General features: G+C 72.1%; 37 protein-coding genes and 4 pseudogenes (2 of these 41 only partly in view). 22 read left to right on the top strand and 19 right to left on the bottom strand.

Features of this window, described 5'->3' with window-relative positions; genetic code table 11:
- The 5 genes and pseudogenes from ACQEWB_RS03805 to ACQEWB_RS03785 form a co-directional block, all read right to left on the bottom strand.
- Positions 1-1163 carry the 5' portion of a serine/threonine-protein kinase gene (locus ACQEWB_RS03805; protein WP_432827004.1) on the bottom strand. 481 nt of this gene lie to the left of the window's left edge, so 1163 of the gene's 1644 nt are visible here — the first part of the coding sequence; the start codon lies at positions 1161-1163; the stop codon falls past the left edge of the window.
- Positions 1164-1254: 91 nt separating this feature from the next.
- Positions 1255-2322 carry a glycerophosphodiester phosphodiesterase family protein gene (locus tag ACQEWB_RS03800; protein WP_432827002.1) on the bottom strand — a complete coding sequence of 356 codons (1068 nt, stop codon included), beginning with the start codon at positions 2320-2322 and terminating at the stop codon, positions 1255-1257.
- 122 nt (positions 2323-2444) lie between these two features.
- Entirely contained in the window at positions 2445-3371 is a 927-nt protein-coding gene (locus ACQEWB_RS03795; protein ID WP_432827000.1) for a hypothetical protein, read from the bottom strand.
- On the bottom strand, positions 3368-4102 hold the full coding sequence (locus ACQEWB_RS03790) for a PEP-utilizing enzyme (RefSeq protein ID WP_432826998.1): 735 nt from the start codon (positions 4100-4102) through the stop codon (positions 3368-3370). The genes ACQEWB_RS03795 and ACQEWB_RS03790 overlap by 4 nt, the downstream gene beginning before the upstream one ends.
- A 647-nt stretch (positions 4103-4749) precedes the next feature.
- A pseudogene (locus tag ACQEWB_RS03785) lies at positions 4750-5283 on the bottom strand (PEP/pyruvate-binding domain-containing protein); the annotation flags it as partial.
- On the opposite strand from ACQEWB_RS03785, the gene ACQEWB_RS03780 reads away from it, so the two are divergent.
- The 4 genes from ACQEWB_RS03780 (at position 5204) to ACQEWB_RS03765 (ending at position 9267) form a co-directional block, all read left to right on the top strand.
- Positions 5204-5461 carry a hypothetical protein gene (locus tag ACQEWB_RS03780; protein ID WP_432826996.1) on the top strand — a complete coding sequence of 86 codons (258 nt, stop codon included), beginning with the start codon at positions 5204-5206 and terminating at the stop codon, positions 5459-5461. The pseudogene ACQEWB_RS03785 and the gene ACQEWB_RS03780 sit on opposite strands and share 80 nt — an antisense overlap.
- A 332-nt stretch (positions 5462-5793) precedes the next feature.
- Positions 5794-6909 (top strand): GNAT family N-acetyltransferase, encoded by a 1116-nt coding sequence (locus tag ACQEWB_RS03775; RefSeq protein WP_432826994.1) that lies wholly within the window; start codon positions 5794-5796, stop codon positions 6907-6909.
- Positions 6910-7081: 172 nt separating this feature from the next.
- On the top strand, positions 7082-8065 hold the full coding sequence (locus ACQEWB_RS03770; protein WP_432826992.1) for a S1C family serine protease: 984 nt from the start codon (positions 7082-7084) through the stop codon (positions 8063-8065).
- Positions 8066-8286: 221 nt separating this feature from the next.
- Positions 8287-9267: an alpha/beta fold hydrolase gene (locus tag ACQEWB_RS03765; protein WP_432826990.1), complete on the top strand. Its 981-nt coding sequence runs from the start codon at positions 8287-8289 to the stop codon at positions 9265-9267.
- On the opposite strand, the gene ACQEWB_RS03760 is transcribed toward ACQEWB_RS03765, so the two are convergent.
- The 4 genes and pseudogenes from ACQEWB_RS03760 to ACQEWB_RS03745 all read right to left on the bottom strand — a co-directional run bounded on the left by ACQEWB_RS03760 (position 9260) and on the right by ACQEWB_RS03745 (position 13646).
- A complete protein-coding gene (locus ACQEWB_RS03760) occupies positions 9260-9844 on the bottom strand; it encodes an AMIN-like domain-containing (lipo)protein (protein ID WP_432826988.1) in 585 nt (194 codons plus the stop codon). The genes ACQEWB_RS03765 and ACQEWB_RS03760 overlap by 8 nt on opposite strands.
- 83 nt (positions 9845-9927) lie before the next feature.
- A pseudogene (locus ACQEWB_RS03755) lies at positions 9928-10982 on the bottom strand (FecCD family ABC transporter permease).
- On the bottom strand, positions 10979-12025 hold the full coding sequence (locus ACQEWB_RS03750) for a FecCD family ABC transporter permease (protein ID WP_432826986.1): 1047 nt from the start codon (positions 12023-12025) through the stop codon (positions 10979-10981). The pseudogene ACQEWB_RS03755 and the gene ACQEWB_RS03750 overlap by 4 nt, the downstream one beginning before the upstream one ends.
- Positions 12015-13646, bottom strand: a complete 1632-nt coding sequence (locus ACQEWB_RS03745) for a (2,3-dihydroxybenzoyl)adenylate synthase (RefSeq protein WP_432826984.1) — start codon at positions 13644-13646, stop codon at positions 12015-12017. The genes ACQEWB_RS03750 and ACQEWB_RS03745 overlap by 11 nt, the downstream gene beginning before the upstream one ends.
- A 191-nt stretch (positions 13647-13837) precedes the next feature.
- Here ACQEWB_RS03745 and ACQEWB_RS03740 point away from each other — a divergent pair, with 191 nt between their 5' ends.
- From ACQEWB_RS03740 to rox, 11 genes and pseudogenes are all read left to right on the top strand, one after another.
- Positions 13838-15181 (top strand): salicylate synthase, encoded by a 1344-nt coding sequence (locus ACQEWB_RS03740; RefSeq protein ID WP_432826982.1) that lies wholly within the window; start codon positions 13838-13840, stop codon positions 15179-15181.
- A gap of 8 nt (positions 15182-15189) precedes the next feature.
- The gene (entS, locus tag ACQEWB_RS03735) at positions 15190-16479 is read left to right on the top strand and encodes an enterobactin transporter EntS (RefSeq protein ID WP_432826980.1); all 1290 of its coding nucleotides are present in this window, start codon (positions 15190-15192) and stop codon (positions 16477-16479) included.
- A 2-nt stretch (positions 16480-16481) separates the two neighbouring features.
- Positions 16482-17321 carry an alpha/beta fold hydrolase gene (locus ACQEWB_RS03730; protein ID WP_432826978.1) on the top strand — a complete coding sequence of 280 codons (840 nt, stop codon included), beginning with the start codon at positions 16482-16484 and terminating at the stop codon, positions 17319-17321.
- A 32-nt stretch (positions 17322-17353) separates the two neighbouring features.
- The gene (panD, locus tag ACQEWB_RS03725; protein ID WP_432826976.1) at positions 17354-17788 is read left to right on the top strand and encodes an aspartate 1-decarboxylase; all 435 of its coding nucleotides are present in this window, start codon (positions 17354-17356) and stop codon (positions 17786-17788) included.
- Between the two features lie 3 nt (positions 17789-17791).
- A complete protein-coding gene (locus tag ACQEWB_RS03720; RefSeq protein WP_432826974.1) occupies positions 17792-18010 on the top strand; it encodes an MbtH family protein in 219 nt (72 codons plus the stop codon).
- Positions 18010-21179: pseudogene (locus tag ACQEWB_RS03715) on the top strand (amino acid adenylation domain-containing protein). The gene ACQEWB_RS03720 and the pseudogene ACQEWB_RS03715 overlap by 1 nt, the downstream one beginning before the upstream one ends.
- Positions 21176-23613, top strand: a pseudogene (locus ACQEWB_RS03710) (non-ribosomal peptide synthetase); the annotation flags it as partial. The pseudogenes ACQEWB_RS03715 and ACQEWB_RS03710, both read left to right, overlap by 4 nt.
- A 126-nt stretch (positions 23614-23739) precedes the next feature.
- Complete coding sequence (locus ACQEWB_RS03705) at positions 23740-25698, top strand: condensation domain-containing protein (RefSeq protein ID WP_432843631.1); 1959 nt, start codon at positions 23740-23742, stop codon at positions 25696-25698.
- On the top strand, positions 25695-33536 hold the full coding sequence (locus tag ACQEWB_RS03700; protein WP_432826973.1) for an amino acid adenylation domain-containing protein: 7842 nt from the start codon (positions 25695-25697) through the stop codon (positions 33534-33536). Before ACQEWB_RS03705 ends, ACQEWB_RS03700 begins: the two co-directional genes overlap by 4 nt.
- A gap of 30 nt (positions 33537-33566) precedes the next feature.
- The gene (locus tag ACQEWB_RS03695) at positions 33567-37028 is read left to right on the top strand and encodes an amino acid adenylation domain-containing protein (protein WP_432826971.1); all 3462 of its coding nucleotides are present in this window, start codon (positions 33567-33569) and stop codon (positions 37026-37028) included.
- 126 nt (positions 37029-37154) lie between these two features.
- Positions 37155-38585: a rifampin monooxygenase gene (gene rox / locus ACQEWB_RS03690; RefSeq protein ID WP_432826969.1), complete on the top strand. Its 1431-nt coding sequence runs from the start codon at positions 37155-37157 to the stop codon at positions 38583-38585.
- A 10-nt stretch (positions 38586-38595) separates the two neighbouring features.
- Here rox and ACQEWB_RS03685 read toward each other — a convergent pair whose 3' ends face one another.
- Together ACQEWB_RS03685 and ACQEWB_RS03680 are read right to left on the bottom strand one after the other, a co-directional pair.
- Entirely contained in the window at positions 38596-39609 is a 1014-nt protein-coding gene (locus ACQEWB_RS03685) for an ABC transporter substrate-binding protein (RefSeq protein WP_432826967.1), read from the bottom strand.
- A gap of 184 nt (positions 39610-39793) precedes the next feature.
- Positions 39794-40747, bottom strand: a complete 954-nt coding sequence (locus tag ACQEWB_RS03680; protein ID WP_432826965.1) for a methionyl-tRNA formyltransferase — start codon at positions 40745-40747, stop codon at positions 39794-39796.
- A 53-nt stretch (positions 40748-40800) separates the two neighbouring features.
- Between ACQEWB_RS03680 and ACQEWB_RS03675 the strand changes: the two genes are divergently transcribed.
- Entirely contained in the window at positions 40801-42156 is a 1356-nt protein-coding gene (locus tag ACQEWB_RS03675; RefSeq protein WP_432826963.1) for a lysine N(6)-hydroxylase/L-ornithine N(5)-oxygenase family protein, read from the top strand.
- A 135-nt stretch (positions 42157-42291) separates the two neighbouring features.
- Here the strand turns inward: ACQEWB_RS03675 and ACQEWB_RS03670 are convergent, their stop codons facing one another.
- From ACQEWB_RS03670 to ACQEWB_RS03650, 5 genes are all read right to left on the bottom strand, one after another.
- A complete protein-coding gene (locus ACQEWB_RS03670; RefSeq protein ID WP_432826961.1) occupies positions 42292-44142 on the bottom strand; it encodes an isochorismatase family protein in 1851 nt (616 codons plus the stop codon).
- A gap of 162 nt (positions 44143-44304) precedes the next feature.
- Positions 44305-45768: an amidohydrolase gene (locus tag ACQEWB_RS03665; protein WP_432826959.1), complete on the bottom strand. Its 1464-nt coding sequence runs from the start codon at positions 45766-45768 to the stop codon at positions 44305-44307.
- 82 nt (positions 45769-45850) lie between these two features.
- Positions 45851-46504 carry a hypothetical protein gene (locus tag ACQEWB_RS03660; RefSeq protein ID WP_432826957.1) on the bottom strand — a complete coding sequence of 218 codons (654 nt, stop codon included), beginning with the start codon at positions 46502-46504 and terminating at the stop codon, positions 45851-45853.
- 129 nt (positions 46505-46633) lie between these two features.
- Positions 46634-48472 (bottom strand): glycoside hydrolase family 15 protein, encoded by a 1839-nt coding sequence (locus ACQEWB_RS03655; RefSeq protein ID WP_432826955.1) that lies wholly within the window; start codon positions 48470-48472, stop codon positions 46634-46636.
- Between the two features lie 137 nt (positions 48473-48609).
- On the bottom strand, positions 48610-49389 hold the full coding sequence (locus ACQEWB_RS03650; protein WP_432826953.1) for a DeoR/GlpR family DNA-binding transcription regulator: 780 nt from the start codon (positions 49387-49389) through the stop codon (positions 48610-48612).
- A gap of 138 nt (positions 49390-49527) precedes the next feature.
- Here ACQEWB_RS03650 and ACQEWB_RS03645 point away from each other — a divergent pair, with 138 nt between their 5' ends.
- Both ACQEWB_RS03645 and ACQEWB_RS03640 read left to right on the top strand, forming a co-directional pair.
- A complete protein-coding gene (locus ACQEWB_RS03645) occupies positions 49528-50406 on the top strand; it encodes an SIS domain-containing protein (protein ID WP_432826951.1) in 879 nt (292 codons plus the stop codon).
- A 43-nt stretch (positions 50407-50449) separates the two neighbouring features.
- Positions 50450-51298 carry a class II fructose-bisphosphate aldolase gene (locus tag ACQEWB_RS03640; RefSeq protein ID WP_432826949.1) on the top strand — a complete coding sequence of 283 codons (849 nt, stop codon included), beginning with the start codon at positions 50450-50452 and terminating at the stop codon, positions 51296-51298.
- On the opposite strand, the gene ACQEWB_RS03635 is transcribed toward ACQEWB_RS03640, so the two are convergent.
- Entirely contained in the window at positions 51299-52432 is a 1134-nt protein-coding gene (locus ACQEWB_RS03635; protein ID WP_432843629.1) for a methyltransferase, read from the bottom strand.
- A gap of 184 nt (positions 52433-52616) precedes the next feature.
- On the opposite strand from ACQEWB_RS03635, the gene ACQEWB_RS03630 reads away from it, so the two are divergent.
- Positions 52617-53855 (top strand): ROK family protein, encoded by a 1239-nt coding sequence (locus tag ACQEWB_RS03630; RefSeq protein ID WP_432826947.1) that lies wholly within the window; start codon positions 52617-52619, stop codon positions 53853-53855.
- Positions 53856-53864: 9 nt separating this feature from the next.
- Here ACQEWB_RS03630 and ACQEWB_RS03625 read toward each other — a convergent pair whose 3' ends face one another.
- Positions 53865-55292, bottom strand: coding sequence for a PLP-dependent aminotransferase family protein (locus ACQEWB_RS03625; protein WP_432826945.1), 1428 nt, complete (start codon positions 55290-55292; stop codon positions 53865-53867).
- A 99-nt stretch (positions 55293-55391) separates the two neighbouring features.
- On the opposite strand from ACQEWB_RS03625, the gene ACQEWB_RS03620 reads away from it, so the two are divergent.
- Entirely contained in the window at positions 55392-55583 is a 192-nt protein-coding gene (locus ACQEWB_RS03620) for a hypothetical protein (protein WP_432826943.1), read from the top strand.
- A gap of 10 nt (positions 55584-55593) precedes the next feature.
- Positions 55594-56049 carry an RpiB/LacA/LacB family sugar-phosphate isomerase gene (locus ACQEWB_RS03615; RefSeq protein ID WP_432826941.1) on the top strand — a complete coding sequence of 152 codons (456 nt, stop codon included), beginning with the start codon at positions 55594-55596 and terminating at the stop codon, positions 56047-56049.
- A gap of 15 nt (positions 56050-56064) precedes the next feature.
- Here the strand turns inward: ACQEWB_RS03615 and ilvY are convergent, their stop codons facing one another.
- Positions 56065-56913 (bottom strand): HTH-type transcriptional activator IlvY, encoded by an 849-nt coding sequence (ilvY, locus tag ACQEWB_RS03610; RefSeq protein WP_432826939.1) that lies wholly within the window; start codon positions 56911-56913, stop codon positions 56065-56067.
- Positions 56914-57001: 88 nt separating this feature from the next.
- Here ilvY and ACQEWB_RS03605 point away from each other — a divergent pair, with 88 nt between their 5' ends.
- On the top strand, positions 57002-57671 hold the 5' portion of the coding sequence (locus ACQEWB_RS03605) for a ketol-acid reductoisomerase (protein WP_432826937.1). Its footprint extends 800 nt past the window's final position; 670 of the gene's 1470 nt are visible here — the first part of the coding sequence; the start codon lies at positions 57002-57004; its stop codon lies off the right edge, out of view.

Below are 57671 nucleotides of genomic sequence, written 5' to 3'. Positions count from 1 at the left end.
ACCTCCAGCTCGGTCCGCGGATCCACCAGCATGGTCCCGCCCTCATGGGTGACCTTGCCGAGGGTCGGGTCCTTGTACTTCCAGTCGCCGGAGTCGGTCAAGTCGTCGGTGTACGTGAGGGGTTGGGAGCCGACGGAGCTCTTGACCCTCCCGGAGGACACGGACGAGGACGTCGTGCCGGAACCCCGGCCCTCCGTGGCCGAGCCCCCCGAGGTGGTGATGAGCACGATGGCGAGCAGCACCGCCACCGCGGCACTGCCGGCCGCGAACCCCCACAGCCGCAGCTGCTTGGCGCTGATGCCGGAGCCGCCGCTCCCGCGCGACGGTGACGGGGGTGGCGTGCGCGATTCCGTGGTCGACTCCGCCCCGGAACCCTCCGCCGCCCCCGCGAGCCGGGTGACCAGCTGGGCGGCGGTGGGGCGCTCCGCGGGATCCTTGCGCAGGCAGTCGGCGATGATCGAACGGACCGGTTCCGGCACCGCCGTGAGATCCGCGTCGCGCTCGCACACCGCGACGAGCACCTCGTAGTCGCTCTCCCCGTCGAAGGGATGCCGTCCCGTGGCCGCGTAGTACAGCGTGCCGCCGAGCGAGAACACGTCGGAGGCGCTGGTGACCCGGGCCGACTTGACCTGTTCGGGCGACATGTACGCGGGTGAGCCGAGCACGCTGCCGGGTGTGGTGAGCGCCGACTCCAGCAGCCGGTCGTCGCGGGCGATGCCGAAGTCGATGATCCGCGGTCCGTCCGGGGAGAGCAGGATGTTGGACGGCTTGACGTCCCGGTGCACGACCCGCACCCGGTGCACCTGCGCCAGAGCGTGCGCGACCGCCAGCGCCACGGACTGGAGCCGTCCGGAGGGCAGTGGGCCGTTGACGGCCACATGCTGGTGGAGCGTGGGACCGGGGACGAACTCGCTGACGATATAAGGGTTCCGCCCGGACAGGTCGGCGTCGAGGACCCGTGCCGTGGCGAGGTCGCCGACCCGGCTCGCCGCGCCGAACTCCCGGCGTACGCGGGCCAGCGCGGTCTCGTCGTACTCCTTGCCCGGCAGCAGGAACTTCACCACGACCTGCCGCCCGGCTCTGTCCCGGGCGAGCCACACCACACCCTGCCCACCCCGGCCCAGCTCGCGCTCGCAGACGTATCCGCCCACCGTCGACTGCATTCGCGGATCCATGCGCCCCCGCCCCCCAGCCCCGCCCCCGGTCCACGGCCGACCTCCAGCGTATCGGCGTCCCCGGGGCGTGACACGGCCGTCAGCGAGGTTCGTACGCCCTGGGCAGTCGCATCCCCCGATCCGCCATGATCTGCCGTACATGGTTGGGGTAGTTGGTGATGATGCCGTCGACGCCCATGTCCATCAGCGCCTCGACGGTGGCCGGGTCGTCGCAGGTCCACGGGACGACCTTGAGGCCCCGGGCGTGTGCTTCTCGGACCATCGTCCGGTCCGCGTAGAAGCGGAAGTCCGGGTCGCCGACCTTGCCGCTCTGCGGGAAGCCGTAGTTGGGGGAGAGGGCCCGGACGCCGGGGACGGTGGCGGCCGCCCTCACGAAGTCGCCGCCGTAGTCGTCGGCGTCGATCCCGCCGAGCCAGGGGGAGGCACCGGGCCGGCCGACCTGCAGGAAGTCGTAGTTGGTGAGGGCGACCAGCGGCCACTTCGGGGCCAGTTCGTGCATCGCCTTGAGCGCGCCCCAGTCGAAGGACTGGATGGTGACCTGGTCCTCGATGCCGGAGCGGTGGATCTCCTCGTACACCCGGCGCACGAACAGCGCGCGCGGCGCGGTCTGTTCGGGCGCGCCCGCCTCCACCTTGGTCTCGATGTTCAGCTTGACCTGTTTGGCGCGGTAGCTCTTGACCAGGTTCAGGACGTCCTTGAGCTCGACCATCCGGAAGCCCTTGACCACCTCCTGCTCGGGGAATCCCGGCAGTTGCTGGTAGCCGCAGTCCATCGTCTTGATCTGAGCCAGCGTCAGATCCTTGATGTACTTGCCGACATACGGGTACATCGGGTCGCCCGGTGTGACCGGCGCGGTGTCACGGCACTTGACGGAGCTGATCTGCCGGTCGTGGTTGACGACGACCTTCTCGTCCTTGGTGATGTGGGTGTCCAGCTCCAGGGTGGACACCCCGAGCCGCATCGCCTTGCCGAATCCCTCCAGGGACTCCTCGGTCGTCATGCCGATGCCGCCGCGGTGGGCCTGGAGATCGAAGCGGGCCTGGTGCGGCGGCGCCCCGGAGCCGTCGTACGTCGTCGCCTGTGCGGTCGTCGGGAGGACGAGCAGCGGAGCCAGCGCCAGGCCGGCGAGGGCATGTCTTGCGGACATCGGAACCTCACTCGTGTCGGGTTCGGGCCACCCAGACGCTAGTTGGGTTCGCCACAGGCTCAACGTCCCGCACATGATGGGCCCGTGAATGTCCGGAAACCCACGCCGGCCCGGCGCCCGGCTCAGTTCCGAGAGGTCGCCTCCCCCTCGCCGATGACGGTCGCGGTGGTGCGGTTGGTGCTCGCGTCCTCGATGCAGCCCCGCAGCCGCATCACGTCGTGCGGGGGCAGTGCCGGCCGGATGACCGCGGTGTAGAGGCCGTCGTCCAGGCGGCCGAGCGTGGCCTTGTCGTTGCGCGCCGCGGTGGAGCGGCGGCACGTCTCCCACAGATCCTGGGCGGCCAGTCCTACGGCCGTGTCGCCGCCGTCGGCCGTGGTCTCGACCCGGAACACCATGGTCGTGTTCTCCGCGTCCGGCGCTTCCTCGGCCCGGGTCTGCGTCGCGTCGGCCAGCGCCGTCCACAGCACCGGCACCAGGACCAGGCCGACGGCCGCCGCGCCCACGCCCGCGAGCGTGCGCCGGCTGCGGGCGGTCGGGACGGCCGGGCGGCTCTCCAGCGCGGTACGGCCGACCCGCGGGCCGAGCGGCGGGGCGGTGAGGGCCGCGAGGCGTCCGGCCAGCCGGCGTTCCACGCCCGGGCGGGCGGTGGCGCCCGCCAGCTTCTGGATGACCATCGCGATGCCGGAGAGCGCCGCGCCGGCCGCCATCAGGACCGGTACGAAGACGAACGTGCGCTGGGTGCCGCTCAGTTCCTGCATGTCCACCGAGTCCATCCAGCGGAAGCGGTTCGGATGCGGACCACGCGTCTGCTCCAGTCGCTGCCGCACCTCCTCGACCCGTGCGTCGGACTGCTCCATCCGCTGCTCGAGCCGGGAGAACCGGGTCAGCAGCACGATCGTGGCCAGGAAGACCTCGACCACCAGCAGCAGCACCCCGGACATCATGGCCCGCTGCCACTCCCAGCGGGTCAGGTACAGGACCATGTAGTAGCCGGCGTAGACGGCGGACAGCCCGCCGAAGGCGTAGCCGACGATTCTCATGCTCTTCATGCCGCGGGCTCCTCGCTGTGCGCGGTCGGTCGGGTGGTCTCGGCGTCGGTGTCCGGTGCGGTCACCGCACCCGTGCCGCCGTCGACGGTGAGGGGCGTGCCGTTCGGGAAGCGGTCCACCGCAGCGGGGACACCGACCGCCGTGGGGACACGGAACTCCCGTGCCAGCACGGCGAGATGGGACAGTGCGCTGCCGGTCTCGGCGACCAGCCCGGCCAGCCCCGGCAGTACCGGGGCCAGCGCCGGATCGAGGGTCCGCACCACCAGGACCGCGTGCTCGGGGCGTTCCGCGCGCCCGTCCCAGGCGGTACCCGCGCCGAAGCCGCCGCCCGCGCCCTGCCCGTCGCCCGAGTTCCGTCCGCCCGGCGGGAGTTCGGCCACCGGCACCCCGTCCGCCAGCCGGAACGCGGCGGGCAGCGGACCGGCGTCGAGAGCGCGCGGCTCCCGCTCGGCCAGGTCGTCCGGCAGACTGCCGTCCTCCGTCGCCCGGACCAGCTCCGCCCAGCGCAGCAGCACCAGCCGGGACAGCCCCGGCGCACACTCGCCGACCCCGAGCCGCCCGGCCAGCTCGCGCACCATCTGCGCCTGCATCTCGTGCACCCAGCGGATGCGCAGCCGCAGCCCTTCCCGCACCGGCAGCGCACCCACCCCGCGCGGCAGTGCCGTCCAGCCGGTGTGCCCCGGCAGCGGGGCGCGGTCACCGAGCGTGGGCGGCAGCAGGGCCGCCAACACCGGGTGGCGGGTGAGCAGTTCGGCGTCCGACAGCCCCGGGAACGCCCCTCGGCCAGGGCGGCCAGCGCCTCACCGGCCGCCGTCGCCCCGGACCCCGCGCCGAGCAGCGCCCCGGCCAGGGACTCCTGGGCGTGCAGCGAGGACAGCACCTCCCGGCCCCAGGAGACGGCGTCCAGCAGCTGACCGCCGAGCAGCTGGCCCGGCTCCGGGATGTCGGCGAGCGCCCGGTCGACGTCGGCCATCAGATCCGCCGCGAGGAGCGGCAGCGCCGACCGCAGCCGCCCGATCCGCCAGGCCGCCCCGGCACGCCGGGCACTCGGCGCCGGATTGACGAAGTCAAGGACCGGATGCGCGGACGGTACGGCGCCCAGCAGCCGCAGGTCGGCAGCGACCCGCCCGTCGACGGTGGTGGCCACGGGCAGCCTGCGCAGCGTGCGGCGAGGGGCGGCGCCGGCGATGTCCAGGGCGAGGGTGAGCCCGTGGGACATCGGCGTCACCCACAGGTCCTCCTCCAGCGGCTGGAGCACCCCGGGCAGCGTCTCGGCGACCGGGCCGGGCCCCAGCAGCCGGGCCCCGCGCGCGGGCCGGGCGGCCATCGCGGTGATCGGCCGCGCCTGGAACAGCCACAGTTTCCCGTCGGCGCCGAAGCCGAACTCGATGTCCTGTGGCCCGCCGAAGACCCGCTCCGTCTTCTTGGCCAGCGCCACCAGCCGGGTGATCCGGCGATGCGTCAGCAGCCGCTGCCCGGCCGGCTCGGCGGGCTCAGTCCGCACCAGCCGCGCGAACCGGGTCAGTTGATAGCGCACCCCTTGCGTACTGCCGTCGACCAGCTGGTCCGGGCCGCCGCTCACGGCGCTGACCAGGAGCCGGTCGGTACGGCCCGCCACCGGATCCGCCGTGAACATGACACCCCCAACTGCCGCACGCAGCATGGGCTGGACGAGCACCGCCATCCCGTCGTCCGGCGGCGCCCCCTCCGGCGGCCGCAGGTGCTGCACGCGTCGCGCGGAGTCCAGGACGGTCTGTACGGCGGAGCCGAAACCGTCCCAGCCGCGCACGTCCAGCACTGAGTCGAAGCGCCCCGCCATGGAGGAGTCCTCGGTGTCCTCGTGCGCCGAGGAGGACCGTACGACCAGCGCCCGTCCACCGCCCTCGGTGATCCGCTCCCAGGCGGCGCGCACGGCCTCTTCGCCGACGGGGGAGCCGGGCGCCCGCTCGGTGGGCACCAGCACGAACCCGGGAAGGGTGGGCAGCCCGGCCACGGCCGAGCGGGCCAGGTTGGCGGCCTTGGCGCCGGTGACGGCGGGGTCCTTCGCGAGTCCGGTGTCCAGTGGTACGACGGCCAGGGTCGCCACCTGAAGTGCCATGGTCGTGTCCTTCTGTGGAGGGGCGGGGTGGGGCCCACGTGGGGGGTTGCTTGAGTTAGGCAATCATATTGGAGTTACTTGAGTCAAGCAACCTTCATCTCTCGGGTTCGCCGGCTCACCGGGTCCGCATGGGGAGACTTCACAGGCTTTCGTTGCCGTAGGCGCTCTTGACAACATGCGTACTGTTTCGCGACGTTTGATCCCTGCCGGACAGTTCGGAACCGGAGGGGTCAATCGCGGAACGAGCGTGTACACGGCGTGGAATCGGCTGATACTCAGAGAAGTGGTGGGACGCGGACAGCGCGTCACGGGGGAGAGTCTGAAGTGGACGTCACGATCCACAGAGCCGACGAACTGAGCGCCGCGCTGTGCGAGGCATGGCACCGGGCGATGGACGAGTCGCCGGAGTACTCCAACCCTTTCCTGGCACCGGAGTTCGCGCTCGGGATCGGCAGGTACCGCGGCGGCGCGCGCATCGCGGTCCTGCGTGAGGGCGGCACACCGGTCGGCTTCTTCCCGTACGAGCGCAACGCCTTCGGCGTGGGCCGGGCCATCGGCCTCGGCCTGTCCGACTGCCAGGCCCTGGTGCACCGGCCCGGTGTCACCTGGGATGCCCAGGACCTGCTCAAGGCCTGCGGGATGTCCATCTTCGAGTTCGACCATCTCGTGGAGGAGCAGAAACCGTTCGGCCGGTTCGTCACGGGGAAGTTCTCCTCCCCGGTCGTCGACCTCAAGCCCGACGACAGCGGATACGCGGCCTGGCTGCGCGGCGCGTACCCGGGCCATGCCAAGACGACTCTCAAGAAGGAACGTCGCCTCGGACGGGACATCGGCGAGGTGCGCTTCGAGTTCGACGAGCGCGATCCCCAGATGCTGGGGCGACTCATGCAGTGGAAGTCCGCCCAGTACCGCAGGACGGGCCGCATGGACCGGTTCGCGCGGCCCTGGATCGTCGACCTGGTGAACCATCTGTTCCAGGTCCGCGAGGAGCACTTCACCGGTGTGCTCTCCGTGCTCTACGCCGGTGACCGGCCGGTGGCCGCGCACTTCGGGCCGAGATCCCGCACCGTGCTCGCGGCCTGGTTCACCGCGTACGACCCCGAACTCCACTACTACTCGCCCGGGTTGATGATGCATCTGCGCACCGCCGAGGCGGCCGCCCGGCACGGGGTGACGCTCATGGACCTCGGGCGCGGCGACAAGGAGTACAAGGACTGGCTCAAGACCCGCGAGCTGCGCGTGGCGGAAGGGTTCGCCAGCCGCCCGCACCCGGTGGCCACGGCACACCGGCTGTGGCGCAGACCGGTGCGGGGCCTGCGGAACACGGTCAACGCCCATCCCGAGCTGCGTGCCCCCGCCGACCGCCTGCTGAAGACGGTCGGCACCCTGCGCACCTCGCGTCGGACCGACTCCGGCACCGCGGGACCCCGCGCACACTGAGCGCCACCCGATCTCCCCGTCACGCGATGTGATCAGTCGTGCCGGCGGGCGTGGCCACCCTTGTCACCGGGCGTCAGCCCGCAGCGAAGTCCTCGCCGCTTCCGAGGACCCGGGTGTAAGCATGTAATCAACGCCTGGGTAAAAGCCTCTGGGCCCGCGGAAAGGTCCACTCGTGGCCGAGACACTTTCCGAGCCCGACCGCTCCAGCGAGGAGCAGGCCGCGCTCGATTCCTACTCCCAAATCGTCACCTCCGTCGCCACCGAGCTCACCCCGAAGGTGGCGGCCCTGAACGTCGCGCACCGCCGCTCGCGAGGGCGTTTCGTACGGGGGACCGGCTCCGCCGTGGTGTTCACCGAGGACGGTTTCCTGCTCACCAACGCCCATGTCGTCGGGCACGCCGACGCCGGCACCGCTTCCTTCGCCGACGGGACGACCACCCCCTTCCACGTCATCGGCGCCGATCCGCTGTCCGACCTCGCCGTGGTCCGCGCCGACGGGCCGACTCCGCCCCCGGCCCGGCTGGGCGAGGCCGACGCGCTGCGGGTCGGCCAGCTGGTCGTGGCGGTCGGCAACCCGCTGGGCCTGGCCGGCAGCGTCACCGCCGGTGTGGTCAGCGCCCTGGGCCGCTCGCTGCCGGCCAGTGCGGGCACGGCGACCCGCGTCATCGACGACGTCGTCCAGACCGACGCCACCCTGCACCCCGGCAGCTCGGGCGGCGCGCTCGCCACCGCCGACGGCCGGGTCGTCGGCATCAACACCGCCATCGCCGACGTCGGCCTGGGCCTCGCCATCCCCGTGAACGGCACCAGCCGGAAGATCATCGCGACCCTGCTCTCCACGGGCCGGGTCCGCCGCGCCTACCTCGGCGTGGCCGGCATCCCAGCGCCGCTGCCGCCACAGGTACGGGCCCACACCGGCCGCCGTATCGGCCTGCGCGTCGTCGAGATCGTGCCCGGGTCGCCCGCCGCCCGGGCCGGCCTGCGCGGCGGCGACCTGCTGCTCACCGCCGACGGCGACCCGATCGGCAGCGCCCAGGCCCTCCAGCGCCTGATGCTTGAGGACGCGATAGGCCGGCCCCTCGCCCTGACCGCCCTGCGCGGTGACGCGCTGGTGGACGTCATCGCGACACCGGTGGAGCTGGTCTCGGACGACTGAGGGGCATCTCCCGGCTTTGCCGAAACGGCAACAGGCGTCGCGTGCGGCGGCAGTTCGGCGACATGATCGGAAGCGGCCGCACCCCGTCCATCGGCCACCGGATCGGAAGCTGCCGCGTCACGTCCATCGGCCACCGGGTCGAAAGCCACCGCTCCACATCCATCGGCTCCCGGATCCGATACGGCCGCTCCGCACACCCGCGCCTGCCCCGGGAGGGACCCATGCCCCAAGCCCGTGCCGTCGAGCCCACCCACCGCCTGGTGCCCACACCGGCCGGCCGCACCCACTTGGTGGAGCAGGGCGAGGGGCCGCTGGTTCTGCTGGTGCACGGCTTCCCGGAGTCCTGGTACTCGTGGCGCCACCAACTGCCCGCCCTGGCCGCCGCCGGCCACCGCGCCGCGGCCGTCGACGTCCGCGGCTACGGCCGCTCCTCGAAGCCGGGGCCGGTCTCCTCGTACCGGATGCTCGACCTGGTCGCGGACAACGTGGCCGTGGTGGAGGCGCTGGGCGAGCGTTCCGCGGTGGTCGTCGGGCACGACTGGGGCGCGACCATCGCCGCCATGTCCGCCCTGCTCAGGCCGGACGTCTTCCGCGCGGTCGGACTGCTGAGCGTGCCCTACACCCCGCCCGGCGGGCCCCGGCCCAGCGAGGTGTTCGCGGGGATGGGTGGGGAGGAGGAGTTCTACGTCTCCTACTTCCAGGAGCCCGGTCGTGCCGAGGCTGAGATCGAGCCCGACGTGCGCGGCTGGCTCGCCGGGTTCTACGCCGCCCTGTCCGCCGACACCATGCCGGCACCCGGCGCGCCCGACCCGCACTTCGTCACCAAGGGCGGCACCCTGTGCGAGCGCTTCCCGGGCGACCGCCTTCCGGCCTGGCTCGGTGCGGGCGAACTCGACTTCTACGCGGGGGAGTTCGAGCGCACCGGCCTGACCGGGGCCCTCAACCGCTACCGGAACATGGACCGCGACTGGGAGGACCTGGCCGCTCACCACGGCGCGCCGATCACACAGCCCTCCCTCTTCGTGGGCGGGGCGCTCGACGCGTCCACCACCTGGCTGGCGGACGCGATCGAGGCCTATCCCGCCACCCTTCCCGGGCTGACCTCCTCGCACGTCCTCGACGGCTGCGGCCACTGGATCCAGCAGGAACGCCCCGAGGAGGTCAACGGGCTGCTGGTCGACTGGCTCGCTTCCCTCAAGTGACCTTCGCGCCGCTCCAGTTGTGGGCCACGTCCACGATCACGTGGCCGGTCACCCGCAGCACCCGGAACGGCAGCCGGGCCCGGACGCCGAGGCCGAGCTGGGTGTCGCCCTCGAAGCTGCCGGCGAACCGGGTGTCCCGGAAGGTGCGGTACCCCTTGAGGTCGATGCCCGGCAGCGGGTGGCCCGCGCGGGCCGGATACGTGGGTTTGCCGGTCGCGGGGTCGTAGGCGGGCGCCGTGACCCGGACCTCGAGCACGGCTCCGCCGCCGACCGGGATCAGCCGGCCGGAGCCGTCCTGGTAGAGGTGGTCGACGTACCGGACCGAGTAGCCCAGGCTGCCCTTGGCCGCGCCGGGTATGTCGACGACCATCCGGTCGTAGCAGGCGTGGCGGCCGGTCCTGATGTTCTTGACCGGTGTCGTCGTACTCGCCGTGTGTCTCTTGGCCTGGCTGCCCCAGCCCGTCGGGCAGGCGGTTCGCGTGGCGGTGGCGGGCGCGGCGTCGGCCGGGAGCGTGGTCGCCAGGAGTGCTGTGGTGGCAAGCATGAGCGCCGCCCATGCAGGTCTGCTTCGTCTCATCTCGTCCCCCGAAGCATGGATGGTTCTGATATTGGATGAGACGGGTCGGATGGCCGAAAAGTTGCGCTTTCTCGGCAATCCGTTCAGATGCGCCCCGCCCGCCGCTGGCGGCGCAGCAGCAGCCCCAGGTACAGGCCCCCGACCACCGCCGTCACCACGCCGACCGGCAGCTGGGCCGATTCGTGGATGCGCTGGGAGGCGAAGTCGGCGGTGACCACCAGGAGGGCGCCGGTGCAGGTGGCCGCCGGGAGGTTGGGGCCGGGGCGTGGGTGAGGCGGCGGGCCAGCTGGGGGGCGATGAGGGCGACGAACGGGATCGGGCCGGCCGCCGCGGTCGCCACCGCACAGGCCGCCGTCGCCAGGATCAGCACCACGAGCCGGGTGCGCTGCACGGGCACGCCGAGGCCGCCCGCCACGTCGTCCCCCATCTCCAGGATCCGCAGCCGTCCCGCGACCAGCGCGACCAGCGGCAACACCACGAGCAGACCGAGCGCGGCCGGACGTACGTCCTGCCAACCCCGGCCGTTGAGGCTGCCGTTGAGCCACACCATCGCCTGCGCGGCCTGCGTGAATCTCGCCTTGGCGAGCAGGTAGGCGTTGACGCCCTGGAGCAGGGCGCTCACCCCGATGCCGACCAGCACCAGCCGGTAGCCGTGGATGCCGTGCCGCCACGCGAGCACGTACACCAGTAGCGCGGTCGTCAAGCCCCCGCCCACCGCCCCGAACGCGACCTGCCCGCCGGTACCGCCCACGACCAGCACGACCAGCAGCCCACCGGTGGCCGAGCCGTAGGTGAAGCCGACGATGTCCGGGCTGCCCAGCGGATTGCGGGACAGGCTCTGGAACAGCGCCCCGCTCAGCCCGAGCGCCGCGCCGACCAGGATGCCGGTGAGCAGGCGGGGGAGCCGGAGTTCGTTGACGACGAAATTGGTCTGGTGGCTGCCGTTGCCGAGCAGGGTGCGGACGACGTCGGCCGGGGAGATCGCGAACTCGCCCGTCCCCAGAGCCAGTACGCCCACCCCGGCGGTCGCGGCCAGCACCAGCAGGCACACGGTGACCGTGCGCACGTCCACCCGCACCGACAGCCGGTGCGAGCGGCTCCGTACGACATGCGTGCGGCCGCCCAGGGCCGTGGTCATCCGGCCACCACCCTGCGGTGGCGGACGAGCGCGATGAACACGGGGGCGCCGATCACGGCGGTGACCACGCCCGCGTCCAGTTCGTCGGGGCGGACCACGACCCGGCCGAGGACGTCCGCGTACAGCAGCAGCGCCGGGGCCAGCAGCATCGACAGCGGCAGGGTCCAGCGCTGGTCGGCGCCGGCGATCATGCGGGCCATGTGCGGTACGGCCAGGCCGACGAAGACCAGCGGTCCCACGGCGGCCGTCGCCGCGCCGCACAGCAGCGTCACGGCCAGCAGGCCGAGGAACCGCGTGCGGTCCAGGTTGGCGCCGAGGGCGCGGGCGGAGTCGTCGCCGAGCGCCAGCGCGTTCAGCGGCCGTACCAGCGAGAGCGCCATGACCAGGCCGACCGCGACGAACGGGGTGATCGTCGTCAGGGTTTCGCCGTCCGCCCGCGCGAGTGAGCCCACGCTCCAGAACCGCAGCTGGTCCAGGGCCTGCGCGTCGAGCAGCATCAGGGTCTGGCCGATGCCGGTGAACACGGCGGCGATCACCGCTCCGCCGAGCGCGAGCCGCTCAGGTGTGGCCCCGCCGCGCCCGCCCGAGGCCAGCGAGTACACCAGCAGCCCAGCCACCACCGCCCCCGCCATGGCGAACCACACCGAGGCCCACATGCTGGTCAGGCCCAGCACGGTGATGGACAGTACGACTCCGGTGGCGGCCCCGGCGTTGATGCCGAGCAGCCCCGGGTCGGCCAGCGGATTGCGGGTCAGCGCCTGGATCAGCGCACCTGCCACGCCCAGCGCGGCCCCGGCGGCTATCCCGGCGAGGGTGCGGGGGACCCGTACGTCCCAGACCACCGAACTCGCCGTCGAACCATTGTCGTCGAGCAGTGCGTGGACGACCGTGGAGAGCGACAGGGAGCGTGAGCCGATCGCCAGGCTGAGCGCGATCGCCGTGAGCAGCAGGAGCAGCGCGCCGAGCACGGCGAGCGTCCGGGTCGAGGTGTGCCGCCGCGCGGGAGGCCGTTCAAGTGCCGCCACCGGCGCCTCAGTTGCCACCGCCGGCCTCCGAGCGGAGCCGTTCGGCGATCCTGCGGCCGAGTGCCTTCTTGTCGATCTTCCCGACCGAGGTGCGCGGGAAGAAGTCGACGATCTCCACGCGGTCGGGCAGTTTGTACGTGGCCACGCCCCGGTCGGTGAGGAAGGCGGCCAACTCCCGCTGGGTCGGGACCGGTTGTGCGCGCGGCACCAGATAGGCGCAGGTGCGCTCGCCCATCGTCTCGTCGGGCATGCCGACCACGGCGGCGTCGTGCACGGCCGGGTGGGCCAGGAGGTGGTTTTCAAGCTCCTCGGCGGAGATCTTGTCGCCGCCCCGGTTGATCTGGTCCTTGGCCCGCCCCTCGACGACCAGATGCCCGGAGGGCAGGACCCGGACCAGGTCGCCGCTGCGGTAGTGGCCGTCGTTGGTGAAGGTACGGGCGTTGTGCTCGGGGGCCCGGTAGTAGCCGCGCAGGGTGTAGGGGCCGCGGGTGAGCAACTCGCCCACCTCGCCCGGGAGTACGTCGTGGCCGTCCTCGTCGACCACCCGGATCTCGTCGGCGGGGGAGAGGGGGCGGCCCTGGGTGCCGGTGATCAGCTCCCGAGGGTCGTCCAGACGTGTGTAGTTGAGCAGTCCCTCGGCCATGCCGAAGACCTGCTGGAGGGTGCAGCCGAGGGCGGGTTCGACGCGGGCGGCCGGCTCGGCGCCGAGTTTGGAGCCGCCGACCTGGAGCAGGGCGAGGGTGGACAGGTCGGCGTCCTCCCACTCCACCGCGTCCAGCCACAGCAGGGCGATCGGCGGGACCACCGCCGTCACGGTGACCTTCTCGCGTTCGATCAGCGCGAAGGCGTCCTCGGGGCTGGGCGTGGGGGAGAGGACCACCGTGCCGCCGGCCATCAGCGTGCCGAGCAGACCGGGGCAGGCCAGCGCGAAGTTGTGCGCCGTCGGCAGCACCACCAGGTAGACGGTCGACTCGTCGAAGCCGCAGGTCTCCGCGCTGGCACGGACGTTGTAGGTGTAGTCGTCGTGGGTGCGCGGGATCAGCTTCGGCTTGCCCGTGGTGCCGCCGGAGAGCAGCAGCACCGCCACGTCGCCCGGATCGGGCGCGGGCAGCGGGACCGGATCGGCGTCGATGTCGGCGAGGGCGGTGAACTCGGCGGGGTCGCCGGCCACCAGGACGTGTTCGACGGACGGCACCGCCTTGCGCACGGCCCGGGCCAGTGCCCGGTGGTCGAAGCCGTCCAGCACGTCGGGGACCGCGACAGCCGTGGCGCCGGCCGTCTCGGCGACGTGCACCAGCTCGCTCTCCCGGTGCGCGGGCAGCGTCAGCACCGGCACCGCGCCGGCCCTCAGCAGCGCGAAGAACAGCACCACGAAGGCGTCGGTGTTGGGGAGTTGGACGACCACCCGGTCCCCGGCGCCGATGCCGATGCGCCGCAGCCCCGCGGCCGTACGATCGGCGCGCAGGTCCAGCTCGGCGTACGTCCACCGGTTGCCGTCGGCGTCGACCAGCGCGATGCGCGCCGGGTCGCTGTCGGCCCGGTCCCGCAGCAGCCGGTCCAGCGGCCGGCCCGCCCAGTACCCCTCGGCCCGATACCGCTCCGCCAACGCGTCCGGCCAGGGCACCCAACCGTCGAGCATGCTCAACTCCCGCCTGCTGGTGAGCAATCACGCATCCGGTGGTGAGGCATCACCACCCGATGCTTAGGAAAGGCTTGCCTAATAGGAGATCGCGGTCAAGCCTGAAGGTGCCTCTGGACGGGCGATCGACTCGGAAGCTAGGGTCTTGTCGAGATTAGGTTAGGTTAACCTAAGTCCAGGGAGGTAGCTCGTTGCTGCGTTACCGGAGCGCGGAGACGGAACTGCGGGGAGACCCCCTCCTGTTGACCGCGCAACTCGCCGAGTCGGGACTGTTCGACCAGTACGTGGTCTACGAGCGGGAGGGCGACTTCTGCTTCGCCGGAGGTGTGCTCGGCGAGGTCGTCGTCGGCCGTGCCGAGATCCGCCGCAGATGGCTCACCGATGAGACGGCCGAACCACTCGGGTCGCACCCGCTGCGCCAGGTCGGGGAGAAACTGGGGCAGATGGCGGTCGAGGGCTGGCGGGCCTACGGCTGGATGGCCTTCGAGTTCTCCCATCTGCACGCCGGCCGCCCCGACCGGGCCGGCGAGGCCGACCTGCTCCATCTCGTCGTACCCCATACCGAATTGATATTCCGTCAGGGAAGCATCGCCTTACGGAGTGCCGACCAGGAGACCCTCGACGCCGTGCTCGGCCTGTTGTCCGAACCGGCGGCCCGACCCGCTGTCGAGCCCGCGCCGATCGACGTCACGGACGTCGTCGGCAGCTATCCCGGTCTGGTGGCCCGGGCCATCGAGGAGATCCGCACCTCCGAACTGCAGAAGGTGATCATCTCCCGTACGGTACCGATCCCCTTCCCGGTCGACTTCGTCGCCACCTATGTCCACGGCCGTTCCCGCAACACACCCGCCCGCTCCTTCCTGTTGAACCTGGCCGGCCGCCGGGTCGCCGGATTCAGCCCCGAGACCGTCGCCGAGGTGAGCGCGGACGGCGAGGTCGTCACCCAGCCCCTCGCCGGAACCCGCGCCCGCGGCCTGGGAGCCGCGGAGGACGAGCGACTGCGCGCCGAACTCCTCGCCGACCCCAAGGAGATCTCCGAGCACGTGCTCTCCGTGAAACTGGCGGAGGAGGAGATGGCCACCGTGTGCCGCCCCGGCACCGTCTCGGTGCGCGACCTGCTGAGCATTCGCCGCCGCGGCAGCGTCCAGCACCTCGGCTCCAGCGTGCACGGCCTGCTCGCCGAGGACGCCTCCGCCTGGGACGTGCTGCGCGCGGTCTTCCCGGCCGTCACCGCCTCCGGCATCCCCAAGAAACAGGCCTACGACTGCATCAGCCGGCTGGAGGACGGGCCGCGCGGCATCTACAGCGGCGCGGTCCTGACGGCCGACAGCGAGGGGGCGCTCGACGCGGCCCTCGTGCTGCGCAGCCTCTACGAGGAGGACGGCCGCACCTGGCTGCGGGCCGGCGCCGGCATCCTGCCCGGGTCCACACCGGAGCGGGAGCTGGAGGAGACCTGCGAGAAACTGCGCAGCGTCGCCCCGTACGTCGTCCCCGCCCAACAGGCGCCGCTCGCCGCGCCGTCCCTCCACGGATAGGGGCCGCAGTGCGCCTGGGAGAAGTGGTCGTCGACGTCGCGCCGCTGAGATCGAGCAGGGACTTCCGGCTGGTGTTCGCCACCCAGGCGATCTCCATGCTGGGCACCCAGCTCACCTCGGTCGCGGCGAGCCTGCAGATCTACGAACTGACCGGATCCACGGTCCAGGTCGGCCTGATGAGCGCCGTGTTGGGCATGTCGCTGCTTGTCGGCCTGCTGGCGGGCGGACTGCTCGCCGACCGGGCCGACCGGCGGCGGGTCGTGCTCGTCACCCGGGCCGTCACCGCCGTGGTGATCACCGGGCTCGCGGTGAACGCGGCCCTGCCGGACCCGCACGTGTGGTTCGTCTTCGTGGCGGCCGTGCTGGCGGGCTTCACGGCCGGGCTCGGCGGCCCGGCGATGATGGCCGCGACGCCGAACCTGGTGCCGCCCGGCCAACTGGCCGCCGCCGGAGCGCTGACCACCCTCACCGCCCAGCTCGGCGGCATGCTGGGCCCGTCGCTCGCGGGCGTCATCGCCGCCGGGCCGGGCCTCGCCTGGTGCTTCGGCATCGACGCGGCCATATACGTCGTCGGCCTCGTGCTGCTCGCCCCGCTGCCGAAGCTGCCACCCGAAGGGGAGGCGGAACAGCAGCACCCGTTGAAGGCGATGGCGGAGGGTATGCGCTTCCTGCGCGGCAACCAGGTCGTCGCCGGGCTGCTGCTCATCGACGTCTGCGCCGTGGTCTTCGCGATGCCGTACGCCCTCTTCCCCGAACTGGGCACCGAGCACTTCGGCGGCGGCCCGTCCACCGTCGGCCTGCTCTACACCGCCCCGGCGGTCGGTTCCTTCTTCGGAGCGTTGACCAGCGGCTGGACCGGCCGGATCCACCACACCGGACGGGCGTTGATCGGCTCGGTCGCGGTGTGGGGCGTGGCCATCACCTTCTTCGGCCTCAGCCCCAACATCTGGACGGCGCTGGTCTTCCTGGCCCTGGCCGGCCTCGGCGACACCGCCTCCGAGATCCTGCGCCGGGCCCTGCTCCAGCACTACACCCCCGACCGTCTCCAGGGCCGGGTCGGCAGCCTGTGGCTCGCCCAGGCTACCGCCGGACCCTCCGTCGGCAACCTCGAAGCCGGCCTGGTCGCCCGCGCGTTGGGCTCCTCGGCCGGTGCCGCGGCCGTCGGCGGACTGGTCTGCCTGGCGGGCGTGGCCACGGTCGCCCTCGCCGTACCGGGCCTGCGCCGCGCCACCCTGCACGACCCACCCGTCCCCGAGGCGCAACCGGCACCCGCGAAGACGACCCCGGCGGCGGACTGACGATGCCCAGCGCGCAGATCAACGGAATCAGGATCCATTACGACGACCAGGGCCACGGCGACCCCGTGGTCCTGGTGATGGGCCAGGGCGCCACCGGACGCGCCTGGCACCTCCACCAGGTGCCCGCGTTCGTGGCGGCCGGCCACCGCGTCGTCACCTTCGACAACCGGGGCGTACCGCCCAGCGACGAATGCCCGGACGGATTCACCATCGACGACCTGGTCGCCGACACCGCGGCACTCGCCGAGCACCTGGGCCTCGGCCCGTGCCGCTTCGTCGGCGTCTCCATGGGCGCCTACGTCGTCCAGGAGTTGATGCTGGCCCGCCCCGAACTCGTCGTCCAGGGCGTCCTGATGGCCACCCGCGGCCGCACGGACGCACTGCGCGCCGCCATGGCCACCGCCGAACGCGCCCTGCACGACAGCGGGTTGCAGCTGCCCCCGACGTACGCGGCCTGGGTGCGGGCGGTCGAGAACCTGTCCCCGGCCACGCTGGACGACGAACAGCAGGTCCAGGACTGGCTGGAGCTCTTCGAGTACTCACCGCCGCCCGCCGGACCGGGCGTCAGGGCGCAGCTCGACCTGACCGTCCCGGACGGCCGCCTCGACGCCTACCGGGCGATCGGGGCGCCCTGCCTGGTGATCGGTTTCGCGGACGACGTCGTCCTGCCCCCGCACCTCGGCCGCGAGGTCGCGGAGGCCGTCCCCTCCGCCTCCTACCAGGAGATCAAGGACTGCGGCCACTACGGCTACCTGGAGCGCCCGGACGAAGTGAACCGTGTGCTTCTGGAGTTCTTCCGGACCGGGAGTTCTTCCGCGCCCGGCGATATTAAATTAGGTTAGCCTCACCTAAGTATCTGACCCAGGGGGTACCGGTGCAGCGCACCCTGCTCAATGGCAAGATCCACCGAGCCACCGTCACTCAGGCCGATCTGCACTACGTGGGTTCCCTGACGATCGATCAGGACCTCATGGAGGCCGCCGACATCGTCGAGGGCGAGCTGGTCCAGGTGGTGGACATCGACAACGGCGCCCGTCTCAACACCTACGCCATCACCGGCGAACGCGGCAGCGGGGTCATCGGGATCAACGGCGCCGCCGCCCACCTCGTCCACCCCGGTCACCTCGTGATCATCATGTCCTTCGCCGCGCTCGACGACTCCGAGCGTGCGGCCCACGAGCCCCGGATCGTCCACGTCGACAAGGCCAACCGGATCGTCGCCCTCGGCGCCGACCCCGCCGAGCCGGTCCCCGGAGCGGCGGACCAGTTCTCCGGATCCGTCCCCCAGCCGCGCCAGGAGAGGAACTGAGCCATGGCCAACCCCTTCGACGACGAGAACGGCGTCTTCCGCGTCCTGGTCAACGACGAGGGCCAGTACTCCCTGTGGCCGGACTTCGCCCCCGTCCCCGCCGGCTGGACCGGCGTCCACGGCCCCGACACCCGGGCCGCCTGCCTGGAGCACATCGAGCAGCACTGGACGGACATGCGCCCCCGCTCCCTGGCCGAGGCCATGCGCCGGGCCGGGGCCTGATGCCGGCCCGCCCCGGCGTGCAGGACGTCCTCCCCCTGACGCCGATGCAGGAGGGCATGGTCTTCCACGCGCTCTACGACGACCAGGCCCGGGACGTCTACACCGGCCAGCTCACCGCCCGCCTCGAAGGCCCCCTGGACCCCGACCGCATGCGCACCGCGGCCGAGGCCCTGCTCGCCCGCCATGCCAACCTGCGCGCCGCCTTCCGCACCAGCCGCTCCGGCCGCCCGGTCCAGGTCGTCCGGAGCGAGGTCGGCCTGCCCTGGCAGGTCACCGACCTCACCCAACTGTCCGTACCGGAAAGGGAGAAGGCCCTCGACCGGCTCCTCGCCGAGGACCGCGACCAGCGCTTCGACCTGACCCGCCCCCCACTGCTCCGCTTCCGCCTGGTGGCCTTCGCCGAGCACGACCACCGCCTGGTGATCTCCTCGCACCACCTGCTCTGGGACGGCTGGTCCGCCCCTGTCCTGGTGCGCGAGCTCTTCCACCTCTACACCTCCGGCGGCGACCCCAAGGCCCTGCCTCGCGTCCACCCCTACCGCGACTACCTGGCCTGGCTCCACCGCCAGGACCGCGAGGCCGCCCAGCACGCATGGCAGGCCGCCCTGACGGGACTTGACGAGCCGTCACTCATCGCACCGGAGGCCAGGGACCATACGGCCGGACCGCCCGAGCGGCACGTCCTCGAACTCCCCGAACAGGACACCGCAGCCCTCACCGCCACCGCCCGCGCCCACGGCCTGACCGCCAGCACCGTGCTTCAGGGCCTGTGGGCGATCCTGCTCGCCCGCCTCACCGGCCGCACGGACCTCGTCCTGGGCGCCACCGTCTCCGGGCGCGACGCCGACGTCCCGGGCATCGACTCCATGGTCGGCCTCTTCATCAACACCCTCCCCGTACGGGTGCGGTTGCGCCCCGAGGAACCCCTCGCCGACCTGCTGACCAGGCTCCAGACCGAGCAGTCCGCCCTCCTGGACCACCAGCACCTCGGCCTCGCCGACATCCAGCGCACGGCCGGGCACAGCGTGCTCTTCGACACCCTGCTGGTCTTCGAGAGCTACCCGATCGACGACACCGGCATCGCGGCCGCCCTCGACGGCCTGCGTATGACAGACGTCTCGGTACTGGACGCCACCCACTACCCGCTCACCCTCACCGCCCTGCCCGGGGCCAGGCTGACCCTGACCTTCAGCCACCGGCCGACCGCCCTCGACCACGCGACGGTCACCTGCATCGCGGACCAACTCCAGGACCTGATCCGGGAGTTCACGCAGCACCCCGAGCGGCCGGTCGCCCGGCTCACCCCCGTACCGGAGCCCGAAGCCCCCCACACGGCCCGCCCCCTCCCACACCCCACGGTCCGCGCCCTCTTCGAGGACCAGGCCCACCGCACCCCGCGGGCCCCCGCCGTCCTGCACGGCGACACCACCCTCACCTTCGCCCAACTCGACGCCCGGGCCGACCGGTTGGCCGCCGCGCTGGCCGCCCGCGGCGCCGGACCCGAGTCGGTGGTGGCCGTCGCTCTGTCCCGCGGCCCCGACCTGGTGACCGCCCTGCTCGCCGTCTTCAAGTCCGGCGCCGCCTGCATGCCGATCGACCCGGCCTACCCCCCAGAACGCATCGCCCTGATGCTCGGCGACGCGGCCCCGAGCCTGGTCGTGTGCGAGCCGGCGACGGCCCAACAGCTGGGCATCGACCCGGAGTCGGTGTGCGAGCCGAGCAGTACGGCCGCCGTACCGGGGGAGCGGCCACCCCTCTCGCCGGACCACCCTGCCTACCTCGTCTTCACCTCCGGCTCCACCGGCCGCCCCAAAGCCGTGGTCGGCACCCAACAGGCCCTGGCCAACCGCCTGTTCTGGGGCCGGGAACTCCACGACGGCACCCCCGGAGTACGCCTCGCCAAGAGCCCGCTCAGCTTCATCGACGGACTGACCGAACTGCTCGGGGCTCTGGTCGCGGGAGACGCGGTCGCACTCGCCGACGACGAGACACTCGGCGACCCCACGGCCCTCGCCGCCCTGACGGACCGCCACCGGGCCACCACCCTCACCGCGGTCCCCAGCCTCTACACCACCCTGCTCGAATCCGCCCCGCCGGACAGCTTCACCTCGGTCCGCACCTGGATCTCCAGTGGCGAACCGCTCCCCGCCGACCTCGCCCAGGCGATCGTGCACCGCTGGCCGCAGTCCCGCCTGATCAACCTCTACGGCTGCTCCGAAGCGGCCGGCGACAGCCTGGTGCAGGTGTACGACGGCGGCGACGGCAACGTCCCGCTGGGCAGCCCGATAGCCAACACCGGCGCCCACGTCCTGGACCCCTTCCTGCGCCCGGTCCCCGCAGGCGCGACCGGAGAGCTCTACCTCGCCGGCACCGGCCTGGCCCGCGGCTACCTCGGCCAACCCGCCCGCACCGCCGAACGCTTCGTCGCGGACCCCTTCGGCCCGCCCGGCAGTCGCCTCTACCGCACCGGCGACCTGGCCCGGCTCCGCGCCGACGGCACGGTGGAGTTCCTCGGCAGGGCCGACGACCAGGTCAAGATCAGGGGTTTCCGGGTGGAACCCGGCGAGATCGAGGCGGCCGCCCGCACCCTGCCAGGGGTCGCCAGGGCGGCGGTCGTGGCGAGGCAGGACGGCCCCGGCCCGGCCCGGCTGGTGGCCTACGTCGTACCGCGTCCCGCAGAGACCCCAGACGCCCTGTCCCTGCGCCGGACCCTGGCCGAACGCCTCCCCGCCCACCTCGTACCGTCCGCCGTCGTCCTCCTCGACGCACTGCCCCGCACCCCCAGCGGCAAACTGGACCGCCGCGCCCTGCCCGCCCCCGACTTCACGGCGGCCGGCAGCCACGAACCGCCGCGCACCGAACCCGAGAAGGTGCTGTGCGCCCTGTTCGCCGAGGTGCTGGGCCTCGAACGCGTAGGCGTCCACGACGACTTCTTCGAACTCGGCGGCGACAGCATCGTCTCGGTCCGCCTGGCCGACCGGGCCCGCAGAGCAGGCCTCGGCCTCTCACCCCGGGACGTGTTCACCCACCGCACCCCGGCCGGACTCGCGACCGCCGTACCGGACGAACCCGCGCCCCCGGCCCAGGAGTTCACGGCCCCGGCACACCGCTCGTGTCGCTCAGCGCCGCGCAGCTCGACAACGTCAAGGCGAGGTGGAGGACACGATGAGCGACGACGACGGCTCCCTGGTCGAGGACGTCCTACCACTGTCCCCCCTGCAACAGGGGCTGCTCTTCCACGCGTTGTTCGACGAGGGCGCCCAGGACGTCTACACCATGCAGTCCCTGGTGGAGATCGAGGGCTCGCTCCGCCCCGACCTGCTGCGCACGGCGGCCGAGGAACTCTTCGCCCGCCACGCCAACCTGCGCAGCGCCTTCCTCCACGAGGACCTCGACGACCCGGTGCAGGTGGTCCTCAAACAGGTCACCGTCGACTGGACGGAGCTGCGGTCCGGGGACGAGGCCGAGACGGCCCGCCGGATCGCCGCCGACGCCACGACCCGCTTCGACCTCACCGACCCACCCCTCCTCCGCCTCACCCTGATCGCCCGCGGCCCCGACCGCTGGCTCCTGATCCTCACCAACCACCACCTCCTGCTGGACGGTTGGTCGATCCCCCTCCTCGTCCAGGAACTCCTCCAGCTGTACGCCGCCCAGCTCGCCCCCGGCCACACCGCACCGCTGCCCGCGGTACGCCCGTACCGCGACTTCCTGGCCTGGCTGGCCTCCCGCGACCGGAACGCATCGACCCAGGCATGGCGCGAGGCCCTGGCCGGAGCGACCCCGACCTTCCTGGCCCCGACGCCCGCCGGCCTGGTACCGGTCCCACCGGAACTCCACACACTCCGGCTGCCACAACAACTCACCCAACAGATCCAGGAGTTGGCCCGGAGCAAGGGCGTCACCGCCAACACGGTGGTACAGGGCCTCTGGTCCCTGCTCCTGGCCCGCCTGACCGGCCGCAACGACGTCGTCTTCGGCGCCACGGTCGCCGGACGCCCCGCCGACCTGCCCGGCGCCGAGTCCATGATCGGCCTGTTCATCAACACCGTGCCCGTCCGCGTCTCCGTACCACCGGCGGAACCGGCCGCCACCTTCCTGCGCCGACTCCAGGACGAACAGTCCCGCCTGATGGACCACCAACACCTGGGCCTGACCGAGATCCAACGCGTGGCCGGCGCCGGCGACCTCTTCGACACCCTGCTCGTCTTCGAGAACTACCCGATCGACCGCGCGGCGGTGGCGGAAGCCGAGGCCCGGTCCGGCCTGCGCATCCGCGACGTCAAGGGCTCCGGCGCCACCCACTACCCCCTGACTCTGGCGGTCCTGGCCGAGCAACAACTCTCCGTGATCTTCGAGTTCCGCCCCGACTGCTACGACCGCACGACGGTGGAACAACTGGCGGCCCGCTTCGACCGCTTGATCCGGGCGGTCGTATCAAACCCGAACGCCCCCTTGGCCACCCTCGACGTCCTGGCCCCCGAGGAACGCACGGCGCTTCTGGCCGGTGGTTTGGGAGAACGCCTTGCGGCCCTGCCCCGGACAATGCCCGAGATCTTCGAGGCGCAAGCGGCGGCGACGCCGGATGCGGTGGCGGTGGTCGGCGACGACCGAAGCCTGTCGTTCGCCGAATTGAACTCCTCTGCGAACCAATTGGCCCGTCATCTCGTGGAGTTGGGATCGGGTCCTGAGCGCATTGTTGCTTTCGCGCTTCCACCGACCCCAGACACCATGACGGCAATTCTGGCGATCCAGAAGACAGGCGCGGCCTACCTCCCCCTGGACCCGACATGGCCGGACGACCGAATAGCCGGAATGCTGTCCGACGCGAACCCGGTGGCCTTGATAACGACGTCACCTACAGCGCCCCGTCAGGGGCGCGGGGAACTGCGCGATCAGCCCCCACTCACCCGCAGTCACCCTCCGACATTTCCCTCCGAGCTCCATGTGTTCCTTGACGCCCCCGACATTCTGAAAAAACACCCCACCCACAACCTCACCGACACAGACCGCCGCTCCCCCTCCTCCCCGAACACCCCGCCTACGTCATCTACACCTCCGGCTCCACCGGCCGCCCCAAGGCCGTCGTCATCCCCCACCGAGCCATCACCAACCTCTTCACCGCCCACAACAAGGCCCTCCACCGACCAACCGCAGCGGCCCAACCCCTCCGCATAGGCCACGCCTGGCCCACCGCCTTCGACGCCTCCTGGCAACCCATGCTCTGGATGTTCGCCGGTCACGAACTCCACCTGGTCCCCGAGGACGTCCGCCGAGACCCCACCGCCCTGCGCGGCTTCCTCACGGAACACGCCATCGAGTTCATCGAACTCTCCCCGTCCCTGCTCGGAGAGCTCGTCGCACAGGCGGACGACTGGCGCGCCGACCTCAAGGTGATCGGCGTGGGCGGCGAGGCCGTACCCCCGGACCTGTGGCGCACCCTCCGCGACACCGAGGGACTCGCGGCCCACAACCTCTACGGCCCCACCGAATGCACCGTCGACTCGGCCGACTGCGACCTCGCCCTCAGCGAGCGCCCCGCCATCGGCCGCCCCGTCGCAGGCGGCACCCTCTACATCCTGGACGGCCACCTCAACCCCGTCCCGACCGGAGTCGACGGCGAGCTCTACATCGCCGGCAAGGGCCTCGCCCGCGGCTACCTCGGCCGACCCTCTGCTACCGCGTCCCGTTTCGTCGCCGACCCCTTCGACGCCCACCCCGGCGCCCGCATGTACCGCACCGGTGACATAGCCCGCTGGACCGAGGACGGCCTGGTGGAATGCCTGGGCCGGATCGACGACCAGGTGAAGATCCGCGGATACCGGATCGAGCCCGGCGAGATCGAGACCGTACTGCTGGACCACGAGCTGGTCGAACGCGCCGCCGTCGTCGTACGTGAGGACACTCCCGGAGTCCGCCGCCTCGTCGCCTACGTGGTCGTAACCCCGTCGGCGCCCGAGGACACCGAAGAGCTCCTGCGCCGCTCCGTCGCCGCCGTACTGCCCGACTACATGGTCCCGTCCGCGTTCGTCCAGGTGGACGGCTTCCCGCTCACCCTCAACGGCAAGCTGGACACCGCCGCCCTGCCCGCCCCGTCCCGCTCGGCCGGCCCCGCCGCGCAGCCCCCGCGCAACGCGGCCGAGGAACGGCTCGCCACCCTGTTCGCCGAGGTCCTCGGCCTGGACACCGTCGGCGTGCACGACAGCTTCTTCGCCCTCGGCGGCGACAGCATCGTCTCCATGCGGCTGGTCAGCCAGGCCCGCGCGACCGGCCTGGCGATCTCCCCGCGGGACGTGTTCGAGAACCCCACGGTGGCCGGACTCGCCGCTCTCGGCCGCACCGCCGCGCCACGCCGGACCGCCGACCCCGACGCGGGAGTCGGCGACATCCCGCTCACCCCGATGCTGACCTGGCTCACCGAACAGGGCGGCCCCTTCCGCGGGCTCAGCCAGGCACGGTTCCTCAGGACACCGCCCGACCTGGACCTCGACGGGCTGCACCGCACGGTCCAGACCGTCCTGGACCGGCACGACCTCCTCCGCTCCACCTTCGCCCAGGCCGACGACGGCACCTGGCGATTCCGCGCGGCTCCCGTCGGCGAGGCCCAAGCCGCGCAGTGTGTACGGCGGATCGACGCCGAGCGCCTCGACCACACGGCCGTCGGCACACTGGTCCCCGAGGCCTTCGACGAGCTCGTGGCCGAGCTCGACCCGGCGACGGGGGCGGTGGCACGGTTCCTGTGGTTCGACGCGGGGCCGGGGCGGGAGGGGCGGCTCCTGGTCGTCCTGCACCACCTGGTGACCGACGCCGCCTCCTGGGGCGTCCTGGTGGCCGACCTCGCAGCGGCCTGGGAGCGCGCGCCGCTCTCCCCGCCCGGCACCTCCTTCAAGGAGTGGGCCGGCGCTCTGCGGGCGGGAGCAGTGCGCCGTACCCCCGAACTCGCCTTCTGGAAGGGCGTGTTGGACCGCCCGGAACCGCCCCTCGGCACAGCGCCCCTCGACCCCGCCCTCGACACCAGGGCCACGGTGCGCAGGCTCTGGACCACCCTCGGCCCCGACGTCGCCGTCCCGCTCGGCGCGACCGACGTCCAGGCGGCACTGCTGACCGCGCTGGCGCTCGCCGTCCCGGACTGGCGGCGCGGCCTCGGCCGAGCGGTGCCGTCACAGGACGACTCCACCCTGATCGCCCTCGAGGGCCACGGCCGCGAGGAGCAACTCCTGCCCGGCGCCGACCTCTCCGGCACCCTCGGCTGGTTCACGACCGTCTTCCCGGTGCGCCTCGACGCCGGCACGGACGGGACCCGCGCGATCCGCGACCAGCTCGCCGCGCCGCCCGACAAGGGCATCGGCTACGGCCTTCTGCGCCACCTCAACCCGGAGACGGCAGCGCAACTGGCCGAACTCGCCGAGCCCCAGATCGAGTTCAACTACCTCGGACGGATGACGGCGGGCGAACGCCGGGACAGCGCCGTGTTCACCAGCGCCCCCGAGACCGGCGCCATGGGCAGCGGCGCCGACCCGGGGATGCCGGCCCCCTACCCGCTGGTCGTCGACGCCGTGCTCACCGGCGAGGAGCTCAGCGTCTGCTGGCAGTGGCCCGAACGCCTCTTCGGCGAGCCCGAGATCCAGCGACTCGCCGACCTCTGGGCCAGCTCCCTCGACCTGCTGCTGAAAGGCGGAGACCAGTGACGGAGACCCACCCGGCCACCCCCGCCGAGGTCGCGGCGCGCAAACGCGAACTCCTGCGCCGCAGGCTGGAGAGCGCCGGTCTGGCCGCCGCCCCCGCCGACTCCGACCGCATCCCGCGCCGGCCGGAGGACACCGGGCGCCTCCCGCTGTCGTACGCCCAGTCCCGTATGTGGCTGCTGCAACAGCTCGATCCGGGCAGCCCCGCCTACAACGTCTGCCTGGCCATTCGGCTGCGCGGCCCGCTGGACCCGGCCGCGCTGCGGACCGCCCTGCAAGGTCTGATCGACCGGCACGAGGTGCTGCGCACCCGGTATCCGGCCACGGACGAGGGCACTCCGGAACAGGTGGTCGACGCGCAGGGGGAGGTCGGCTTCACTACCGCCGACCTCGGCGGACTGTCCGAGGCCGAACAGGACCGCAGGACAGAGGGGTTGGCTCGGGGTGCCTCCGCGACGGGGTTCGACTTGGCCTCGGACCACCCCTTGCGAGCCCTGCTGATCCGGCGCTCCGCGGACGATCACGCGCTCGTGTTGACAGTGCATCACATCGCTTGGGACGGCGGGACGTTCAACGCTCTCTCCCGCGATCTCAGTGCCCTGTACCGGGCGGCGACGACCGGTGAACCCTCCGGCCTCGAACCGCTTCCCGTCCAGTACGCCGACTTCGCGCTCTGGCAGCGCACCACCTGGACCGGCGAGCGGCTCGCCGAGCACCTCGACCACTGGCGTGCGGCCCTGGATCCCGCGCCCCGGCCGCTCGCCCTGCCCACCGACGCACCGCGCAGCGCCCAGCCCACCGCGCACGGCGACCGCCGCTTCCACACCTTCGCGCCCGACGTGACCGACCGGGTCACCGCCTTCGCCCGCAACGCCGGCGCGACCCCCTTCATGGTGCTGCTGGCTGGCCTGTCCGCGCTGCTGCACCGCCTCACCGGCGCCACCGACATCCCCGTCGGCTCGGCCGTCATGAGCCGCGATCTCCCCGGCCTCGAGAAGCTGATCGGCAACTTCGGTAACACCCTGGCGTTCCGCGCCGACCTGGACGGCGACCCCGGATTCGCCGAACTCGTCGAGCGGGTCCGCCAGTTGGCCACCGACGGATACGCCCATCAGGACATGCCCTTCGACCGCCTGGTGGAGCAACTGCGCCCGGAACGGCACCAGGGCCGCTCGGTCTACTTCGACGTCATGCTGCTGTTCCTCACCCAGGGACTCGACGGGCCCCGACTGCCGGGCGTGACGGCCGAGTGGGAGACCGTCCACAACGACACCACCCAGTTCGACCTGTCCCTGGAAGCCTTCCTCACGGGCGGGCGGCTGCGCATCGAGGCCACCTACCGCAGCGGCCTGTTCACTCCGGACACCGTCGACCGGCTGCTACGGCAACTGGAGACACTCCTCGCCGCCGCACTCGCCGAGCCCGAACTCGCCGTTTCCCGGCTGCCGTTGATGACGGAGGCGGAGGAGCGGCAGGTCGTGGGGGAGTGGAACGCCACCGGGCACCCCGTCCCCACCGCCACCCTCACCGAGCTGCTCGACCGGCAGGCCGTCCGCACCCCGCACGCACCGGCCCTGATCGCCGACGCCACCGAACTCGACCACGCCGAACTGCACGCCCGCGCCAACCGCCTCGCCCGACTCCTGATCGCCCAAGGGGTCGGCCCAGAACGCTTGGTGGGCGTCGCCCTGGACCGCGGCCGCGACCTGGTCGTCGCGCTGCTCGCCGTGCTCAAGGCGGGCGGCGCGTATGTGCCCCTGGACACCGGATATCCCGCCGAGCGCCTGTCCTTCATGATCGAGGACGCCATGCCGGCGCTCGTGGTGACCACGAGCGACGCGCTGCCGCCGCACCGGGCACCGGAGTTGCTGCTCGACGACCCAGCCGTACGCGCGCGGATCGCCGCCGAGGACGGCGCCGAAGTCACCGACGCGGAGCGGTCGCACCCGCTGCACCCCGACCACCCCGCCTACGTCATCTACACCTCCGGTTCCACCGGCCGCCCCAAGGGCGCCGTCGTGCCGCACGCCGGGATCGTCAACCGGCTGCTGTGGATGCAGGACGCGTACGGGCTCGCGGCCGACGACCGGGTGCTCCAGAAGACGCCGGCCAGTTTCGACGTCTCGGTGTGGGAGTTCTTCTGGCCGCTCATCACGGGTGCGGCACTCGTGCTGGCCCGGCCCGGCGGCCATCGCGACCCCGAGTACCTGGCCGAGCTGATCCGCCGACAGCAGGTCACCACCGCCCACTTCGTGCCTTCCATGCTGCGGGTCTTCCTGGACGACCCCGCCGCCGAACTGGCCAGGGGCGTGCTGCGCCGGGTGGTGTGCAGTGGCGAGGCCCTGCCCACGGAACTCGCCGACCGATTCGCCCAACTCCTCGACGGCACCGCCCTGCACAACCTCTACGGCCCCACCGAGGCCGCCGTGGACGTCACCGCCTGGCCGTGCGCCGAGGGCACGAGGTCGGCCGCGGGCTCCGTGCCCATCGGACGGCCCGTCTGGAACACCCGAACCCTCGTCCTCGACGCCGCCCTGCGCCCCGTCCCGCCCGGCGTACCCGGCGAGCTGTACCTGGCCGGCACCCAACTGGCCCGCGGCTACCTCGACCGTCCCGCCCTCACCGCCACCCGCTTCGTCGCCGACCCGTACGGCCCGCCCGGCTCCCGCCTGTACCGCACCGGCGACCTCGTGCGCTGGACCGCGCAGGGCGCCCTGGAGTTCATCGGCCGGACCGACGACCAGGTCAAGATCCGCGGCTTCCGGGTCGAACCGGGCGAGACGGAGGCCGCCGTGGCGGCCCTGCCCGGGGTGTCCCAGGCCGCCGTGACGGTACAGGCGGAAGAGGCGCGGCTGGTGGCGTACGTCGTCCCGCGTCCCGGCACCCACCTCGAACCGCTGCGTATCCGCGAGGAGTTGACGGCGTCCCTCCCGGACCACCAACTGCCCGCGGCCGTCGTCGTCCTCGACGAACTGTCCCTCACCCCCAACGGAAAGCTGGACCGCGCCGCCCTGCCCGCCCCCGACCTCTCCGAACTCACCACCGCGACCGAGCCGCGTACCGAGGCCGAGGCGAGGCTGTGCGCCCTCTTCGCCGACCTGCTCGGACTGCCGGCCGTCGGTATCCACGACGAGTTCTTCGCCCTCGGCGGCCACTCCGTCCTGGCCACCCGCCTGGTCGCCCGCATCCGCGCCGAACTCGGCGCCGCCGTCCCGCTGCGTGCGGTCTTCGACCAGCCGACACCGGCCGGGCTCGCCCCCTACCTCGGCAGCCCGCCTTCTGCCGGGGGGCGGCCCGCCCTACTGCCCGCCCAACGCCCGGCCATCGTGCCGCTCTCCTCCGCCCAGGCCAGGCTCTGGTTCCTGTACCGGCTGGAGGGCCCGACCCCCACCTACAACATCACCACCGCGGTACGGCTCACCGGCCGGCTCGACCAAGCGGCCCTGCACACCGCGCTGAACGACGTCGTCGCCCGCCACGAGTCTCTCCGCACGGTATTCCCCGACGACGACGGCACGCCCCGGCAGTCCGTCCTGCCGCCGCAGGCCGCGACCGTCCCCTTCGACGTGGTGCCCGCCCGCACGGGGGACCTCGACGGGTTACTGCGCGAAGCCGCCGGATACTCCTTCGCGCTGGACACCGAAATCCCTGTGCGTGCGACGCTCTACGGCCTCGCCCCCGAGGAACACGTCCTGCTGCTCCTGGTCCACCACATCGCCACCGACGGCTGGTCGGCGGAGCCGCTGCTGAAGGATCTGGAGACGGCGTACACCGCCCGCCTGGCCGGTACCGACCCCGACTGGTCGCCCTTGCCGGTCCAGTACACCGACTACACCCTCTGGCAGCAGCTCGCCGATCCCGCCGTCCAACTGAACTACTGGCAGCGGGCGTTGGAGGGCCTGCCCGAGGAACTCCAGCTCCCGGTCGACCGCCCGCGCCCGGCCGTCCCCGGCTACTCGGCCGGTGCCGTCGACTTCAGCCTCGACGCCGAGGTCCATGCGGCCCTGCGGGAGCTGGCCGCGGAAGCCGGCGGCACCGTGTTCATGGCGCTCCAGGCCGCCCTCGCCGTACTGCTCGGCAGGCTGGGCGCGGGTGACGACATCCCGCTGGGCACTCCGGTCGCCGGACGCGGCGATGCCGCACTCGACGACCTCGTGGGCCTCTTCGTGAACACGCTGGTCCTCCGCACGGACGTCTCCGGCGACCCCACCTTCCGCACCCTCCTCACCCGAGTCCGTGAGGCGGACGTGGACGCGTACGCCCACCAGGACCTGCCGTTCGAGCAGTTGGTCGACGCCCTCGGCCCGGCCCGCTCGATGGGCCGTCACCCGCTGTTCCAGGTGATGCTCGCCCATCAGCAAGCCCCGGACAAGACAAGGGAGTTCGCCGGACTGGCGCTGAGTGAGCTGCGGGTCGACTTCTACACCGCGAAGACCGACCTCGCCTTCCACCTCTTCGAGCGCGCGGACGTCGGAGGGGTCGCCGGAGCACTCGTCCACAGCCGGGACCTCTACGACGACGACACCGCGCAGGACATGGTGGACCGGTTCGTCGGCCTGGTCGGCGAGCTGGCCCGCCACCCGGACCGGCAGGTCGCCGCAGCGGACGTACTCACTCCGCGCGAGCGCTCGCTGCTGCTGGGGGAGTGGAACGACACCGCGCACCCCATGCCCGCCACCACCCTCACCGCGCTGGTCGAGGAGCAGGCCGCCATGACGCCCGCGCTCACCGCCGTGGAGTACGGCATCGAGGGCGGACTGTCGCTGACGTACGGCGAACTCAACGCACGCGCCAACGCCCTTGCGCAGCAACTGATTTCACTCGGTGTCGGCCCGGAGCGCACCGTCGGCATCCATCTCGAACGCTCGGTGGAGATGGTGGTCGGGCTGCTCGCCGTCCTGAAGGCGGGCGGGGCGTTCGTGCCGCTGGAGCCGTCCTGGCCGGCCCGGCGGATCGCCGAGGTCTGCCGCAGCGCGGCGCTGACGGCGGTGCTGGGGCGCTCGACGGACGTGGTCGACGGTCCGCCGGTCGTCGAGGTCGACCTCGACGGACCCGTGCCGCACGCCGCGAACCCGGAGGTGCCCGTCGACCCCGAGGGCCTCGCCTACGTCATCTACACCTCCGGCTCCACCGGCCTGCCCAAGGGCGCGATGATCCGTCACCGGGCCATCGCCCACCGGCTGTTGTGGCAGCGCGCCCTGCTCGGCTTCGGCACGGACGACGCGGCCCTGTTCAAGGCGCCGCTCGGCTTCGACATCTCCATCAACGAGATCTTCCTGCCGCTGGTGCACGGCGGCCGCGTGGTGATCGCCGAGCCGGGTGGCGAGCGGGACGTCGACTATCTGCTGGAGACCGTCGAGCGGCACCGGGTGACCTTCACCTATCTGGTCTCCTCGATGCTCGATCTCCTGCTGGAACAGGACGGGTTCGCCCGGCGGGCGGCCTCGCTCAGGCACGTGTGGTGCGGCGGCGAGGTGCTCACCCCGGAGCTGTTCGCCCGCTTCCGGCAGGCGAGCGGGGCGGTGATGTACCACGGGTACGGGCCGGCCGAGGCCACCATCGGCGTCAGCCACGTCGTCTACCGCACCGGCGCGATCCGCAGCGCCGTCTCCATCGGCCGCCCCAACACCAACACCCGGCTGTACGTCCTCGACGAACGGCTCCGGCCCACCCCGGTCGGCGTCCCCGGCGAGCTGTACGCGGGCGGTGTCTACCTCGGCCGCGGCTATGTGAACGACCCGCGCCGCACCGCCGACCACTGGGTGGCCGACCCCTTCGGCCCGCCCGGCGAACGCCTCTACCGCACCGGCGACCTGGTGCGCTGGCGGCAGGACGGCACCCTGGAGTTCCTGGGCCGTGCCGACAACCAGGTGAAGATCCGCGGTATGCGGGTCGAGCTGGAGGAGATCGAGGCCGTCCTCGAACAGCACCCGGAGGTACGCCGTGCCGTGGTCGTGATCCGCGAGGACGCGCCCGGCGTCAAGCAACTCGCCGGGTACTGCCTGACCACCGCCGACCCCGCCGAGGTGCGCGGCTGGCTCCTGGAGCGCCTGCCCGAGCACATGGTGCCGCGCACGCTCACCGTCCTGGGCGCCTTCCCGCTGCTGCCCTCCGGCAAGGTCGCCCGCACGGCCCTCCCCGCCCCGGAGACCACGACCACCACCGGCACACGGGAGCCCGTCGACGAACGCGAGCGGCAACTCACCGAACTCTTCGCGGACGTACTGGGGTTGAGCGGCGTCTCCGTCGACGACAACTTCTTCGAACTCGGCGGCGACAGCATCGTCTCCATCCGCCTGGTCACCCTGGCCCGCAAGGCGGGCCTCGCGATCAGCCCCCGCCAGATATTCCAGACACCCACCCCGGCCGGCCTGGCCGCCGCGGCCGCCACCGCGAACCGGACGGAACCGGCCGTCGCCGACGAACCGCTGGGCGAGCTGGACCCCACCCCGATCATGCGTTGGACCGCCGGTCCCGACGGCTCCTACGGCGGACTCGCCCAGGCGGTCCTGCTGGTGACCCCGCCCGACCTCACCCAGGACGCGCTGACCGCCGTGCTACAGGCGGTACTTGTCCGCCACGACATGCTCCGCGCCCAACTGACCGACGAGGGCCGCTTGTTGGTCCCACCTGGGGCGGCCGTGCAGCTCACCCGAGTGCCCGGCCTGCCCGGCGCCGATCTCGAACAGCACCTTGCTTCTGCCGCCGCCCGTCTCGAGCCCCGGTCGGGCCGCATGCTGGAGGCCGTCTGGTTCGAGCCGGACGACGGAACCCCCGGCCGACTGCTCCTCGTCGCCCACCACCTCGTCGTGGACGGAGTGTCGTGGCGCATCATCACCTCGGACCTGGCCGACGCCTGGTCGGGCAGGCCGCTGTCCCCCCGGGGGACCTCCTTCCGCACCTGGAGCAGGCTGCTGGTCGAGGAGGCCCGCAAACCTGGACGTGTGGATGAACTGCCGTGGTGGAAGGAGGAGGTGACCGGCGTACGACCTCTGCTGGACCGTTCCCTCGAACCGGACCGCGACACCGCGCAGACCCTCGCGGAGCACACGCTCGTCCTGCCCGATGACCTCAGCGCCGAGCTGCTGACGACACTGCCCGCCGCCTACCGCGCCGCCGTTCCGGACGTCCTGCTCACCGCCTTCGCGCTCGCGGTCGCGGCCTGGCGTGGGGAACGCGGCGATCTCCCGGGCGGTTCGCTCCTCGTCGGCGTGGAGGGGCACGGGCGTGCGGAGGAGATCGCGGGCGGGGTGGATCTGGCGGCCACGGTGGGGTGGTTCACCACCTTCCACCCGGTCTGCATCGACCCCGGGCCGCTGGACCTCGACGAGGCGCTGGCGGGCGGGGCAGCGGCCGCGACCGCGCTGAAGCGGGTCAAGGAGCAGTTGCGGGCCGTACCGGACCACGGTCTCGGCTACGGCCTGCTCCGCCACCTCAATCCGGACACCGGGCCGGAGCTGGAGAAACTCCCGCAACCGCAGATCCTCTTCAACTACCTGGGCCGGTTCTCCGCGGCCACTTCCCCCGAGGAGGCCTGGGGACTGGCCCCCGAGGCTCCGATGCTGACCGTTCCGCAGGACGGCGACCGGCCGGTGGGCTTCGGCCTTGAGGTCAACGCGGTGGCGGTCGAGACCGTGGACGGCGCCCGGCTGCATGTGTCCGTGACCTGGCCCGAGGCATGGCTGACGCCCGCGGAGGCGGACGGTCTCCTCGCCCTCTGGGAGCAGGCGCTGCGCGGGCTCGCCCGGCACTCCCCGGTCGGCGGGCTCACCCCGTCCGACCTCCCCCTGGTCGAGCTGACCCAGGACGACATCGACGACTTCGAGAACGAAGACTTCTGAAACGACTCCCGAGGCACAGCGGAGGAACCGGTGACGCAACACCCCCCGACCCCGGACGCACTGCTCCGCGCGGTCACCGACGCCCTGCACCCGCAGGACGCCCCACCGAGCGAGGACGACAGCCTCATCGCCTGGGGCCTGGACTCCATCACCCTGATGAAGATCGCCGGCGGCTGGCGCAAGCAGGGCGTCAAGGTCAGCTTCGCCGAACTGGCCAAGGAGCCGACGCTACGGGCCTGGCGCGCCCTGCTGGACTCCCATGCGCCCACCCCGGAGGCGCCGGCGCCGGCTCCCGTGCCCGTGTCGGTCGCTCCCGACGAGCCCTTCGCGCTGGCCGTCATGCAGCACGCCTACTGGATCGGCCGCGGCGACGACACCAACCTCGGCTCCGTCGCAGCCCACCTGTACGTCGAGTTCGACGGCACCGGCGTGGAACCCGAGCGGCTCGACACGGCCGTACGAGCCCTCGTGGCCCGGCACGCCATGCTGCGCGCCCGCTTCACCGACGACGGCCGACAGCAGATCCTCCCCGAACTCGCCCGCCCCGCAACGGCCTTGAACGATCTGCGTGGCCTGGACGAGGAGACGGTGGCCGCCAAACTGGAGGACATCCGGCAGTCCTCCTCGCACGCCCGGCTCGACGTGGCCGCCGGCGAGGTGTTCGCCGTCCAGCTCTCCCTGCTGCCCGGTGGCCGCACCCGTCTCCACGTCGACGTCGACATGCTCGCCGCCGACGCGCTCAGCTACCGCGTGCTGCTCTCCGACCTCGCCGCCCTCTACCGGGACCCCGGCACGACCCTGCCCGCGATCCGCACCAGCTACCCGGAGTACCTCGCGGAGCGTGCGGAGGTGCGCCGGCTGAGCAAGGAGCAGTCGCAGGAGTGGTGGGGCCGGCGCGTCCCCGAGCTGCCGAGCGCGCCCGAACTCCCGCTCGTCCCCGAGGCCGAACGCGCCGACCCGACCAAGGTGACCCGGCGCCACCACTGGCTGCCGCCCGCCGAGAAGCAGCGGCTGACCGCCCGCGCCCACCAGCACGGGCTGACCCCCGCGATGGCCGTGGCGACCGCCTTCTCCGAGGTGCTGGCCGCCTGGAGCGGACAGCCGCGGTTCCTGCTGAACGTGCCGATGTTCGACCGTCGCGGCTCCCACCCCGACGTCGACCTTCTGGTCGGCGACTTCACCAGCTCGGTGCTGCTCGACGTCGACCTGGCCGGACAGGCGTCGTTCACCGAACACGCGCGGCGCCTCCAGGACCGTATGCACACGGATGCCGCCCACGCCGACTACTCGGGTGTGGAGGTACTGCGCGACCTCTCCCGGCACAACGGCGAACAGGTGCTCGCCCCGGTCGTGTTCACCAGCGCCCTCAACCTCGGAGAGCTCTTCGACGCGGGCGTCACCGGCTCCTTCGGCAAGCCCGTGTGGATCATCTCCCAGGGCCCGCAGGTTCTGCTGGACGCCCAGGTGACCGAGGTCGACGGCGGGCTGCTGGTCAACTGGGACGTGCGCGAGGACGCCTTCCCCGCCGGACTGATCGACGCCATGTTCGCCGCCTTCCACGGCCTCGTCACCCGGCTCGGCACCGACGACGGTGTGTGGGAGCAGCCGGTCCCGGCCCTGCTCCCGGCCGAGCAGTCTGCCGTACGCGCCACCGCGAACGCCACCGCGGCCCCGCGCAGCCACCGCCTGCTCCACCAGGGATTCTTCGAGTGCGCGGCCGAACAGCCCGACGCCCCCGCTCTGCTCTGGGGCGCCGAAGGCACCCTGTCCTACGGCGAGTTGGCCGACCGCGCCCTGCGCACCGGTGCCGCCCTGGTGGAGCGCGGCACCCGTCCGGGGGACACCGTCGCCGTCAGCCTCCCGAAGGGTCCCGACCAACTCATCGCCGCTCTGGGCGTGTTGGCGGCCGGTGCCGCGTACGTCCCCATCGCGGTCGACCAGCCCGCCGCCCGCCGTGAGCGCATCCAGGCCACGGCCGGCTTCCGCCTCACCCTGACCGATGGTCGCCCGGTCGACGGCCTCGACACCTTGTCCGTCGAGGAAGCGGTCCGCGCGACCCCGCTGGCCGAGCCGACGGTCGTCGACGAGGAACAGCCGGCCTACGTCCTGTTCACGTCCGGTTCCACCGGCGAGCCCAAGGGCGTCGAAGTGCCGCACCGGGCGGCCGTGAACACGATCGACGATCTCAACGACCGCTATTCCGTGGGCACGTCGGACCGCTGTCTCGCCGTCTCGGCGCTCGACTTCGATCTCTCCGTCTACGACGTCTTCGGGCTGCTCGGCGCGGGCGGCGCGGTCGTCCTCGTGGACGAGGCCGACCGGCGCGAGGCGAGCCAGTGGGCCGACCTCGTGCGCAGGCACCGGGTCACCCTCCTCAACTGCGCGCCCCCGCTCCTCGACATGCTGCTGCTCGCCACCGGCCCCGGCGAACTCACCGGCCTGCGCACGGTGTTGCTCGGCGGCGACTGGGTGGGCACCGATCTGCCGGGACGGCTCGCCGAGCGGGCGCCCGGGTGCCGGTTCACCGGGCTCGGCGGTACGACGGAGACCGCGATCCACTCCACCGTCTGCGAGGTGACGGGCGCTCACGTCCCCGCACACTGGCGGGCGGTGCCCTACGGCACACCTCTGCACAACGTGCGCTGCCGGGTCGTCGACGCCCGCGGCCGGGACTGCCCGGACTGGGTGCCGGGGGAGCTGTGGATCGGCGGGGACGGGGTGGCCCTCGGCTACCGGAAGGACCCGGAGCGTACGGCGGAGAAGTTCGTCGAGCGGGACGGCGTGCGCTGGTACCGGACAGGTGACCTGGCCCGGTACTGGCCCGACGGGACCCTCGAATTCCTCGGCCGCCGCGACCACCAGGTGAAGCTGCGCGGCTTCCGCATCGAACTGGGGGAGGTCGAGGCGGCCCTTGCCGGGCATCCCGCGGTGCGGCGGGCCGTGGCCGGGCTGACCCGGGGGCAGGGCATCCAGCTGGCGGCGGCGGTGGCCGCGGAGGGCGTGGCCGAGGACGTACTGCGGGATTGGGCCCGGACGGTCCTGCCCCCGCACATGGTCCCGTCCCGGATCGCTGTGACCCGCGAACTGCCCCTCACCTCCAACGGCAAGCTGGACCGGCGCGCGGTACAGCAACTGTGGGTGATCGACAGCGAGTTGGAGCACCGCACCCCCGGCAGCGCACTGGAGACGGTGGTGGCCCGGACCTGGGGCGAGGTGCTCGGCGTCGAGCGCGTCGGCCTCGACGACGGCTTCTTCGCCCTCGGCGGCGACTCGGTGCTCGCCACCGTGATCGTCAGCCGGTTGCGTGAGGCCCTGGACACCTCAGAGGTCACCGTCCGCGCCCTGTTCGCCACGCTCACGGCCGGCGGGATGGCCAAGCGGCTGTCCGCGGAGGAGGAGACACCCGGGCGGCTCGAACAGGTCGCCGCCATCCGGCTGGAGATCGAGGAGATGTCCGAGGAGGAACTCGACTCGGCACTGCGGGCGGAGTAGCCGCGGGGGCTGGTGGATACTCCTCTCCCTATTCAACGTATAGCCCATGGGGGGCCTTGCGGCAAGGCCCCCCATGTGTCGCACAATCACTCCCCGAAGCCAGGACCTGCGGAAACGGGGCGAGTGATGTTCGACGTGATCATTGCCGGCGGTGGACCTACGGGTCTGATGCTGGCCTGCGAACTACGGCTGCACGGGGTGCGCACGCTCGTGCTGGAGCGGGACGCGGAGCCGACCGAGGTGGTCCGAGCGCTCGGCATGCATGTGCGCTCCATCGAGGTGATGGACCAGCGCGGTCTGCTGGAGCGGTTCCTCGCCGAGGGCAGGAAGTACCCCCTCGGCGGCTTCTTCGCCGGCATCCACAAGCCCGCGCCCGACCGGCTGGACACCTTCCACGGCTACGTCCTGGGCATCCCCCAGCCCGTCACCGACCGACTGCTGGCCGAGCACGCGGCCGAGCTCGGCGCCGAGATCCGGCGCGGCAGCGAACTGGTCGGGCTGAGCCAGGACGAGCACGGGGTGACCGCCGAGCTCGCCGACGGCACACGGCTGCGCTCGCGCTATCTGGTCGGCTGCGACGGCGGCCGCAGTACCGTGCGCAAGCTGCTCGGCATCGGTTTCCCCGGTGAGCCCGCGGGTGTCGAGGTGCTGCTGGGAGAGATGCAGGTCGGCGTGGCGGCGGAGACGGTGACCTCCGTGGTGGAGGAGATCCGCAGGACGCAGAAGCTGTTCGGCCTCGGGCCCAGCGGGAACGGCGCGTGGCGGGTCGTCGTACCCGCCGAGAGCGTGAGCGAGGACCGCTCCGTCCCGCCCACGCTGGAGGAGTTCAAGCGGCAGTTGCGGGCGTACTCCGGCACCGACTTCGGCGTGCACTCGCCGCGCTGGCTCTCCCGGTTCGGCGACGCCACCCGGCAGGCCGAGCGCTACCGCGAGGGCCGCGTGCTCCTGGCCGGCGACTCGGCGCACGTCCACCCGCCGATCGGCGGCCAGGGCCTCAACCTCGGCGTCCAGGACGCGTTCAACCTGGGCTGGAAGCTGGCCGCCGAGATCGCCGGCTGGGCCCCTGAGGCGCTGCTGGACACGTACGAGACCGAACGGCACCCGGTGGCCGCCGAGGTGCTCAACAACACCCGCGCACAAATGGAGTTGATGTCCGTCGACCCCGGGCCCCGGGCGGTCCGCCGGCTGCTGGGGGAGCTGATGGACTTCGACGAGGTGAAGCGGTACCTGATCGAGAAGATGACCGGGATCGGCATCCGGTACGACTTCGGTTCGGGACACGCCCTGCTCGGTCGCCGGATGCGTGACGTGGGCCTGAAGCGGGGCCGCCTCTACGGGCGTATGCACACGGGCCGCGGACTGCTGCTCGACCAGACCGGCCGGCTCTCCGTGGCAGGCTGGGCGGACCGCGTCGACCATGTCGTCGACGTCAGCGAGGAGTTGGACGTGCCCGCCGCGCTGCTGCGGCCGGACGGGCACGTGGTGTGGGTCGGGGACGATCAGCAGGAACTGCTCGGCCGGCTGCCGAAGTGGTTCGGCGCCGACCGAGCGGAGTGACGAGCGTGCGTCACTTGTCGAGCTTGGCGAACCCGGGCTCCAGGTTGTCGAGCGCCCAGGGGATGCCCAGCACCGACGGGCTGCGCAGCTGGCTGATGGTCTCCACGTCCGTCACCACGTAGTTGCCCTCCTTGACCGCCGACATGTTCTTCACCAGCGCGCTGGACTCGAAGGCCTTCTGCAGGTCCGTCGTGGTGAACGCGATGACGACCAGGTCCGCGTCGAGCTTGTCGAGCTGCTCGAAGGAGAGCTCGCCCGTGGGGCTGCCGTTGACCGTCTTGATGTTCTTGACCGACGAGGTCAGGCCGAGGCCCAGCTCGCTCATCAGCTTGGCGGCGAAGTCGCTCTCGGAGGCAATGGTGTAGATCTTGGCCGGGGTGTTCCCGATGGACAGGCTGTAGGTCTTGCCCGCCATCTTCGGGTGGTTCGCCTTCACCTTGGCGATGTCGGCCTCGGTGTCCTTGACGACCTGCTCGGCCTGCTCCTCCTTGCCGACGGCCTTGCCCACCACCTCGACGTGCTCCTGCCAGCTCTGGGCACCCCAGGCGGTCTCGTAGCCGATGGTGGGCGCGACCGCGGCGAGCTTCTTGTAGTCCTTGTCGAGCGTGAAGTCGGAGGTGGCGAGGATCAGATCGGGCTGGAGCGCCGCCACCTGCTCGAAGTCGACGCCGTTGACGGTGTCGAGCAGCTTGGTCTTCTTGGTGTCGATCTTGTCCTTGAGCCACGGGTACACGCCGTCGGCCGCGAAGGAGTCCTTGGAGATGGCGACCGGCGTGATGCCCAGCGCGTAGAGGGCGTCGACGTCGTCGGTGCCGCCGTTGCCGATCACCACGACCCGCTTCGGCGCCGCGGAGATCTTCGTGTCGCCGAACTTGTGCTTGATCGTCACCGGGAACGCGGCGGAGTCGCCGGCCTTCGCCGCGTCCGTCGCGGAGGAGGAGTCGTCGTCCTTGACCGAGCCGCAGGCGGCGAGCCCGGCGACCAGGGTGACGGAGAGAAGGGTGGTGCGGAAGGTTCTCGACATGGCTGTGCATCCCTTTTCGCCAGGCGCGGGAAGGACTCGTACGGCCGCCAGTAAAGCAAGGTTAGGCTTGCCTTAGCAATGAGTTCCGGTCATTTCGTACGGTGATGACGGGCGATCAGTTGTCTGTAGGCATACGGCTGTTGGGGCGCCCCTGGGGAGAGGCGCCCCTCGCCGTCGGTGTCCGTCAGGGACGCGAGGTGAGGTAACCGCCCATCGTCCGGAAGTAGTCCTTCGCGGCCAGCTCCGTGCCGTCCTCGGTGCGTACCCGCCGGACCAGTAGTCCGCGGCAGCGCCCGTTGTGGGCGTCGGCGCCCGCCACGACGACCACGCCGTCGCCCTCGGGGATGAAGATCCGGCCGGGCGTGCCGCCGTAGTGCGCCTCCGAGACCCCCGCCGACACGATCCTGATGCGCTCCCCGCGGTGGAATGCGTACGCGTTGGGATAGGGGTCCGACTGCGCCCGGATCAGCCGCTCCAGCCGCTCCGCGGGCCAGGTCCAGTCGATCCGGCTGTCCTCGAGTGACCGCTTGTGGAAGAAACTTGCCCGGTTGCGGTCCTGGGGCTGCCACTGCCCGGCGTCCTTGCCGGCGGCGATCAGGTCGAGCGACTCGCGCACGATCGGCGAGATCAGGTCCACGGTCCGGTGGAACAGGTCGGTCGCGGTGTCGGCGGGGCCGACCGCCACCGAGCGCTGCATCAGGATGTCACCGGCGTCGAGCTCGCCGTTCATGCGGTGCGCGGTGACGCCCACCCGTGCCTCACCGTTGATGAGCGCCCAGATGATGGGGGAGAAGCCGGCGTAGGACGGCAGCAGCGAGTCGTGCACGTTGAGCGTGCCGTGCGGGGGCAGGTCGAAGATCTCCGGCGGCAGCCAGGTGCGCCAGTTGTTGGCGACGATGATGTCCGGGCGGGCGGCGCCCAACTCGGCCAGCAGCTCGGGGTCGTCGGGGCGGTTGCGCAGCAGGACCGGCACGTCGTGCTTCTCGGCGAGCTCGGCGACGCTGTCGTCCCAGATCTTCTCGTAGGCGTGGTCGCTCTTCGGGTGGGTGACCACGAGGACGACCTCGTGATCGGAGTCCAGCAGGGCCTGAAGGGTGCGGTGGCCCCAGGTCTGGTAGCCGAACATGGCGACGCGCATGCGGTTCTCCCGTCCAACGACTCCATTGCAAGGTTAGGCTAACCTTATCTAACATGTGGCTGCCTGAGGGAGGCGATGCCACGGTGAAGTCACCGCTCAACGGATCTGACACCACCTATGACGTCCTCGGAATCGGTTTCGGACCGTCAAATCTCGCGCTGGCCATAGCGATTGACGAACACAACGCGGAGCTTCCCCCAGGGGAACGGCTCAACGCCCTTTTCCTGGAACGCCAGTCGGGCTTCGGCTGGCACCGGGGCATGCTGATCGACGACGCGACCATGCAGGTGTCCTTCCTCAAGGACCTGGTCACACTGCGCGATCCGGCCAGCGACTTCAGCTTCCTGTGCTTCCTGCGCGAGCGCGGCCGGCTGATCGACTTCCTGAACCAGAAGACACTCTTCCCGCTGCGCGTGGAGTTCCACGAGTACTTCGAGTGGGCGGCGGAGCGGGTACGGCACCTGGTGGCGTACGACCATGTGGTGGTCGCCGTCGACCCGGTGCGCGACGAGTCCGGTGCCGTCGCCCACTTCGACGTGGTGTGCCGGGATCCGGAACGGCCCGGCCGGACGGTGACCTACCGGGCCCGGGACATCAGCGTGGCCGTCGGCCTGGAACCCCATGTGCCGCCCGGCGTCGAGCTCACCGAACGCGTCTGGCACAACAGCCAGTTACTGCCTCGGGTCACCGAACTCGCCGCAGCGGGAACGCCGGTGAAACGTGCCCTCGTCCTGGGCGCGGGGCAGAGCGCGGCCGAGACGGTCGACTACCTGCACCGCTCCTTCCCCGAGGCCGAGGTCTGCGCGGTGTTCGCCAAGTACGGCTACACCCCTGCCGACGACAGCCCGTTCGCCAACCGCATCTTCGATCCGGAGGCCGTGGACACGTACTTCGTGGCGCCGTCCGAGGTGAAACAGTCCCTCTTCGACTACCACCGCTCGACCAACTACTCGGTGGTCGACATGGAGTTGATCGAGGCCCTTTACGCGACCTCGTACCAGGAGAAGGTGGCCGGCCGGGAGCGGCTGCGCTTCCTCAACGTCTCGCGCATCCGGGACGTCCTCGCCCGGGACGACGGCTCGCTCGACATCACGGTGGAGTACCTGCCGACCGGGGAGCAACAGGTGCTGCGGGCCGACGTCCTGGTGCACGCCACGGGCTACCGCCCCCGGGACCTCACCGACCTGCTGGGTGAGGCCGCGAAGATCTGCCTGCGCGACGACGAGGACGCGCTCCGCGTCAGCCGCGACCACCGGGTGGAGACCGCCCCCGACGTCAGTGCCGGCATCTATCTGCAGGGCGGCACCGAACACACCCACGGACTCACCTCGACGCTCCTGTCCACCACCGCGATCCGCGCGGGCGAGATCCACCGCTCGCTGGTGGCCCGACGTGTGACGTCCGTCTGACCGGACGGCCCGGCGCCGCGGCGGCCTCGATACCGCCCCGGCTGCCGGGCCGTTCCACGTGAACGGCCGGGCCGCACCACTGAGCGGTGGGCTCAGACCGCGTCCGCCGCCGAGTCGCCCCACTGAGGGGTGGGCTCAGACCGCCTCCGCCGCCGAGTGATCCGCCCCGAACACCGACACCACCCGATCCGTCGCCGTCACCGCCCCGCAGGTGTCCGCCACCCACTCCAGCGCGAACTCGTGGCCCCCGGCGGACAGATCGGCGACGGCGTCGGCGACGACGAAGGCCTCCAGGTCCTGGGCCCAGGCGTCGCCCGCGGTCATCAGTACCCCGGCCCTGGCGTACAGCCCGAGGATCACCACCTGGTCACGCTCCAACTCCCGCAGTCGGCCGTCCAGTCGGGTGCGGGCGAACGCGCTGTACTTCCGCGCGGTCAGCACCGTGTCCCCGGCCAGCGGTTCGGCCTGTGCAGCGAACGCCTCGCCCTCCGCGCCGGTCGACGGACCGGACAGCCTCGCGTAGGGGACGGGCCCGCGCCCGGTGGCCCGTCGCTCGCCGGCCGGCACCGAGTGGATGACGGGCACCCCGGCCTCCCGGGCCGCGGCCACCAACCGCCGTGCGTTGGCGAGGAGTTCGGTGACCGGGGCGGACTCCTGCTCCAGCGCCCGTACGAAACGGTTCTGGAGGTTGAGGACCAGTAAAGCCGCCCTGGCCGGGTCCAGGGCCCAGCCCGTCTGGTCGGCGGGCAGCATCGCGGGGGTCGGCATGACGTACGGGAACATCGGAGGCGTCATCTCGGTGTGCCCTTCGGGTGGATGCGGACGGGGCGGGCGACTGCGCGGGACGGGGATCCGGCGGACTGCGCGCCCCGTCGGGCCACCCGCGCCGACGGGCGGCAGCGGGTCGCGCTCGACGACGAGGTGACCGGCCTCAGTCACCCGGGCGATCGCACCGGTGCGGTGGAAGCCGTCGGCCGTGAAGAAGCAGGCGTCGTGCTCGGGGGAGCGCCAGTACCCGGAGACGGAGGCGGGGCCGCGTACCAGCAGGTGACCACTGGCGCCGGCCGGCAGCCGGCGCCCCTCGTCGTCGACGACCCGCAGTTCGTCGTCGGCCGACACCGGACACCCCTGCGTGGTCAGCCCCGCCTCCGGACCGTCTTCCGGACGGGTCCAGGAGACCAGTCCCTCGACCGTGCCGAAGACCTGCACCAGCGAGCACCCCAGCGCGGGCCGCACCCGCCGGGCCACCCGCTCGTCGAAGGCGCCGCCGCCCACCACCAGGGTGCGCAGGCTGCCGAGGTCGTACGCGGTGACGGCCGCCGCCTCGGTCCACCGCACGGCGAGACCAGGCGAGAGTGCCGTGTGGGTCACCCGCTCGCCCGCGACGAGCCCGAAGGCCGTGTCCGGCTCGGCCCCAGGACTCAGCACCACCTGCCCGCCGGACACGAGCACCGCGAGCCAGTCGAGCAACCCCGGTACTCCGATGGGTAGTTCGGGCGACGCGGCCAGATGGATCGTGTCCTCGTCGGCACCATGGATCACGGCCCGTTCCCGAACCGAACGCAGCAACCGGACGTGATCGAGCGGCACCAGCCGGGGGACCCCGACTCCGTCCCCGGCGAGCTGGAGCAGGGCGAGGTTCTCGTCCCCCGCCTCCTCCTCGACGAAGGCGTCGACCGCACGCACCGTCGACTCGCGCACGCCGGGCGGCACGAGGACGGGCACCGCACCCACCCGGACCAGGGCGAAGAGCTGCTGGAAGAGGTCCAGGCAGGCAGGAAGCCGGACGACCACGCGATCGCCGCGCCGGGTTCCCTGGGCCCACAGCCGTGCCGCGCACCGCTCGACGCGCTCGTCCAGGTCGCCGTACGTCCATTCGCTGCGGCCGCCGACGGGATCGACGAGCGCCACCCGCCCGGGATGCAGTTTCGCGCGCTCGCGCAGCACGTCGTCGAGCGTGGTGTGCCGGGATGCGTCGCTTCCCACTGGTCGGTCCCCTCGCAGTCACGGAGCCCGGACATACGGGGGCTGTCGGTGCTGGGGCGGCGAGTGGCACGACTCGCCCACGGCACGGCCTCCCGATCGGGCGCACTGCTTAGGTTAGCCTCACCTAAGCAGTGTTGTCGCCTCGGTTGATCAGGAGTTCCGTCAGTACGGGCCGTGGGTCCAGCGCCCGGCGAGCAGGGTGGCGTGCACCGGCATCTCCCGCAGCGTGTCGGCGTCGGCCTCCAGTGGATCCACGTCCACGACCACCAGGTCGGCCGCCTCACCGACCCGGATCGCCGTGCGTCCCCGCGTCGAAGCCGCGAGCGCCGCCGCCACCGGGAGCCGTTGCTCCGGGTGCCAGGCCGGTCGGCCGTCGCTGGTGCGGTGCACGGCGGCGGCGATGCCCAGCCAGGGGTCGAGCGGCGAGACGGGAGCGTCGGAGCCGAACTCCAGCCGTGCGCCGGCCGCCAGCAGGTCGGCGTACGCGAAAGCACGCCCCGTGCGCCCGGCCCAGTGCCGGTCGGCCACGTCCCGGTCGTCGGTGGCATGCGCGGGCTGCACCCCGGCTGTGACGCCGAGCTCGGCGAACCGAGGGACATCGGCGGCCGTCAGCAGTTGGGCGTGCTCGATACGGCCCCGGCAGCGCAGCGCGGCGAACGCGTCGAGGGCCAGGGTGTTGGCCCGGTCGCCGATCGCGTGCACGGCGGGCTCGATGCCGCTCTCGGTGGCGCGCTTCATCAGGCGGACCAGTTCCTCGTACGGCGTTTCCTCGATGCCGTACGCCTCCCGGGTGTCCTCCAGGCCGGGGTACGGGTCGCAGCACAGGGCGGTGCGGGTGTTGAGGGAGCCGTCCGTGAACAGCTTGAGCGGGCCGACCTGTACCAGGCCGCCGGTGTCGGGCAGGACGTCGCCGGTCCGGTGCCCGCGGCCGATCGCCGCCTCCAAGTGCCGTGGATACACAGCCGCTTGTACCCGGACGGGAAGCGGCGCGTTCCCCGCGCGTCGGCTCCAGTCGGCGAGGTTGTCGGAGAAGTGGAAGTCGATCAGGCCCGTGACGCCCCGCGCGGCCGCGTCCCGGCAGGCCTCCGCGACCCGGCGGTCGAGGACCTCGACGGACACCTCGGGCAGCGCCTGCATGGCCTCGAAGCACTCGTGCTCCCGCAGCAGACCGGTCTCGTGCCCGCTCCGGCCGACCAGCGCCAGGCCGGCCGAGTTGAGCCACGCGGCGTGCAGATCGGCGCTGATCAGGGCGACCGGCCGGTCCGGGCACACCGCGTCGAGCAGCGTCTTGTCGGGCAGGTCGGGCCACAGCCCGTCCCGGAACCCCTGGCCCAGCAGCACCTCGCCCGCGGTCAGGCCGGCCGCGTGCCGCCGTACGGCCTCGGCGACCGCCCGGGCCGAGTCCAGGCCGGCCAGATCCACCCGATGGCGGTTCCCGGCCCACTGCGCGGCATGCACATGCGCGTCCCACAGCCCCGGCAGCACGGTACGCCCGTCCAGATCCAGTGCCGGCCCGTCGAGCTCGCCCTCCGTCACGGCGACGACCTTGCCCTCTGCGACCCGCAGACTGCCCAACGGCCCACCGGGGCCGAGCCGTACGCGGGTCAGCGTCAGCGTGCTCGTCATCATGGCTCCACTCGTGAAGTCGCGTGAGCTCGGGCGGGACAGCCGATCGCTGCCCCGCCCGCTCGGTGATCCGTTCCCGAGACTACGCGGCGATCGAAGTGCGAAGGCGCGTGGAACTTCGGTAGGTGGAGATGCCCACGGCCAGCAGCCAGTAGCTCAGGATCGCGCCCATGAGAGCCGTGGTGCCCCATCCGTTCGCCGCGTAGAAGTGCGCCGGTGTGTTGCCGAAGAACAGCGACGGCACGAACGCGAGGTTGATCGCTGCCAGGACGTAGGCCGACCGGCCGATCCAGCGCGACAGCAGGCCCGTTCGGGAGACGGTGTATCCCACCGTGGTCAGGAAGAGCCCCAGCATCAGCCGGGAGATCGAGCCGTAGAGGATGTACGTGCCGTTGACCGTGATGGTCGGATCGATCGAGTGGTCGGTGGCGATCACGGCGCCGGCTTCCAGGCCCATGGAGACCAGGGTGATCGTCGCGTAGACCAGCCCGGTGGCGAAGGCCAGCGAGCCCGCCCACTCGTAGTCCGGACGCGTGCGCCTGACCAGTTCGCGGAACGCGGTCACGAACACGACCAGGCAGGCGAGGCCGATGATCCCGAGGAGCAGCCTGGCCAGCACGTTCGCGTCCGGCGGCGGGCCCGAGTAGACGAAGTAGAGCGGCACTTCGACGATGAGGGCGGTCGCGGCGGCGATGCCGGCGACGCCCGTCAGACGCCTGGCGAAGGTTTCGTTCATGGCTGTTCCCCCGAGTCCGTGGGATGGATTCCGTGCCGGTCCGGTTGCCGACGTCATGAATCCTTCCGGTCCCGGAGCCCGCGGTCCCTGGGCCTGAGGACCGGATCCACGGTGTTGCCAGGACCACCCTCAGCCCAGGGCCTTGTCCAGGTTGAAGGCCGCGCTGATGAGCGCGAGGTGGGTGAACGCCTGCGGGAAGTTGCCCTGTTGCTCGCCGGTGTGACTGATCTCCTCGGCGTAGAGGCCGAGATGGTTGGCGTACGTCAGCATCTTCTCGAAGGCCAGGCGCGCCTCGTCGATGCGGCCGGCGTGGACCATGGCCTCGACGTACCAGAACGAGCAGATGGAGAAGGTGCCTTCGTCGCCGCGCAGTCCGTCGGGGCTGGCCACCGGGTCGTAGCGGTAGACCAGGGAGTCGGACACCAGGTCGTGGGTGAGCGCGTCCAGCGTGGACAGCCACTTCGGATCGGTCGGTGCGATGAACTTCGTCAGCGGCATCATCAGTACGGCCGCGTCGAGCACGTCGTCGTCCTCGTGCTGGACGAAGGCCTGACGCGCCTCCGACCAGCCCTTCTTCATGATCCGCCGGTAGATGGTGTCGCGGCACTCGAGCCAGCGCGGCAGATCGGCGGGCAGGCCGCGCCGGTTGGCGACGCGGATGGCCCGCTCGATCGCCACCCAGCACATCAGTCTGGAGTAGAGGAAGTTCTTGCGGCCCCCGCGGGTCTCCCAGATCCCCTCGTCGGGCTGGTCCCAGTTCTCGCACACCCACTCCACCAGCGCGCAGACGTCGTCCCACTGGTCGCTGGAGATGGGCTTGGCCCACTTGTCGTAGAGGTAGATCGAGTCGATGAGCGCGCCGTAGATGTCGAGCTGGAGCTGCTCGGCGGCGGCGTTCCCGACCCGCACCGGCGCGGAACCCATGTGCCCCTCGAAGTGGTCGAGTTCGGCCTCCGTGAGGTCGGTGCGCCCATCGATTCCGTACATGATCTGGAGCGGGCCGGAGGGCTTGCCGTCGCCCGGACTGACGTGCCGGGTGACGAACTTCATGAAGGCCTCGGCCTCCTCGGTGAAGCCGAGGCGCAGCAGCGCGTAGACGCAGAAGGCCGCGTCGCGCACCCAGACGTACCGGTAGTCCCAGTTGCGCTCGCCGCCGAGCTGTTCGGGGAGGCTGGTCGTCGGGGCGGCGACGATCGCACCCGTGGGCGCGTAGGTGAGCAGCTTCAGGGTGAGGGCCGAGCGGTGCACCATCTCCCGCCAGCGGCCACGGTACTTGGACGCGGACAGCCAGCGCCGCCAGTACGCCACCGTGGTGGCGAGCTGCTCCTTCGCCTCGATCTTCGCGCACCGGCGCGGCTCCACGTCCCCGCCGACCTGGTCGAGCGCGAACACCGCCGTCTCGCCCTCGGAGAGCTTGAAGTCGGCCCGCGCGTCCAGCCCTTCGGCCTCCAGCGGCACGGTCGCCGTGAGCGCGAGCGACAGTTCGTCCGACCGGAAGACCGCCACCTCGCCGGCCATGCGGACGGTGTGCGGCCGGGTGCCGTAGTCGAAGCGGGGCGCGACCCGGGTACGGAACGGGATGGAGCCGCGCACGCACACCACCCGCCGGATCAGCCGGTGCCGTTCGGCCTCCACGGCCCCGCCGTTGACGGGCATGAAGTCCTGCACCTCGCCGACGCCGTCCTCGGTGAAGAAACGGGTGATCAGCACATTGGTATCGGGGAAGTAGAACTGCTTCGTCTTCGCCGGCACGGCCGCCGCCAGCTCGAAGGACCCGCCGCGCTCGGCGTCCAGGATCGACGCGAAGACGCTCGGCGCGTCGAAGGCCGGGCAGCAGTACCAGTCGATGGTGCCGTCCGTGCCCACCAGGGCCACGCTGCGCAGATCGCCGATCAGCCCGTGCTCGGCGATCGGGAGATAGCGGGGAGACGCTCCGGGGACGCCCTCGTCGATCGTTTTCATGCCCATCGCAGCCTCCCTGCCCCGACCCGCATCCCGCTCCCCAGCCTAGGCGGGATCACCCTCGCGAGCGCGGGGATCACGGCAGTCGGACCGCACTGTGTCAGACGCGACGCCCCGGACCGACGCAATCCGGAAGGACCGTGTCAGACCGCGAGGACCTGGACCCCCGCCTCCTCGAAACGGCGCACCGCGTCCGCGCTCGCCGCCGAGTCCGTCACGAGCGTGTCCACCGCCTCCGCCGCGCAGATCCGGGCGAACGCCCGCTGCCCCAGCTTGCTGGAGTCGGCCGCCACGACCACCCGCTCGGCGCGCTCGCACAGCAGCCGGTTGATCGCGGCCTCCGCCTCGTCGTGCGCGGCGGCACCGTGCGCGACGTCGAAGGCGACCACGCCGAGCACCGCCACATCGAGGGTGATCTGCCCGAGCACACCGTCCGCGAGCGGCCCGATCAGCTCGTACGACTGCGGGCGCGCGACCCCGCCGGTCACCACGATCTTGAACTGGGGGCGCACGGCAAGCTCGTTGGCGATGTTGAGCGCGTTCGTGACGACGGTGAGCGCGGGGGAGCCGGATGTCAGATCGCTGCGCACGGCCAGGGCGCGCGCCACCTCGGTGGTGGTCGTGCCACCGGTCAGCCCGACCGCCTCACCCGGCGCGATCAGCTCCGCGACCGCCTTTGCGATCCGCTGCTTCTCGGAGGCGTGCCGGGCGGTCTTATAGCGCAGGGGAAGTTCGTACGACACCCCGTGCACGACCGCGCCACCCCGGGTCCGTACGAGCATCTGCTGCTCCGCCAGCTGGTCGAAGTCCCGCCGGATCGTCGCGGCCGAGACCTCCAGCTCGGCGGCCGCCTCCTCGACGTCCAGCCGGCCGCGCTCGACGAGCAGCTCCAGCAGCGCCTTCCAGCGGGCGTCCCGTGACATCCGCACTCCCCGATCCTCGACCGTGCCTCGAACTCCCGGCGACCCTAGCGCACCCAGGATGAGCTCGAATGCTTGATTATGCTCGAAAGTTGGCTATATCTTGCAAGAAAGAGCAGATCGCCTGGGGAGGGATCCGGCATGACCCATGTCGAGGACGAGCTGATCAGCCAGCCCGAGTGCTGGACGCGGGCCGCCGCGGAAGCGGCACGGCACGGAGGGGCGCTTCCGGTGGCGGGGGAGCGGGTGGCGATCGTCGGGTGCGGCACCTCCTACTTCATGGCCCAGGCGGCCGCCGCACTGCGCGAGGGAGCGGGCCAGGGCGAGACGGACGCCTTCGCCGCCTCCGAGTTCCCGTACGGCCGCTCGTACGACCGGGTCGTGGCCCTCACCCGCTCCGGTACGACGACCGAAGTGCTGGAACTCCTCGGCGAGTTGAGGGGTATCCGCACGACCGCGATAACCGCAGACCCGAACACACCGGTGATGACCGCCGCGGACGACGTCGTCGTGCTCGACTTCGCTGACGAACGGTCCGTCGTGCAGACCCGGTTCGCCACCACCGCGCTCACCCTGCTCCGCGCCCACCTCGGCCTGCACGCCGACTCGGTCGTCGCCGACGCCCGCACCGCACTCGCGACCCCGCTGCCCGAAGGGCTCGTCGACTGCACGCAGTTCACCTTCCTCGGCCGGGGCTGGACGGTGGGCCTGGCCAACGAGGCCGGACTGAAGATGCGCGAGGCCTCACTCGCCTGGACCGAGGCCTACCCGGCGATGGAGTACCGCCACGGCCCGATCAGCATCACCACCCGCGGCACGGCGACCTGGATGCTCGGCGAGGCACCCGAGGGGCTGGCCCAACAGGTCCGGGAAACCGGCGGGTTGTGGGTACCCGGCGATCTCGACCCGCTCGCCGAACTGGTCCGCGCCCAACGCCTCGCGGTCGCCGTCGCCGCGGCCCGCGGCCTCGACCCGGACCGACCCCGGCACCTCACCCGCTCGGTGATCCTGGCGCCCTGACGAGCCCCGAAGCCCTCCGCCGCATCCTCAGAAGGGAGAAGCCGTGCCCCTCGTCACCACCGGTGAACTCGTCACCCGGGCCGCCGCCGCACACTCCGCCGTCGCCTCCTTCAACATCATCACCCTGGAGCACGTCGAAGCCGTCATCGCCGGCGCCGAGGCGGCCGGCGCGCCCGTCGTCCTCCAAGTCAGCGAGAACGCGGTCAAGTTCCGCTACGGCCGGCTGCTCCCGCTGGCCCGTGCGGCCGTCACCGCCGCCGAACGCGCCGTCGTACCCGTCGGGTTGCACCTGGACCACGTCCAGAGCGACGACCTGCTGCGCCAGGCGGCCGACGCGGGATTCAGCTCCGTCATGTACGACGGGGCCCGCCTGCCCTACGAGCAGAACCTCACCGCGACCCGCACGGCAGCGGACTGGGCACACTCTCAAGGCCTGTGGATCGAGGCCGAGTTGGGGCAGGTCGGCGGCAAGACGGGCCAGCCCGCGCTGGACGCCCACGCGCCCGGCGCCCGTACCGACCCCGCCGAGGCCCGCGCCTTCGTGGCCGACTCCGGGGTGGACGCCCTCGCCGTGGCCATCGGCAGCACGCACGCCATGACCACCCGCACCGCCACCCTCGACCACGAACTCCTCAAACGCCTCTCCGCGACCCTCGACGTGCCGCTCGTCCTGCACGGCTCCTCGGGCGTACCCGACGACGAACTGGCCGCGGCGGTCGCGGGCGGCATAGCCAAGGTCAACGTCGGCACGGCCCTCAACATCGCGATGACGGGCGCCATCCGCGACTTCCTCGCCGCTCACCCCGAGGCGGTCGACTCCCGCAAGTACCTGAGCGTGGGCCGGGAGGCGATGGTACGGGCGGTGACCGACATCATCGGCACCCTCACCTGATCACCCCTTGACGGCCTTCAGCACCACGAACTTCGGGTCGCTGGCGACCAGTTGACTGTTGCCGAAGAGCTTGCGCAGCTTCACGTGGTAGCCGAGGTGCCGGTTACCGATCACCCACAGCTCACCGCCGGGGCGCAGCACCCGCTGCGCCCCGGCGAACATCCGCCACGCCGTCGCGTCGGTCGTCGCCTGGTGCGAGTGGAACGGCGGATTGTTGAGCACGAGGTCCACACTCCCGGCCGGCACCCCCGCCAGCCCGTCCCCGACCCGGAACTCGGCATGTCCCGGTACCCCGTTCGCCTTGTACGTCGCCTCCGCCGAGGCCACGGCCTGGAACGACTCGTCCACGAACAGCACCTCGGCCCCGGGATCGGCCACCGCCACCGCCGTACCGACGACCCCGTTGCCGCACCCCAGATCCACCACCCGCCGGCCACCGCCGGCCGCGGGCAGATGGCGGAGGAAGAACCGGGTGCCGATGTCCAGCCGGTCGGCGCAGAACACGCCCGCGTGGTTGACGACCGTGCGGCCCGAGACCCCACCGATGCCGTCGGGCAACGCGTAGGTGTACGGCCAGGGGTTGGCCGGCCGTTGCAGCGCGGGGTCGGGTGCGCAGAAGATCAGGCGGGCCTTCTTCTCGGCCGGCGAGGTGCGGGTCGGACCGAGGATCCGCTCGAACAGCCGGAGCGTCGAGGTGTGGATCTCCTTGACCATGCCGGTGCCGACGACGACCGTCCCCCCGCGCACCGCGGGCGCCAGCCGCAACAGCTGGTCCTCCAGGAGCGCCAGGCTCTTCGGCACCCGCACCAGCAGCACGTCCACCCGCTCCGGCGGCGGGTCCTGCGTGGTCAGCAGACCCACGGTCCCCGGTTCGACACCGTTGCGCGCGAGGTTGCCCTTCGTCGCCTCCTGTGCCAGGAACGAGTCCGTGATCTGCACCGGCCGCCGCCCGGCCAGCGCGGTGACCAGGGCGCCCCACCGGTCCCCGACGACCACCACCGTGCCATCCAGCAGCACCTTCTCCTCGACGAGATGCCTCAGCAGATACTCGTCGGAGGCGTCCCAGGCGCGCAGCCGGTCGCGCGGGTCCTCGGGGAAACGGGCCAGCGCGAGCTCGCCCCACGGCGTCGTCATACGGTCGTTCATCGTGCGTCAAGGCTAGCGGAGCCGCAGTTCAGGCCCGGTCGGGCAGGACGGGCAACAGGGACGTCGGGCGGTTTCGCCGCCCGAACCGGGGCCGTCCGGACGTAACGACGACGCGCTCCGGGTCAACGGCCCGTCGCTCGACGTAATCGCGGATCATGGGAGACTCGCCCTCATGAGCGGCAAGGCGGACCCCCGGCCGACGGGGGAAGGGACCACCTCGAGAACGCGGCTGGACCGGGGGCGCGGTGCGCTCGGGCCCGCGTTGGAGCTCGTGCACACCGGTCGCGCGCCCACCCGCGCCGTGCTCACCGCCGAGCTGGGGGTGACCCGGGCGACCGCGGGCGCGGTGGCCGCCGAACTGGAGGCCCTCGGGCTGATCCGCGTCGACGCCCGCCCCGGCGCGGCGGCCGGTTCCCAGGGCAGGCCCTCGCACCGGCTGGCGGTCGCCGACGACGGACCGGTCGTCCTCGCCGCGCAGGTGCACGCCGACGGCTTCCGCGCGGCGCTGGTCGGCCTCGGCGGGCGGATCGCCGCCACCACGCCGGGCTGCGAGATCGTCGACGCCGACCCGGCGAAGGTCGTCGGCTCGGTCGTGGAAGCCGGCGCCGAGCTGCTGCGCTCGACGGGCCGGCGCTGTGTCGGCGCCGGGCTGGCCGTGCCGTCCGCGGTCGCCGAACCCGACGGTCTCGCCCTCAACCCCCTGCACCTGGCCTGGCCCGTCGGCGCGCCGGTCCGCCGGATCTTCGCCGAGTGCGTGCGCGCGGCCGGGATCACCGGACCGGCCTTCGCGGGCAACGACGTCAACCTCGCCGCCCTCGCCGAGCACCGGCACGGCGCGGGCCGCGGCGCCCGCGACCTGCTGTGCGTGGCCACCGGACACCGGGGTGTGGGCGGTGCGCTGGTCCTCGACGGCCGTCTGCACACGGGCAGTTCGGGCCTCGCCCTGGAGGTCGGTCATCTCACCGTCAACCCCGAGGGCCGCCCCTGCCACTGCGGCAGCCGCGGCTGCCTGGACGTCGAGGCCGACCCGCTGGCCCTCCTCACGGCCGCCGGCCGCGACCCGGGCCCGGAGATGTCCCTCCTCAAGCAGGCCGACGACCTGGTCCGCAACCACTACGACGACCCGGCCGTCCGCGCCGCCGCCGAGGCCCTCATCGACCGCCTCGGCCTCGGCCTCGCGGGCCTGGTCAACATCCTCAACCCGGACCGGGTCATCCTCGGCGGCCTCCACCGCACCCTCCTGGACGCCGACCCCGACCGCCTGCGCGCCGTCGTCGCCGACCGCAGCCTGTGGGGCCAGAGCGGCAGCGTCCCCATCCTGGCCTGCACCCTCGACCACAACAGCCTGGTCGGCGCTGCCGAGTTGGCCTGGCAGCCGGTCCTGGACGATCCGCTCGGCGCGCTCGCCTGACTCCGGACGTCAGCCGACGGGTGGGCTCCGTCGGGTCTCCTCGACGGCCACGCGCAGCAGGCGCACCGACTCGTCCACCGCGTTGTCGGCGAGGTTGCCGTACCCGAGGACCAGACCGTGATCGGCGTGCTCGTCGGTGGCGTGATAGCCGGCGAGGTCGGCGACGCGCAGCGAGCGGGCGGCCGCGGCGTCGACCACGGCCCCGGTGTCCACGGTGGCGGGCAGGCGGAGGATGAGGTGGAGGCCGGCCGCGATGCCGGAGACCGGGGCGCCGGGGAGGTGGTCGGCGAGGGCCCGCACCAGCGCGTCGCGTCGCCTGCGGTAGCGCTGTCGGCAGGCCCGGAGGTGACGGTCGTGGCCGCCCGACTCCAGTAGCGCGGCGAAGGCGAGCTGATCGACCGTCGACGGCTGGGTCGCCGCCTGGTCGGCCCGGTGCAGGTGAGCGGTCCAGCGCGGTGGTGCCACGATCCAGCCGATGCCGAGTGCCGGGGACAGGATCTTGCTGAGCGACTTGAAGAGGACCACCCGGGACGGGTCCATGCCCTGGAGGGCCGCGACCGGGCGACGGTCGTAGCGGAACTCCGCGTCGTAGTCGTCCTCCAGTACGACCCCGTCCACCTGGCGGGCCCAGTGCAGAAGGGCGGCACGCCGCTCGGGCGCGAGCACGCTGCCGAGGGGGAACTGGTGCGCCGGAGTGGCCAGTACGGCCCTCAGTCCCGGATGGTCAGCCAGCTCGTCGGTGCGCAGACCGCCGGCGTCCGTGCGGATCGGCACCGGATCGAGGCCCGCGGCACGGACCACCTCGCGCAGCCGCGTCCAGCCCGGTTCCTCACAGCCGACGGCGGTGATGCCCTCGGCGCGCAGGGCATGGCAGACGCGCCGCACCCCGTCGGTCACGCTCGTGCAGACGGTCACGTCCTGCGGGGTCGTCGAGACGCCCCGGGAGCGGCCGAGGTACTCCGCGAGCGGCCGCCTCAGCCCGGGATGACCGCCGGGCGGCGGGTAACCGAACTCCGTGTACGGCGCGGTCGTCACCTGCGCACGGACGGCATCGGCCCACCGGCGACGCGGAAACGCGCGCAGGTCCGGCAGACCGGGCGCGAGGTCGAAACGGGCCATGGCCGCCTGGCGGGAAGCCGGTGGCCGGCCGTCGGCGTCGGGGGCGTTGGACCAGCGCACCCGGGTGCCGGAGCCGGTCTGCGCCTCCAGATATCCCTCGGCGACGAGCTGGCTGTACGCCTCGGTCACCGCCCAGCGCGAACAGCCGAGGTCGGCCGCGAGCTGCCGACTGGGCGGCAGCGCGGTCCCGACCTCGACCCGCCCCTCCCGGATCGCGGCACGCAGCGCCCGCTTCACCCGCTCGTGCAGCAGCCCCTCGCCGGGCTGTGCCAGGTGGAGCAGCAGATCGCCCGCCAGATTGGTCTGTGATTCCCGCATGGCATTGGACGGTAGCAGCGAGCCATTTCTCCGTAGCTTCGAATGCGTCGGTACGACAACCGGTCGGCCGGCTCCGACAAGCATCTGTAGGAGGGTGCCGTGACTCTCGTGAGGCGCTCACTGCCCGCTCAGGCCCACCCGGTGTTCCGTGCCGTGTTCGACGACTGGTACGCCAGGGCCGGCGCCCTGTCGGCCTTGCCGGACGCACCGGTCGTGCCGGACGAGCCCCGTCGACGGCGGCGTATCCGCTCCGGAAAGGTCCTCGGGACGTCCGCCGCGTGCCCTGAGTAAGCTCCGGGGCATGCGGATCTCCGTCTCCTCCGACATGGACGAACCCGTGGCGCGCGCACTCGTCGCGGAACTGACCGGGCGAGGTCACCAGGTGGTGACCCACGGCGCGCTCAGCCCGGGCGACGACCCCCAGTGGGCCGTGTGCTCGGAGGCGGCGGCCCGGGACGTCGTGACCGGCGCGGCCGACCAGGCCGTCGTCTGCTGCTGGACCGGCACCGGCGCGTCCATCGCCGCGAACAAGGTGCCGGGCGTACGGGCGGCCCTGTGCACCGACGCCTACACCGCGGACGGCGCCCGCCGCTGGAACGACGCCAATGTGCTCGCCCTCAGCCTGCGGCTCACCTCCGAGCCGCTGCTGAAGGAGATCCTCGACGCCTGGTTCGCGGGCGAGGCCAGCGAGGACGCGGAGGACCGGGGGAACGTGCGGCGCATCGAGCGGCTGGACCTCGGGAAGACCGCTCGTTGACCAAGGGTTCCCCGGTTACTGACACAGGCTCCACAGCGCTGCCACCAGCGGCCGCCGTAGATCCGCCCGCCGCACGCACAGCCCGATCGGGAACATCTCAGGCGCCGGGTCGGCCGGAACCACCGCCAACCGGTCGCGCACCGCGCTGTGTTCGAGTACGAGGCGAGGCACCACCCCGGTCCCGCAGCCCAGGGCGACCAGCGTCAACAGCCCTTCGTGGCCGTCCGGTTCGCAGGCCACGTCGGGTGCCGTGCCGCGGGCGCGGAACCAGCGGTCGGCGGCCTCGCGCACCAGCCCGCGGTGGGGGAGGACGAACGGTCCGTCGGGTCCCGGATCAGGGCGGTCCCGGGCCGTGACGAGGACCAGCTCGGTCACCGCCACCGTCCGGCCGGCCAGCGGCTCCGGCAGCCGCGTCGGGATCCCCGCCACGGCCGCGTCCACCTCGCCCTCGTCCAGCCGGGCCAGCGCGGCCGCCGCGTCACCGGTACGCAGGTCGAGCCGGACCTGAGGATGCGCGGCCCGGAACGGGGCCAACAGGTCGGGAAGCAGCGCCTGGCAGGCGGTCACCGTGGCGAACAAGGCCAGACGGCCGGTGAGTTGGGCCGGGTCCGGATGCTCCTCGCGGTAGGAGCGCCACAACTCCAGCGCCTGGACGGCGTATTCACGGAAGCGATGCCCCTCCGCCGTCAGCGACACCCCACGCGGCCCCCGCTCGAACAGCCGGTGCCCGAGGTCCGTCTCCAGCCGCTGCACCGTCCGCGTCAGAGTCGCCGGGCTGACATGGCAGTCGAGGCTGGTTCGCCCGAAGTTCAGCGTCTGCGCCAGATACAGGAAAAGCCGCAGCTCCCGATGATCGTCACGCATGCGCTCACCTGGCCCTTTCGGTTCCTGCAACAGCGCGCTGCACAAGTTGCGCTTGCTGCAACGCTCGCCGCGAGCCTACAACTCGACCATGACCTCCACCACGTACACCTCCCGCGTCTTCCCCCTCGAGACGATGGACGTCCCCGGCGGCACCGAGACCATCCTGCGCGGCGGCCGGCACCTTTTCCCGCTGCTGCCGCAGGCCTTCGCCGGGGTGCGCCGCATCGGCGTGATCGGCTGGGGCCCGCAGGGCCGCGCCCAGGCCCTCAACCTGCGCGACTCCCTCTCCGGCACGGACATCCGGGTGGCCGTCGGGCTGCGTCCGGGCTCCGCGTCCGCCGCCGACGCCCGCGCGGTCGGCTTCACGGAGGAGGACGGCACGCTCGGCGACTGGCTCGCCGTCGCCGCCGACAGCGACCTGCTGATCCTGCTCATCGCGGACGCCGCCCTCGCCGCCCACCACCGGGAGATCTTCGCGGTCCTCAAGCCGGGCGCGGTCATCGGCCTCTCGCACGGCTTCCTGCTCGGCCATCTCCGGGAGACGGGCGGGGAGTTCCCCGCCGGACACGGGGTGATCGCCGTCTGCCCCAAGGGCATGGGCGACTCCGTGCGGCGCCTGTACCAGCAGGGCGAGGAGATCAACGGCGCCGGGATCAACAGCAGTTACGCCGTCCACGCAGACCCCGACGGCCGGGCCGCCGACCTCGCGCTCGGCTGGTCGGTCGCGCTGGGATCGCCGTACACCTTCCGCACCACGC

This window comes from Streptomyces sp. CA-249302, from assembly GCF_050936785.1.
GTDB lineage: Bacteria > Actinomycetota > Actinomycetes > Streptomycetales > Streptomycetaceae > Streptomyces.
This window is presented reverse-complemented; position numbering and strand designations above follow the sequence as displayed.

Excerpts from the sequence above, each read along its gene's own strand:
- ACQEWB_RS03800 (WP_432827002.1), bottom strand. The coding sequence starts at position 2,322 with ATGTCCGCAAGACATGCCCTCGCCGGCCTGGCGCTGGCTCCGCTGCTC.
- ACQEWB_RS03795 (WP_432827000.1), bottom strand. The coding sequence starts at position 3,371 with ATGAAGAGCATGAGAATCGTCGGCTACGCCTTCGGCGGGCTGTCCGCC.
- ACQEWB_RS03765 (WP_432826990.1), top strand. The coding sequence starts at position 8,287 with ATGCCCCAAGCCCGTGCCGTCGAGCCCACCCACCGCCTGGTGCCCACA.
- ACQEWB_RS03760 (WP_432826988.1), bottom strand. The coding sequence starts at position 9,844 with ATGAGACGAAGCAGACCTGCATGGGCGGCGCTCATGCTTGCCACCACA.
- ACQEWB_RS03745 (WP_432826984.1), bottom strand. The coding sequence starts at position 13,646 with ATGCTCGACGGTTGGGTGCCCTGGCCGGACGCGTTGGCGGAGCGGTAT.
- ACQEWB_RS03730 (WP_432826978.1), top strand. The coding sequence starts at position 16,482 with ATGCCCAGCGCGCAGATCAACGGAATCAGGATCCATTACGACGACCAG.
- ACQEWB_RS03720 (WP_432826974.1), top strand. The coding sequence starts at position 17,792 with ATGGCCAACCCCTTCGACGACGAGAACGGCGTCTTCCGCGTCCTGGTC.
- ACQEWB_RS03705 (WP_432843631.1), top strand. The coding sequence starts at position 23,740 with ATGTACCGCACCGGTGACATAGCCCGCTGGACCGAGGACGGCCTGGTG.
- rox (WP_432826969.1), top strand. The coding sequence starts at position 37,155 with ATGTTCGACGTGATCATTGCCGGCGGTGGACCTACGGGTCTGATGCTG.
- ACQEWB_RS03685 (WP_432826967.1), bottom strand. The coding sequence starts at position 39,609 with ATGTCGAGAACCTTCCGCACCACCCTTCTCTCCGTCACCCTGGTCGCC.
- ACQEWB_RS03680 (WP_432826965.1), bottom strand. The coding sequence starts at position 40,747 with ATGCGCGTCGCCATGTTCGGCTACCAGACCTGGGGCCACCGCACCCTT.
- ACQEWB_RS03675 (WP_432826963.1), top strand. The coding sequence starts at position 40,801 with ATGTGGCTGCCTGAGGGAGGCGATGCCACGGTGAAGTCACCGCTCAAC.
- ACQEWB_RS03665 (WP_432826959.1), bottom strand. The coding sequence starts at position 45,768 with ATGACGAGCACGCTGACGCTGACCCGCGTACGGCTCGGCCCCGGTGGG.
- ACQEWB_RS03660 (WP_432826957.1), bottom strand. The coding sequence starts at position 46,504 with ATGAACGAAACCTTCGCCAGGCGTCTGACGGGCGTCGCCGGCATCGCC.
- ACQEWB_RS03655 (WP_432826955.1), bottom strand. The coding sequence starts at position 48,472 with ATGGGCATGAAAACGATCGACGAGGGCGTCCCCGGAGCGTCTCCCCGC.
- ACQEWB_RS03650 (WP_432826953.1), bottom strand. The coding sequence starts at position 49,389 with ATGTCACGGGACGCCCGCTGGAAGGCGCTGCTGGAGCTGCTCGTCGAG.
- ACQEWB_RS03645 (WP_432826951.1), top strand. The coding sequence starts at position 49,528 with ATGACCCATGTCGAGGACGAGCTGATCAGCCAGCCCGAGTGCTGGACG.
- ACQEWB_RS03635 (WP_432843629.1), bottom strand. The coding sequence starts at position 52,432 with ATGACGACGCCGTGGGGCGAGCTCGCGCTGGCCCGTTTCCCCGAGGAC.
- ACQEWB_RS03630 (WP_432826947.1), top strand. The coding sequence starts at position 52,617 with ATGAGCGGCAAGGCGGACCCCCGGCCGACGGGGGAAGGGACCACCTCG.
- ACQEWB_RS03625 (WP_432826945.1), bottom strand. The coding sequence starts at position 55,292 with ATGCGGGAATCACAGACCAATCTGGCGGGCGATCTGCTGCTCCACCTG.
- ACQEWB_RS03615 (WP_432826941.1), top strand. The coding sequence starts at position 55,594 with ATGCGGATCTCCGTCTCCTCCGACATGGACGAACCCGTGGCGCGCGCA.
- ilvY (WP_432826939.1), bottom strand. The coding sequence starts at position 56,913 with ATGCGTGACGATCATCGGGAGCTGCGGCTTTTCCTGTATCTGGCGCAG.